Raw genomic sequence first — 57,163 nt, 5'->3', positions numbered from 1 at the left:
CCGGTCCGTGAACGCATACTCCGTGGACCGGCTGACCAACCAGGCGAAGCCCGCCCCCAGCGCGGTGACGGTCAGCCCCACCACGAGCGTCCACCCGAGCTGCGCCGCGCGAGCCGGACCCGTGTCGGCCGTCAGGGCCAGCAGCGTGCCGCACCCCACGATCCAGATCCATGCGCCACGCAGCGGTAGCGCGTGGACCAGGAAGGAGCGCCACTCGGGACGACCCGTCCAGAGCACCGTCTCGCCTTCCGGCAGCCGGTCTCCGAACAACCGTTCCGCCGCCCGAGCCGGTGCGGCACCGGTCGGACGCGCGGTCGCCGGCCGGGCCGGCGCCGCCACGGCGCTCAAAACAGCGGCTCCTGTCGCGACGGCTCGGCGTACATGTATCCGCCGGCGTAGTACGCGACGACCTTGTCCTCCTCCAGCAGCGTGATGCGGTCCGCAGCCTTCGGACGCGGGACCCGGGCGAACTGCGCCGCCCGGATGGCCTTCACATGCACCGTGCCGGTAGCCCGCACGACGCGCGCGTATCCCATCGGCAGGAGCACCTCACCCGAGCCGTCCACGAGCAGCACCGTCAGGTAACGCACATAGGGCTCGGCAAGGTCCACCCAGATGTCCACGACCGTCCCCGCGACCACGCCGTCGGTCCCCACCACGCGCATGCCGCGGGGATCGGGGCTCTTCGGATGGACCGTCACCCCGGTCACGACCCGCATGGGACGGATGCGCGGCTCTCCGTGCAGCGTCAGGTCACAGCGGTCCGCCCGGTCCTCGGCCCAGGCGGCCGGGCCGACGCCGTCGATCATCGGGTCACCCGTGGGCACGAGAGGCGAGCCCGGGACGGGGCTGAAAGGACGGGCACCTCTGGTCATACGACACCTCCTTCGCGATCGGGGGACGGATGCTGGAGCGCCGGATGCTTGGCGCGCGGCGCGTTCGGCTCGGGCGTACGCGGGAAGCCTTCGACCGTGATGCCGGTGCGGTCGGACTCGAGCGGATACCCCTCGCGCTTGTCCTCGCGACGCAGATACACGATGAGGCCCGCGAAGAAGGCCCAGAACAGGTACATCAGGATCGTCGGTGTGTCGATGTAGTTCGGGTCCATGGTCTCTCCTCGTTGCGGGTCCTGAAATCAGCTGGGAAACTCTGCCAGTCCGAACACCCCGGTGTCCGGGCGCGCCGGTCGATGCCCCACCGGCCGCGTGAGCGGTCCGATGGCGACCATCGCCAGGAACAACGCCAGGATCTCGAGGTGGTAGACGATCGAATAGCCCGCGAAGGCACCCGTGCTTCCGCTGGCGTGCAGCACGGCGTCGCGCAGGAGGCCGCCCGCGGCCACGGCGAGGCCCGCGCTGGTCGTGTAGACCGCTCCCCACGCCCCCATCACGAGGCCGTGGCGCTCGCCGTCGTCCAGGCCCATGGCGGCCGTGAGCGTGCCCACGGTGAACAGGCCGCCACCGAAGCCGATCACGGCGCTTCCGGTCTGTAGCAGCCACGGCGCGCGCAGTGGAGCGGCCAGGATCACGGCTGCCAGCGCGAAGGCCCCACCCAGCGCCCCCAGCGCCGCCAGGCGATACGGGTCGAACCCCCGCTCGAGGGCGCGCGCGCTCAGGGCCAGGGCACCCAGGGCGCCGAAGGCCGCGAGGGCGGTCAGACCGGAGGTGGTGCCCACGCCGAGCCGCAGGATCTCCCCCCCGTACGGCTCCAGCAGGACGTCCTGCATGCCGAAGCCCAGCGCTCCCAGCCCCACCGCCGCGAAGAGGCGTCCCGAAGCGCGCGCCTCGGTGAGGGCCTTCCACGCCTCGCGGAAGGGGAGCGCCTCGGCGCCGCCCTTGGCGCGCTCGAGGTCCCGGGGCTCCTGCTTCCACAGCGCGCAGACGTTCAGGAACACGGTGACGAGCGCGGCGCCCTGCACGACCTGGATGAGCCGCACCGGCGTGTAGTCGCGCAGGAGGAGACTGAAGGCGAACGCGCTGGCCAGCATGCCCGCCAGGAACAGCAGGTAGAGCAACGCCACGACGCGCGGACGTTGCGCCGGTGCGGCCAGATCGGTGGCGAGCGCCAGCCCGGTGGTCTGCACGGTGTGCGCGCCCAGCCCCACCATCAGGAAGCCCAGCGCCGCGCCGACCGTGGCCGTCACGCGCACGGCGGGGGTCACCGCTTCCGACAGGAGCAGCAGGCCGAACGGCAGGATCGCGAAGCCCCCGAACTGGGCCAGGGTGCCGAACCACAGATACGGGACCCGTCGCCAGCCGAACGCCGAGCGATGCTGGTCGGAGCGATGCCCGATCAGCGCCCGCAGCGGCGCGAGCAGCATGGGGAGCGCCAGCAGCACGGCCACCAGAACGGCTGCGACGGCCAGCTCGACGATCATCACCCGGTTGAGCGTCCCCGCCAGCAACGCGAGCGACATCCCCACCGTTCCCTGGAGCAGCCCGAGCCGCAGGAGCCGGGAAAGCGGCAGCTCCGGAGAGGCCGCGTCCGCGAAGGGCAGCCAGCGGGTGCCCAGGGCACCCAGGCGGAGGAAGAACCGCGTCGTCACGCGTGCGCCTCCGGGCGGGAGGACACCGCGCGTGCGCCTCCAGCGCGGACCATGCGGGCCGCGGCGGACACATAGAAGCCCGAACGCACCTCGCCCACCGTGTCCACGTCCCAGTCGGGCAGCGCGTGGCGCAGCCGGTCCCGTACGCCTCGCGCGGCCTGGGGATGCACGCCGGGCGCGCGGCTCGGCCGGGGGAAGAGCTTGCCCACGGAGTGCATCACCCCGAGGAAGGGCGTGCGGGGGGCGAAGGTGAAGCGGATCTCCGCGGTGGTATGGTCCGCCAGTCGACGCACGGCATCGAGCATGGCCGCCGCCGGATAGTGGATCAGCGAATCCATGGCCACGACGATGTCGAAGCGCTCCTCGCCCAGGTCCAGCAGGTCGCCATGGCGGAACTCGAGCCGACCCGGACGGCCGCGGGCGTCCCACTGCTCGGCGCCGATGCGCAGCAGGGCGCTGGAGACATCGACGGCCACCACCCGTGCCCCGCGCTCGGCCAGGTCCATGGCCATGAGCCCGGCGCCGCACCCCGCATCCAGCACCGAGCATCCGCTCAGGTCCTGCGGAAGCCCGTCCAGCAGGGTGACCCGCATCCGCGTGCGGCCCTCCTGGACCGAGCGGCGGATCCACCCGACGGGACCGCCGAACGTGAGCCGCTCCCAGGTGGCGGCCCGCGCGTCGAAGTGGCGCGCGACGGACTCCCGTCGCTCGCTCCAGACCGCCGCGGAGAGCGCCGGGCCGCTCAATCGAACCCCAGCAGGTTGAAGATGTCGTTGTCCGCCATCGGCGCTGGCGTGAAGCCGGTCCCGCCTTCCAGGACGCGACTGGCCAGGTCGGTGTATGTCTGCCGCACGGCGAGCACCTCGTCCGAATCCTCCATCTCGAACATCGTGCACTTCTTGAGACGGCTGCGCCGGATGGCGTCCAGTTGGGGGAAGACCGCCATGGTCTGCATGCCCACGCGTTCGTTGAACCGGTCGATCTGGTCCGTGGCGTCACTCCGGTTGGCCACCACACCGCCCAGGCGGACGTTGTAGTTCTTGGCCTTGGACTGGATCGCGGCCAGGATCCGGTTCATGGCGAAGATCGAGTCGAAGTCGTTGGCCGTGACGATGAACGCCCGGTCGGCGTGCTGCAGCGGAGCCGCGAAGCCACCGCACACCACGTCACCCAGGACATCGAAGACCACGACGTCCGTCTCCTCGAACAGATGGTGCTGCTTCAGCAGCTTCACCGTCTGTCCCACGACGTAGCCGCCGCACCCGGTGCCGGCCGGCGGTCCGCCCGTCTCCACGCACAGCACGCCGGCGAAGCCCTCGTGCACCAGGTCTTCCGCCCGGATCTCCTCGGTGTGGAATTCCACCTCGGCGAGGGTGTCGATCACGGTCGGGATCATCCGCTTCGTGAGCGTGAAGGTCGAGTCGTGCTTCGGGTCGCACCCCACCTGCAGCACGCGCTTGCCCGAAAGGGCGAGCGCGGCCGACAGGTTGGAGGCGGTCGTCGACTTCCCTATGCCGCCTTTTCCATAGACGGCCAACACCATCGCGCCGTCGATCTTGTCCTTGTCGTCCATGTGCACCTGCAGGCTTCCCTCGCCATCGCCCTGCGCAGGAGCCGTTTCGTTCAGGACGGGGAGTCGCGTCATGCGGCAGCCTCCGGTTGGATCCCTTCGGATCGGTCTTCGAGCTCGTCGGCGGCCGCATGCAGGGCCGCGAGGGTTTCGCCATCGGGTTCCCAGTAGCCGCGATCGCAGGCTTCCAGGACACGCTGCGCCATGCGGGAGGCCGCGTGCGGATTCAGGTCCGCGAGCCGCGCGCGCATGGTCGCGTCCAACACGAAGGTCTCGCCGAACCGCGCGTACACCCACGGCTGGACGTCGCCGGTCGTGGCCGACCATCCCAGGGTGGTCGTGAGCCGGGTTTCGATCTCACGCACGCCCTGATGCCCGTGCGCGAGCATGCCTTCGTACCAGCGGGGGTTCAGCGTGCGGGTCCGGGCCTCCAGGGCCACCTGTTCCGCGAGCGAGCGCACCGTTCCGCGCCCGCGCGTCTCGTCGCCGATGAAGGCATCCACGCCCCGGTCGGCCGCGCCGCGGGCGGCCTGGGTGAGACCGCCCAGCGAATCCACGTACTGGTCCAGGTCCGACACCCCCAGCTCCACGGACTCCAGGTTCTGGTAGGTGGCGTCCACCCGCGCGAGGAGGCCCTGGAAGAGCGCAGGCCGATGGAGCGCCGTCCCGTCGGCCCCGTAGGCGAAGGACTTCCTCCGCGCGAAGGAAGCGCCGAGCTCGTCCGAAGCCTCCCAGGTGGAGGCGTCCACCATGAGGTTCACGTTCGCACCGTACGCGCCGTCGGCGTTGCTGAACACGCGGAGCGCAGCCGTGCGCAGATCACAGCCCTCCGCTTCGGCGAGCGCGAGCGCGTGCGCCCGCACGGGGTTGAGCTCGAGCGGCTCGTCGGCGGAAGCAGCCAGCCAGGCGGCCTCGGCGAGGAGGCGGGTCTGGAGCGGAAGCAGATCGCGGAACACGCCGGACGTGGTGACCACGACGTCCACGCGAGACCGCCCCAGCTCGTCCAGGGGGATCAGGCGCGCACCACAGAGGCGGCCGTACGCGTCGAAGCGCGGCTCGGCGCCGATCAGGGCCAGCACCTGCGCGAGGGGCGCTCCGTCGCGCTTGAGGTTGTCGCTGCCCCACAGGACGATGCCGAGGGAGCGCGGTGGGTCACCCCGGTCGTCGGACAGTCGCGCGAGCAGCCGCTCGGCCTGCAGACGGCCTTCCCGCACGGCGGCGGCGCTGGGCATCCGATAGGGGTCGAACGCGTAGAGGTTGCGGCCGGTGGGCAGGATCTCCGGACGCCGCAACACGTCCCCGCCCGGCGCCGGCGGCACGAACGCGCCGTCCAGGGCGTGCACCAGGGCGTCCAGCTCCGCGTTGGAGCCGAGGGCGCGCGTCAGGTCCTCCAGGCCGGCGGCCAGCGTCTCCCCATCCTCGGACGCGAGCCCCGCCTCGCCGAGACGACGCCGCAGCGCCGACCGGGGTGCTCCCCCGCTGGCGAGGTCGGCGCACGCGCGCCGCTCCGGGGCGGGCAGGCGCGCGCCTGCGTCCGTTCCCTCCATCCAGGCATCGAGCAGGTCGGTGCGCTCCTCCGGGGAAGGAGCCCGGCCGAGGACGTGGAGGCCGTGCGGGATCAGGCTCTCCTCCAGCTCGCGGAGCTGCGCCCGCAGACGCTCCAACCGCACGACGTCCCAGCCTTCGCCGTCGGCGTCGCTCGCGAGGTCGAGCGCGCGCGCCTGCGCCTCCGCCGTCTCGGCGAGCACGGTCCGCTCCGCCGCCTGGGCGACGGGATCGATGGTGAAGAAGCGGTCGAGCGTGGTACGCAGGTCGAGGAGTCCCCGATACAAGCCGGCCTGCATGACCGGAGGCGTCAGATGGCTGACGAGCGTCGCGCCCGCGCGCCGCTTCGCCAGCGTGCCTTCGGACGGATTGTTCGCCGCATACAGATAGAGGTTGGGAACGTCGCCCATGAGGCGATCCGGCCAGCAGGCGCCGGACAGCCCGGCCTGCTTGCCCGGCATGAACTCCACCGCGCCATGCGTCCCGAAGTGCAGGTAGGCGTCCGCATCCAGCTCCGTCTGCAGCCACCGGTAGAAGGCCACGAACGCGTGCGTGGGAGCGAACCCTCCTTCGAACAGGAGACGCATGGGGTCGCCCTCCACCCCGAACGGAGGCTGCACACCCACGAAGACGTTTCCGAAGCGCTCTCCCTGGACCAGCAGGTGTCGCCCGTCCTGCAGGTGTCGGCCCGGCGCGGGCCCCCACACCTTCTCGATCTCGCTCAGCCAGGGGAGGTCCCGCACGTGCGCATCGACCGGCACGCGCGCGTGCACGTTCGCGGACGTGCCATATCGTTCGGCGTTGCCGCCCAGCAGACGCGAGCGCAGGGCCTCGACATCGGGTGGAACGTCGACGTCGTACCCTTCGTCCCGCAGACGCGCCAGGAGCGCGTGCAGGGACCGGAAGACGTCCAGGTAGGCCGCCGTCCCCACGGCACCGGCGTTGGGCGGGAAGTTGAAGAGCACCACCGCCAGCCGCCGCCGGTCGCGCGGCGTGCGCCGGAGCCGCACCCACCGTGCGACCCGCGTCGCGAGACGCTCGACCCGCTCCTCGACCGGGCGCCCCACCCCCGCGCCTTCGCGGCTCCGACCCGCGAAGACGTGGGGCAGGATCGCGCCGTCCAGCTCGGGGAGCGCGACCCGGAGCGCGGCCTCCATGGGCGTGATGCCGCGCGCATCGTCCTGCCAGTCCTCGAGGGTCTGGAACTCGAGCGGCTGAGCTACCACGTACGGGACGTCCAACGCGGTCAACAGAGCCCGCGACGCGTCCGCGTCGTGGTATGCGGGTCCCCCGATGAGTGAGAAGCCGGTGAGCGACACCACCGCATCCACCCGCGAGCGGCCTTCCGCATCGACGAAGAAGCGCTCGACACACGGGCGGTTGTCGAGACCGGCGGCGAAGGCCGGCACCACCTCGAGCCCCTGCGCCTCCAGCGCGCGGATCACGGCATCGTAGGGTGCGGTGTCGCCGGAGAGCAGATACGAGCGCATGAGCAAGACGCCCACGCGTCCCTGGCGGTCGGCACGGGCGGGCAGCGCCTCCAGATCCTCCACGAGCCCGGGGAGGTCCGGGTGGTACAGACCCGTCTCCGGATACCGCACCGGCTCCGGCACCGGGCCCTGTCCCGCGCCCGTCCCGTCGCCGTAGCGGTCGGTGAGGAATCGGACGAGCCCCACCAGGTTCTCCTCCGACCCCGACAGCCAGTACTGCAGGCTCCGCAGGTAGGCGCGCACGTCCTGTGCCTTGCCGGGCACGAAGCGCAGCACGCGGTCCACGTTGCGCAGCACCGCCATCTGCCGCCGACCCGAGGCGGAGCCGTCTCCGCGTTGACCCCTCAGCTTGCGGAGCAACCGGCCGGGCGCGAACCGACTCCCCTCTGCATCCCGCGCATCCATGCGCAGACGCCCGAGGTGGGTCAGGCGCACCACCTCGCCCGCGGCCAACAGGCCCACGAAGGCGCGACAGCGCTCGGCCGCGGCGGCCAGGTGGGCGCGGACCGGCGCAAGATGGTCCTCCATGAACAGCTGCGTCGCCACCACGAGGTCCGCCCGCTCCAGGTCTGCGCGGCACGCGGCCAGCACCTGTGGATCCTCGGTCCACTCGGACGCGACGTGCATCGTGAGCACGACCCCGGGTGCCTCGCGGGCAAGGCGGCGCTGCGCCGCTTCGCACGCGGCCCGGCGGTGCCGGTCCAGGGTCAGGATCACGACGCGCACGACCTATCTCCCTCCGAAGTGGGCCTTGGCCTCGTAGAGTGTGTCCAGCGTGACCTCGATCAGGCCCTGCTCGCGGGCGTAGCGCTCGGTGTTGCGGCGCGCCTTGCGGCGCACGAAGAACGGGATCTTGTCCAACTCGCGCTCCGCCGTGGTCGTCCACGTCAGGAGCGCATCTCCGACGACGTCCTGCGCCCCGGGCTCCGGCGCCGCCGTCCCCGCACCGTCGGCGACGGCGGTGGCCGCCTCCGACGCCAGGTGCGACGGCGTGGCGCCATTCCCGAACTCGAAGTCCTCCTGGAACATCCCCAGCAGGTGCTCCTCCAGCCCCATCACGAGCGGATGGACCCAGGTGTCGAAGAGCACGTTGGCGCCTTCGGGGCCCATCTGCGGCGAATAGCGGGCGGGGAAGTCCTGGACGTGCACGGGCGCCGAGATCACCGCGCAGAAGATGCCCAGGCGCTTGGCGATGTGGCGCTCCATCTGCGTGCCCAGCACGAGCTCCGGTGCGGCCTCCTTGATGGCGCGCTCCACCTCGAGGTGGTCGGACGTGATGAGGGGCTCCACACCCAGCGCGCGGGCAGCCGCTCGGACCTCGCGGGCGAACTCGCGGTTGTAGGCGCCCAGGCCCACCACCTCGAAGCCCAGCTCCTCCTTGGCCACCCGCGCTGCTGCGACCGCGTGGGTGGCGTCGCCGAAGACGAAGACGCGCTTGCCGGTCAGATACGTCGAGTCGACGGAACGCGAGTACCACGGCAGACGCGACTCCAGCGCACGCGCCGCGACCTCGGCGTCGAGGCCCGCCACCGCCGCGACGGCGGCCACGAAGTCGCGGGTGGCGCCCACGCCGATCGGGACCACGTCGACGAAGGGCTGACCGCGATTGCGCTTGAGCCACTCCGCGGCCGTGCGCGCGATCTCCGGATACAGCACCACGTTGAAGTCGGCCTGTGGGATCCGGACCAGGTCGGCCGCGTCGGCCCCGAGCGGCGCCACCACCGCGACATCGACGCCGATGCGGTCGAGCAGCCCGCGGATCTCCGTCACGTCGTCCCGGTGGCGGAATCCGAGGCCGCAGGGCCCGAGCAGGTTGCAGGTCGGACGGCTCGCGCGCTCACCGCCACGCGCGACGTCGGGTCCGGCCAGCGCGCGGACCAGTTGGTAGAAGGTCTCGCTCGCGCCCCAGTTCTCCTTGCGCTGATAGGAGGGCAGCTCGACCGGGATGACCGGTACCGGCAGGCCCATGGCTTCGGCCAGGCCGCCGGGATCGTCCTGCAGGAGCTCGGCCGTGCAGGAGGCGCCGACCAGCAGGACGTCGGGCTGGAAGCGCTCCCACGCTTCCGCCAGCGTGCGTTGGAAGATGGACGCGGTGTCCGATCCCAGGTCGCGCGCCTGGAACGTCGTGTAGGTGACCGGCGGGCGCGCGTCGCGCCGCTCGATCATCGTGAAGAGCAGGTCGGCGTAGGTGTCGCCCTGGGGTGCGTGCAAGACGTAGTGGATGCCGCGCATCCCCGTGACGATCCGCATGGCCCCGACGTGGGGCGGGCCCTCGTAGGTCCAGAGCGCGAGTTCCATGGCTACACCTCGAGGCGCGCGTGACGGTCGAGCGGACGGGCGAAGAGCTCGGCGAGATCGGCAGCCTGATCGAAGCCCTGGATCGGGGTGAAGATCAGCTCGATCGACCACTTCGTGGCCAGCCCCTCCGCTTCCAGCGGATTGGCGAGTCCCAGCCCGCAGACCGACAGGTCGGGGCGCGCAGCGCGGCAGCGGTCGAGCTGGCGATCCACGTGTTGCCCCTCGACGATCGGCGTCGCGCCGAGCAACTCCAGCTCCGAGGCCTGGCGCTCCCGGTGGAGATAGGGCGTCCCCACTTCGAGCACCTCGACGCCCAGCTCGCGCGCGAGGAAGCGGGCCATGGGCAGCTCGATCTGGGAATCCGCGAAGAAGAACAGGCGCCGGCCCTGCAGGTGCGGCCGATAGCGCGCCAGCGCGCGCTGCGCGCGTGCGGCCGGCCCGGCCAGGGTGTCGTGCACACGGTCCTGGGGGACGTTCCACGCCTGCGCGGCCGCCTTCACCCAGGCGCGGGTGCCTTCGACCCCGAGCGGATAGGGGGCCGGCAGGATGCTCGCACCGCGGCGGATCAGGGCGTCGGCCGTGGCGTTGAGCCACGGCTGCGCCAGCAGCACCCGCGTGCCGGGCCCGACGGGCGGGAGCTCCGTGCTGCGACGCGGGGGCAGGAACGCGACAGGCCCGATGCCGAGCTGGTCGAAGAGGCGCGCGAACTGATCCTCCACCACGTCCGCCAACGACCCCGCGACGAGCAGGCTCGGGCTCGGGTCGGTGGACGTCGGTAGCTGCGCCACCAGGGATTCGAGGCAACGGTCCTCGCCTTCGGTGAAGGTCGTCTCGATCCCGCTCCCGCTGTAGTGCAGCGCGCGCACGCGCCCGCGGGTCCGCTCCTGGATGCGTTCGGCGGCGCGCGCCAGGTCGAGCTTGATGACCTCCGAGGGACAGGAGCCCACGAGGAAGAGGGTGCGGATCTCGGGACGCCGCTCCAGCAGTCGGTCGGCGGCGCGTTCCAGCTCCTCGTAGGGATCGGTGATGCCCGCCAGATCCTGTTCCTCGATGATGGCGGTGCCGAAGCGCGGCTCGGCGAAGATCATCACGCCGGCGGCGGACTGCATCAGATGCGCGCAGGTGCGCGAGCCCACGATCAGGAAGAACGCGTCCTGCATCTTCCGGTGCAGCCACAGGATGGACGTGAGGCCACAGAACACGGCGCGCGGGCCGTCTTCGCGGCGCACATCCGGCGCGCACGTGGAGCCGGCGTCGAGCACGGGGAGCGGAGCGCTCATCGCGCCACCTCTGGTCCGAGCAGTGCCAGGGGCTCGAGGCGGGCGCGGCGCAGCTTCAGCACGAACTGCAGGGCGTTGACCGCGTAGACGGCGTACGCGAGCAGCGCCAGCGCCATCAGGGACCGCTCCGACATCCACCCGCCGAAGAGCCCGAACAGGTACACGGTGTGGAGCCCGACCACGACCATGCTCACCACGTCCTCCCAGAAGAAGGCGGGCGCGAAGAGCCAGCGCCCGAACACGTCCTTCTCCCAGATGGAGCCGGTGACCATGATCGCGTACAGCAACGCGGTCTTGAGCAGGACCGATCCCGTGGCCAGGTCGTAGCCGACGCCTCGCCCCAGGTACCGGAGCACGAGCACGGCGCTGGCGAGCATGACCAGGACCTGGAGCGGCGCGAGCACGGCCTGGACCCGCGTCCACGGGGACGCATCGCGACGGGCGCGCTGGACCGGCGTGTAGAGCGGAGCTCTGGCCAACGGATCCCCCCTGTCGGGGACGGAGTGAGCCGGCGGCGAGGCCGGTTCTGGACGAGTATGCGGGGGTCGTGATGGAGTGTCAAGCATTGTTGACGTTCTCACTCTTTGACATTCCCGCGTCCGGTCCGTATGCTCCCGGTGCGGGTCTCACGGGCGTCACCTCGCGGGTGCCGGAGGGCACGAGGAGGAAGCGGTGCAACCGGGTGAACGTGCCACCTCCGACCCCACGCGGACTCCCGCCCTCTCCTGGCTCCGCGTCCACCCGGAGCGGGGCCCCGACCCCTACCCGCCCACAAGCGTGAACCCCCACCGCGGTCCCCACGCCGGAGCCGTCGAGCCCCCGACCGAGGGGCTCGTGCACCGCCTGGCCCTGCTGGCTCGTGGGGGGGACGATCGGGGTGTCGCCGGACTCCTGCGGGCCCAGCTGGGGGCCGGGTGGGGTCCGGAGCGCGTCTGCCTCGACGCCGTCGCTCCGGCCGCCCGCCTCCTGGGCCGGTGGTGGGAGACCGACGTCTGCTCGTTCGTGGAGGTCACGCTGGGCGTGGGAACGCTCCAGCGGGCGCTGCGCGACGCCCTGGGCGGGGACCGGGCCTGGACAGAGGTCGAGCAGGCCGCCGGCGTGAGCCGGGGATCGGCCGTCTTCACCACCCTGGCCGCCGACCCGCACACGTTCGGCGTGGCGGTCGTGGCGGAGTTCTTCTGCCAGGCCGGCTGGTCGGTCCGCGTCACCGAGCCGGGCCGGAGCCGCGACGCCATCGCCGCGGTCGGAGCCGGGGCCACGGACCTGGTGGGCATCTCCGTCACGCTGTCCGATGCCGGGTCGGAGGTGGGCGAGATGGTCCGCCTTCTCCGACGGGCCTCCCGGAATCCGGACCTCGTGATCCTGCTGGGCGGGTGCTGCCTCGGAGACCCGCAGGAGGCGGTGCAGAGGGCGGGGGCGGACGGGTGGGCTTCCGACGCGTTGGGGGCCCTGAGGGAAGCCGCGCGCCGCCTCTCACCCAGGAAGGCCCTGCTCCACGCCCACTGACCCATCCCGTGTTCGACCTGCCGCTCACCGAGCTGATCGACGGCCACGAGGACCTCCTCGAACAGGTGGTCGCCGGGTCCTCGGACCTGGCGGTGCTCCTCGACGAACAGGGCACGATCGAGGGGGTGCACCTCGGGACGTCGTTCGCCGGCGAGGATCCCCGGAGCTGGATCGGCAGCGCCTGGGAGGAGACGGCGCTCGCCGATACGCGCTGGAAGATCGGCGAGCTCCTCCGGAAGACCCTGGACGAAGGCGTCTCCGACCGCCGTCAGGTCAACCTGCTGTTCCCTTCCGGCGCCAAGGTCCCGGTCCGATACCGGGCGTTCCGGTTGCCCCACTGTCGACGGGTGCTGGCGCTGGGGCTGGACCTGCGCGACCAGGAGGCTCTCCAGCGGCGCCTGGTGGAGGCCCAGCAGACCCTCGAGCGTGACTATTGGCGGCTGCGCCAGGTCCAGACCCGCTACCGCCTCATCTTCGAGGTGGCCTCCGAGCCCCTGCTGATCCTCGGCGGCCCGGAGCTGACGGTCGAGAGCGCCAACGCCGCAGCCGTGGTGGCGTTGCAGGCGCCGTTGGCCGAGCTCCGGGGTCGCGCGCTGCGGGACCTGCTGCCCACCGACATGCGGTCCTCCGCCGACGACGCGCTGACCCGGGTGCGGCGCGACGCGCGTGCGACGGACGTCGGTGCGGAGGCGCTCGGTCTGGATGTCCTCCGCCTCACGCCGCTCCTGGCGGGAGCCGAGGGCGCCGTCCTGGTGCAGGGGCTGAGCTCGGCCGGGCGCGCGCTTCCCACCCGGGGGGCCCTGGATTCCCTGGCCGCCCTCGAGGCCTTCCCCGACGGGGTGGTGGTCACCGACCTCCAGGGGGTGATCCGCTACGCCAATCCCGCCTTCGCCGAATTCGTCGAAGCCCCGCTGAGCAGCCTGGGCGGCGAATCCCTCGACCGCTGGCTGGGCCGCCCGGGTGCCGATCTGGCCGTGGTCCGATCGGCCCTGAAGGCCACGGGCCGGGCCAAGCTGATCCACACCGCCCTGCTGGGCGACCTCGGGTCGGAGCTGGAGGTCGAGCTCTCCGCCGCCCGCCTCGAGGACCCCGAGGGGATGCTGTTCGCGATCCGCGACGTGGGACGGCGCCTGGTGCGCCCTGCGGCCCCCGCCCAATCGCTCGACCGGGCCGTCGAGAGCCTCACGCCGCTGGTCGGTCAGGTCACCCTGCCCCACCTGGTCCGCGAGACGTCGGGACTGGTGGAGCGGCACTTCATCCAGGCGGCCCTCGAGGTCACCGGCGGCAACCGCAGCGCCGCCGCCGAGCTGCTGGGCCTGAGCCGCCAGACCCTCTACGCCAAGCTGCGGACCCACTCGATCGAGTCGGGAGAAACCGAGAGCGACTGACGCCCGGCCGGGGTCTCTTGCGGTGGACCTCGCCGGGCTCTACTGTACCGCTGACCGTCAAGCTAACTGGACAGTTATGACTGTACTGATCACTTCACAGTCAGCGACGGCCCCGGTTCGGGCCGAGCCCAAGGCGGTCCTGGAGCTGTTCAAGCCGGTGACCTGGTTCCCGCCCATGTGGGCGTTCGCCTGCGGAGCCATCTCCGCCGGGACCAGCGCACCCGCCTGGAAGATCGGCCTCGGGATCCTGGTCGCCGGACCCCTGGTCTGCGGCACCAGTCAGGCCGTCAACGACTGGTTCGACCGCCATGTCGACGCGGTCAACGAGCCCCATCGCCCCATCCCGTCGGGGCGGCTGCCCGGGCGCACCGGCCTCGCGCTGGCCGTGGCCGGCACCGGGGTGGCGGCCGCCGCCGGAGCCCTGCTGGGCACCTGGGGTTGGGCGGCCACCCTCCTGGCCCTTCTCCTGGCGTGGGGCTACAGCGCCCCGCCCTTCCGGTTCAAGGCGAACGGCTGGGTGGGCAACGCGGCGGTCGGCTTCTCCTATGAAGGCCTCGCCTGGGTGACGGGCGCGGCCGTGCTGCTCGGCGGGGCCCTGCCCCCCGCCGCGGTCCTGCTCCTGGCCGCGCTGTACTCCATCGGCGCCCACGGGATCATGACCCTCAACGACTACAAGTCCCAGGAGGGCGATCGCGCGCACGGCGTGCGCTCCCTGCCCGTCCTGCTGGGACCGGCGGGGGCCAGCCGGGTCGCCTGCGCGGTGATGGCGGGCGCGCAGCTCGTCGTGGTGGTGCTGCTGCTCGACTGGGGCCATCCGGTGGCCGCGCTGGCCGTGGCGGCGCTGGTGGCCTGCCAGGGCGCGCTCATGCTGGGGTTCCTCCGGTCTCCCGATCCCGCGATGGCCCTGCGCCTGAGCGCATTCGGGGTGCCGTTCTATGTCTCGGGGATGATGATCGCGGCCTTCGCGGTCCGGGGAGGAGTCTGATGGCACGGAGCGCGGGGCTGAGCTGGCCGGGCATCGCCCGTCTCTCGCTGGTGCAGGTCGCCATCGGCGCGGTCGTGGTGCTGATGACCTCCACCCTCAACCGGGTGATGGTCGTCGAGCTGGGCCTGGCCGCCGCCGTTCCCGGAGCGCTCGTGGCGCTCCACTTCTTCGTGCAGCTCCTGCGGCCCCAGATGGGCTTCGGCTCGGACGGCAGCGGCCGCCGCATCCCCTGGATCGTGGGGGGGATGGCGCTCGTCTCCCTGAGCGGTGTCGGTGCCGCTGCGGGCACTGCGCTCATGGCGGTGTCGCGTCCCGCCGGGCTGGCGCTCGCCCTGCTGTCCTTCCTGCTGCTCGGTGTAGGCGTGAGCGCGGCGAGCACGCCGCTGCTGGCCTACCTGGCCGAGCGCGTGGAAGAGCCGCGCATGGCAGGCGCCGCCGCCGTCGCCTGGATCATGATGATCGTCGGCATCATCCTGACCGCCGGCTTCGCGGGTACGCTGCTCGACCCCTTCAGCGGGGAGCGCCTGGTCCAGGTCACCGCCGGCGTGTGCGGCATCGCGTTCGTGCTGACGCTGCTCGGTGTCGTCGGCCGGCGCGGCGAGAAGCCGCTGGACCGCGGCGCTGCCGAGCCCGTCGAGACGTCCTTCCGCGAGGCCTTCGCGGTCATGTGGAACGAGCCCGAAGCCCGACGCTTCGCGACGTTCGTCTTCGTGTCGATGCTGGCGTATTCGGCGCAGGACATCATCCTCGAGCCGTTCGCCGGCGTCGTCTTCGGCCTCACGCCGGGCGAGTCCACCCGCATCGCCGGCCTGCAGCACGGCGGTGTTCTGATCGGCATGATCCTGGGCGCGATCGCCGCGGCCCGGGTCGGCACGCTCCGCCTCTGGTCGGCCTTCGGCTGCGCGGCGTCCGGGGTCGCTCTGGTGGCGCTGGTCGCCACGCCCGCGCTCGGCTCGGTGGCCGGGCTGAAGGCCGCCGTCTTCGGGCTCGGCTTCTCCAACGGCGTGTTCGCCGTGGCCGCCATCGGCGCCATGATGGGGCTCACCGTCGCGGGGGGGCGGGGCGGCGCGGGGCTCCGCATGGGCTTCTGGGGTGCGGCGCAGGCCGTCGCGTACGGCCTGGGCGGCTTCCTGGGGGCCGGCGCGAGCGACGTGGCCCGCAGCTACTTCGGGTCCCCGGTGTTGGGGTACACCGCGGTGTTCGGCGCGGAGGCCCTGCTCTTCGGCGCCGCGGCGATCCTGGTCCTCGGGGTCCGTACGGCCGAGCGGCGCTCGACGGCCCCGCTTGCGGCCGCCCGCCTGGCGGTGGGGGCCTAGCGATCATGACCACCACCGCCACCGTCCGGGCGTCGCTGCCCGTGGTGCCCCTGGGGGCCCCGCGGTCGCGCGACCTCTGCACGGACTGTGGCGTCTCGCGCTCGCGGCACGCGGGCCGCTGCGGCCGGGCCTGTCAGTTCATCCATCCCCGGTACGCCGAGCTGGAGCGTGCGGCCCACGGTCGCACGTGGGATCCGGAGCGGAGCGACGAGCGCTGGTTCGGGCCCTTCGAGACGATGGTGCGGGCCCGCCTGCGGCGACCCGCGGCCGGCGCGCAGTGGACGGGGATCACCACCCGGCTCGCCGAGCACCTCCTGGAGAGCGGGACGGTCGAAGCCGTCCTGGCGACCGCGTCCGAGCCCGGCGACCCCTGGCGCCCGCGTCCGGTGCTGGTGCGGCACGCGGCCGACATGCGCCAGTGCCGCGGGATGAAGATGGGCTTCTCGCCGGTCCTCGGGCTGCTGGACGAGGTCGAACGGCTGGGCTTGCGCCGCATCGCCGTGATCGGCGTCCCGTGCCAGATCCACGCCCTCCGGGCACTCGAGGCGGAGCTGGGCCTGGAGCGACTGTACGTCATCGGGACGCCCTGCAGCGACAACACGAGCACGGAGCGCTTCCGGACCTTCCTGACGCTGCTCACCACGCGTCCGGACGACGTGACGTGGATGGAGTTCATGCCCGACTACCACGTCGAGCTGCGCTTCCGGGACGGCAGCGAACGGCGCATCCCGTTCATCGACCTCCCGATCCGCGATCTGCCCGAGGACTTCTTCCCGCTCACCTGCCGCTCGTGCGTCGACTACACCAACCGTCTGGCCGACATCACGGTGGGCTACATGGGTGGAGACGGCGAGCAGTGGTTGCTCGTCCGCAACGCGCGTGGGCGGGAGATGCTGTCCGGCCTGGAAGGCGAGCTGGACTGCTCCGCCCCCACCTCCCGCGGGAATCGCACGCGTGCGGTGCGCGCGTTCCTCGCAGCCCTGGAGACCGCCGCGGGCGGCCTGCCCGCCCGGCGCGCGCCCCGGCCCCTGCGCCCGCTGGTGCGGTGGAGCATGGAGCGCTTCGGCCCGCGCGGACTGGAGTTCGCCCGCACGCGCGTGGAGATGAAGCTGGTCGAAGCGATCACGTCGCTGCGTCGCCATCGACCGCGCCGCGTCCGCCGCGCCATTCCGCCGTATGCGTGGGCGCTCGCCGCTCGCTACGGCATCGCACCCACACCGGACGAGGGGCCCACGGCCCCGGGAGCCGTCTGATGGACTCGTACGACGTCGTCGTCGTGGGTGGGGGTCCCGCGGGAGCCACGGCCGCGGAGCGGCTGGCCTCCGAAGGGCGCTCTGTCCTGCTCCTGGATCGGGCCGGCCGCGTGAAGCCGTGTGGTGGAGCGGTGCCGCCCCGGCTGCTCCAGGAGTTCGATGTTCCGGAGTCGCTGCTCGTGAACCGGGTCGACACGGCCCGCATCGTCTCTCCGCGCGGCCGTCAGGTGGACATTCCCGTCGGACGCGGATTCGTCGGCATGGTCGACCGCGAGGTCTTCGACGAGTGGCTGCGCGCTCGGGCCGATACGGCGGGCGCCGAACGCCGCACGGGTCACTTCGCCCGCTTGGGCGAGCGGCGCGGAGGACAGGTGGAGGTCCACTATCGCGCCGGTCGCTCGCGTCAGGGACCCGAGCGCAGCGTCCGCGCCCGCTACGTGATCGGGTGCGACGGGGCGCTCTCCCAGGTGGCACGGCAGGCGCTTCCGGACGCGGCCGCGAAGGCCCACCACGTCTTCGCCTACCACGAGATCATCGAGTCGCCGGCCGACGCCGACGAGCGCTTCGCACCGGCGCGGTGCGACGTGCACTACGACGGCGTCCTCTCGCCCGACTTCTACGCCTGGGTCTTCCCGCACGGGCCCGTGACCAGCGTCGGGACGGGATCCGCCCTGCAGGGCTTCGCGATGCGCGAGGCGGTGAGCGTGCTGCGCAGCCGCCTGGGCCTGGCCACGCTCCCGACCGTCCGGTGCGAAGGCGCGCCCATCCCGATGACCACGCTGCCGCGCTGGGACAACGGACGCGACGTCATCGTGGCGGGGGACGCCGCCGGCGTCGTGGCGCCCAGCTCCGGAGAGGGGATCTACTACGCGATGGCCAGCGCCAGCTTCGTGGCCGAGGCCGTGGCGGAGGCGCTGGACACGGACGATCCGCGGCCCCTGCGTCGGGCCCGCCGTCGCTTCCGCCGCCAGCACGGCAACGTGTTCTTCGTGCTGTCGATGATGCAGCGCTTCTGGTACTCGAACGACGGTCGCCGCGAGCGCTTCGTGGCCATCTGTCGCGATCGCGATGTCCAGGAGCTGACCTTCGAGGGCTACATGCACAAGGAGCTGGTGGCGGCACGCCCACTGGCCCACGCACGGATCTTCTTCAAGAACATCGGACACCTCAGCGGCTTGGTACGCGCATGAACGTCGGGCTGAGGACACACGTGGACGCCGAGGCGGACTTCCTGTCGCTGGATGCGTTCATCTCCCGCTGGTCGCCCCGCTTGCACACGGCCATGCAGGCCGAAGTGACGGCGTTGCAGCTGGGATTCCCGCCCCTGGACGACGCCCTGGCGCGGCTGCTGGGCGTGGAGGGTGGACCGGGCCGACGGTGGCGGCCCCTGCTCACGCTCGCGAGCGCGGAGGCGCTGGGCGCCGAGGGCCAGGACGCGCTCCCGGTCGCGGTGGCCGTGGAGCTCACCCATGCGGCCTCGCTCGCGCTCGACGATCTCCCCTGCATGGACGACGCGGTCGCACGGCGCGGGCAACCCGCCACGCACCGGCTGGTGGGATCGGCGGGCGCCATCCTCCTGTCCGTCGGGCTGCTGGCGCGCGCGGCCGAGCTGCTCGCCGACAGCGATCGCGACGCCGCGGCCCTCTGTGGCACCTGGGCCCGCGCCTTCGGGCTCCATGGCATGTCCGGAGGCCAGGCGGTCGACGTCGCCGGCAAGCCCGGCACCGGACCTCGTCGGCGTCTGTTCCGCTGCAAGAGCACCTCGCTCGCGGCGTTCGCCGTGCGCGGTGGTGCCGTCCGCGCCGGAGCGCAGGCCGACACCTGCGACGCGCTCGAGCGGTTCGGCACCGCGCTCGGCTGGGCGTACCAGTTGGCTGACGACGCCACCGACCTCGCGCAGGACGCGGCGGCGGGCCATCCGCCCGGCGGACGCAATCCCCAGCGGCAGAGCCGCTACCTGATGCAGCGAGCGGCGCGCCAGCTCGCACGATCCGCGGTGCTCGACACCGACGGAGCCAGGCTGCTCACGCAGCTCGGTTGGGCCGTCCTCGCGGGCGGTGCCACGTTCACGACCACGACCCGGCAGGAGAGGACGGCATGATCGTTTCACTGGGCCTCGACGCCTCCAGTGTCAGCGTCGCCATCCGGGAGAAGTTCCATCGACTGGGCACGCCGGAAGGCAGCTTCCAGCCGACCCGCAGCCAGCACGTGCGCGAGATCGCATCGCTGCGCACCTGCAACCGCGTGGAGCTGTATGGCTGGTCCGATCTGGACGGGGACGCCGTGGCGGCCGACGCGGCCGAGGAGATGGCGACGCGGTGGATCGTCGACCACACCGACCGCACGGCCTTCCTGGCGTTCGGGCGCCTGCGGGTGGGCCGGGATGCCGTCGAGCACCTCCTGCGCGTGTCGAGCGGCCTCGAGTCGCAGGTGATCGGGGACATCCACGTGCTCGGTCAGATCCGACGCGCCTACCGCGAAGCGCAGGAGCACGGCTCGCTGGGCCCCTACCTGCATCGCCTGTTCGAGACCGCCATCCAGACCGGCAAGCGCGTCAAGCGCGAGACCGAGCTGATGGCGGGGCGCAGCTCGGTGGGCTCCGAAGCGGCGGCGCATGTCCTGCGCACGCTCGGCGAGGGGCGGCGCCTGCGCGCCGTCGTGGTCGGCTGCGGCAAGGTCGGGACCCACGCGGCCCGCACGCTGGCCCGCAGCGGCCGCGCGCAGCTCACGCTGATCAACCGCTCGGAGGAACGCTCGCGCGCCCTGGCGCAGGAGCTCGGGTGCCGCTGGGCTCCCTGGCGGCGCCTGCACGCCGAGGTCGCGCAGGCCCAGGGCGTCGTGGTGGCCACGGGTGCGCCCGATCCCGTGGTCCGGCGCGAGGCGCTGGCCCGCGCCCGTGGCGACGCGGCCGGATCGGTCGTCCTCGTGGACGTGGCCATGCCGCGCAACGTGGACCCGGAGGTCTCGCGCCTCGCCGCCGTGCAGCTCGCGGACCTGGACGACATCCGCCCCGAGCTCGTCCAGCTCGAGCGCGCCCGCCGTGCGGCGATGCCCGCCGCGGTACGGATCGTGTTGGAAGAGTCGTACGGCTACGTCCGTTGGCTGGGCGTGCAGGAGGCCGTCTCCGCGCTCGAGCCGCTGCGCGCGCTGCTCCTCGACGTGTGCCAGCGTGAGGTCGAGTTCGTCGCCGGCTCCGAGACCGGCCGGCGCACCGCCGAGCGCATCGTGGCCAAGGTGCTCGCGCGTCCGCTCAGCTCCGTGCGCGACGGGCGCACCGACCCGGACGCGGTCGGGCCCATGGCCGATGCCCTCCACACCCTCTTCTCCCTCCCCGGGGCACAGGAGCGCGCCCTGGCGGCGCGGGCGGACTGACGTGGACGCGTCCGTCGCGGTCGATCGTCCGGCGAGCGCAGCGCTCTGGCGGCGTCGCGTTGCCGCGACCACGCGACGCCTGCACGATCGCTTGACGCGGTTCTTCGAGCAGGTGGATGGCCAGGCCCGGTTCCGCGAGGACGCCTGGGCCCGCCCGGAGGGCGGCGGTGGCCACGCGCGGGTCCTCACGGACGGTGCCGTGTTCGAGAAGGTGGGCGTCAACCGGGCCGAGGTGGAGGGACCGGTGACGCCCCAGTTGGCGCGGGCGCTCGCGCTCGGCGAGGAGCCGGAGGGGCTCGGCTTCTTCGCGGTCGGCGTGAGCATCGTCGCCCATCCGCACAGCCCGTGCGTGCCCATCGTCCACGAGAACGTCCGCTACTTCGAGCTGAGCGACGCGCGCGGGAGGATCCGCGACCGTTGGTTCGGAGGTGGCCTGGACCTCACGCCCACGCTTCCCCATCCCGAGGACGCCGTACACTTCCATCGCACGCTGCGCGACGTGTGCAGCCCGTTCGGTCCAGCGTTGTACCCGCTCTTCAAGCAGCACTGCGATCGGTACTTCGTGAACCGGCATCGCGACGACGAGGCCCGGGGCATCGGGGGGATCTTCTACGACCACGTGCGGCCCGGGGACCACGGCCTGGACGCGGATCGTCTGCTGGAGCTGATGCGCGCGGTGGGCGAGTCCCTGGAGGTGGCCTACGGGCCTGTGGTGGAGCGCCGCGCCGCGCAGCCGTGGGGCGACGAGGAGAAGGCGCTGCAGCTGCACCGCCGGGGCCGCTATGTGGAGTTCAACCTCCTGCACGATCGGGGCACGCGCTTCGGCCTGGACAGCGGAGCCCGCACCGAGAGCGTGCTGATGAGCCTGCCGCCGACCGCCACGTGGGCCTACGCTCCGCAGTTCGAGGCCGGCTCGCTCGGGGCGCGCCTGCAGGAGATGCTGGTTCCTCGCGACTGGGCGGCACTCGAGGCCGAGGACGTCGCGACCCGGATCCGGGGGGTGGCCTGATGAACGTCGGCTGGGTGGCCTGGGAAGGTTCGATCCTGGAGTGGTCGCTGCTGGGCGGCGAGCTGGCGTCGACCGCGTCAGGCGACGAGCAGCAGCGCGGCGCCGAGCGCGAGACCGGCCAGGAGCAGCACCAGCGCGAAGGCCGGCAGGCCCAGCGCCCACGTCACGACCCCCGACACCGCGCCGGCCAGCGCCACCCCGGTGGCGGCCCCGAGACGGTTCAGGCGGTACTGCACGACGACCGCGCCGTCACTCGCGCCGGGGGTGGGATCGATGCGGGTGCCGCAGTTCGGGCAGGGGGCCGGAGGCACCACGAAGACGTCGGTGCAGCGGGGGCAAGCACGCATCTCGGTCATCTTCACCACTCCTGAGGCTCGGCCGGGAGGAACGCACATGCTCTCGCCGCCGCCCGGTCCGCGTCAATCCCGCGCGGGGGGCAGGCCGTGAGCGACCGGCGCGGACTTCAGGCCCTGTGGGTCTTCGCCGTGGTCTCGGCGATCGGCTACGGCCTGTTCGGCCTCGATCCCACCCGCGTGCCGGACCATCCCTGGGTCCAGGCGTTCTATCGCGCCTCGTTCGCGCTGTTCGCGCGCGGTCAGGTCGCCCTCATGCTCGTCGTGATCGGCATCGCGCTGAGGCGCGCCGCCGGGTGGCGCTGGCTTCCAGGGCTGGTCCTGGTCTTCCTGCTCAGCCTCGGGGTCGAGCTGCTCGGCACCACCACCGGACTCCCGTTCGGCCCGTACCACTACACGGGCCTGCTGGGATGGCGCATCCAGGGTGAGGTCCCCGCCCTCATCCCGCTCAGCTGGTTCGCCATGTGCGTTCCCGCGCTCGGGCTGGGGCGTGCCGCTTCGCCGGGCCTGCCGCGCGTCGGGACCTGGGTGGTGGGCGCCTGGCTGCTCACCGCCTGGGACCTCGCGCTCGATCCGGCCATGAGCCACCTGGTCCCGTACTGGGTCTGGGAGGTGGACGGGTCCTGGTACGGGATGCCGCTGCTCAACCTGGCCGGGTGGTTCGCGACAGGTCTGTTCCTCCTGGCCGCGCTGGATCTGGCCGGCGCGGGACGATGGGTGGATGCGCTTCCCGCGTCCTGGCTGCAGGGGTACTACGTCGCCGTTCTCGCCACGCCGGTCACGATGCTCCTTGTGGCGCACGCCTGGCCCGCCGTGGCCGTCACCGTGATGGGCGCGGGTCTGCCACTGGCCTGGTTGGCCAGGCGGCGATCCACCGCCGCCGCCCACCCGGGTGCCGAGAGGGTCCAGGCCCACACCGCCTCCCTCCCCTGAGCCCGGCGTGAGCCCCGACGTCGACCCTCTCGACGCGGTCGCGGACGCGCCCACGGCGGCCGCGCGCCTGGCCCGCGTGTTCGATCGTGTCTTCACGACCGAACACGTCCACCGCCTCGAGCGGTGGATCATCCTCCTGGCCGTGGGCGGCTTCGCCCTCCACCTCGGGCTGATCAGCATCGCGCGCAACCTGGACGTGGGCGGCAGCCCGCTGGCGCAGCTGGACCGCAACTATCTGCATGCGCTCTACACCCCGTTCAGCTTCATCCTGTTCTTCGAGGTGCTGCAGCTCATCCTGGCCATCCCGCAGTCCACCACCGGTTCCATCCAGCGTCAGTTCGAGATCGTCTCCCTGATCGTCATCCGCAACGTGTTCAAGGACATCTCGCTGTTCGAGAGCTTCCAGGTGGTGCGCGAGCGCTTCGCAGAGTTCGCCGATGTGCTGACCGACATGGGGGGTGGGCTCCTCATGTTCCTGCTGGTGGCGGTCTTCTCCGACGTACGCCGGCGTGACGCGCGTTGGCGCACACCGCTGCGCGAGATCTCGCCGCCGGTGCGTGACTTCATCCTGCGGAAGAAGGCCACCTCCCTCCTGCTGGCCCTGCTGTTCATCGGCCTGGCCGCCTGGAACCTGGGCCTGTGGGTCGTGGATGTGGCTCGGACCGGGAGCGGAGCGCCGCCGACCATCGATGTGCGCACCGTGTTCTACGTCGACCTCTTCACGGTCATGATCTTCTCGGACGTCCTCATCCTGCTCCTGTCGACGCTGCATTCCAACGACTACCGCATGGTCTTCCGCAATGCGGGCTTCGTGGCCTGCACCATCCTCATCCGCTTCTCCCTGACCCTGGAGAAACCGTACGACGTCGGTCTGGGTATCGTGGCGATGGCGTTCGGGATCCTGGTGCTGCTGGTCTATCACTACTTCCGACGCATCGGCGATCCACGGGCCCCGTCGACGCTCGAGCTACCCGGATGAGCCCGGGGGCCGGCGCCGCCCGCCCCGTCCGGCCGTCCCCTTTCCGTCTTCCGGAGCGACGATGAGCGACCTGTTGGCCGCCCGCTCGCAGATGGCCATCTCGCTGGCCTTCCACATCGTCTTCGCGTCCATCGGCATCGGCCTGCCGCTGCTGATGATCCTCGCGGAGGTGGCCTGGCTGCGGACGGGCGCGCCGCTGTACCGCCGCCTGAACGACGCCTGGGCCCGCGGGCTGGCGCTCTTCTTCGCGGTCGGCGCCGTCTCCGGCACGGTCCTCTCCTTCGAGCTCGGCCTGCTCTGGCCGACCTTCATGGAGTACGCGGGTCCCCTGATCGGCATGCCCTTCTCCCTGGAGGGGCTGGCCTTCTTCGCCGAAGCCATCTTCCTCGGGATCTACCTGTACGGGTGGGGCCGCGTCTCCCCGCGCATCCACCTCGCCTCCGGCGTCGTGGTGGCCCTCAGCGGGGCTGCATCAGGGCTCTTCGTGCTCAGCGTCAACGGCTGGATGAACGCGCCGGTGGGCTTCGAGGCGGGGCCGGACGGACCGCTGGGGATCGACCCGGTGGCCGCCATGGCCAATCCGTTCTGGATCGCCAACGCCGTGCACGCCTTGCTCGCCGCCTACGTCGCCACGGGGTTCGGCGCCGCGACCCTGCACGCCTGGCGCCTGCTGCGGCGGCCCGGGGACCGCTTCCACCAGGCCGGGCTGCGGCTGGCGGTGGGCCTCGGTGCCGTGGCCGCACTGCTGCAGCCGATCAGCGGTGACTTCAGCGCCCGCGTCGTCGGGGAGCAGCAGCCGATCAAGCTGGCCGCCATGGAAGCGCATTTCGAGACCCGCGCCTGCGCGCCGCTGCTCCTCGGCGGGCTGCCGGACGCCGAGACGCGCACGACCCGCTGGGCGCTGGCGGTGCCGTGCGGACTCAGCCTGCTCCACGGCCATTCGCCGGACGCCGTGGTGCAGGGTCTCGAGGACTTCCCGGAGGAGCTGTGGCCACCGCTGCTTCCGGTACGGCTCGGATTCCAGATCATGATCGGCGTGGGTGTGTTCCTCGCCGGGCTCGGCCTCGTCGCCCTGTGGCGCCTCGCGCGCCGGCGCGCCCTGGACGCGCGGCCGTTGCTGTTCCTGTTCGTGGCGGCCGGGCCGCTCGCATTCCTCGCGATCCAGGCGGGCTGGGTGGTCACCGAGGTGGGCCGGCAGCCCTGGGTCATCTACGGCGTGATGAAGACGGCCGACGCGGTGACGCCGATGCCGGGGCTCGTCGTTCCGTTCGTGGCCTTCACGCTGCTCTACGTGCTCCTGTCGGTCGTCCTGGTCCTGGTGATGGGACGGATCACACGCACCGAGGAGCGCCGGGCGCAGGTGGAGTCGGGATCATGACGCTCCCCGAGGTCGTCGCCGGTGGGATCCTGGTGTGCCTGATGATCTACGTGCCCCTGGCCGGCGCGGACTTCGGCGGCGGCGTGTGGGACCTGCTCGCGCGCGGGCCCCGCGCCGACGCACAACGCCGCACGATCTCCCATGCGATCGCGCCGGTCTGGGAGGCGAACCACATCTGGATGATCGTGGCGGTCGTGCTGCTCTTCACCGCCTTCCCCTCCGCGTTCGCCCTCGTGCTGACGCACCTGCACGTGCCGCTGACCGTCATGCTGATCGGCATCGTGTTGCGGGGCTCGGCATTCGTGATCCGCAAGACCACCGAAGAGGAGGAGCGCGCCGCTCCGGGGTGGCAGCTGGTCTTCTCGGTCAGCAGCCTCGTCACGCCGATCACGCTCGGCGTGATCGTGGGCACCATCTCCATGGGCTCGATCGAGTGCGGCACGCCGCCGCGCGACCTGGGGGCCTTCTTCCGCCCCTGGCTGCACCCGTTCCCCTTCGCCGTGGGTCTGTTCGCCCTGGCCCTGTTCGCGTTCCTGGCCGCCACCTACCTCACGCTGGACACCGACGACCCCGAGCTCGTGGAGGACTTCCGGCGCCGCGCCCTGGCGTCCGGCGCCGGCGTCCTGCTCACCGGGGCGGCAACGGCCCTGCTCGCCCTGATCGAGGCCCGCGAGGTCGCCGATCACCTCTGGTCGAGCCGCGAGGGACTCCTGGGCGTGGCGGCCGGTGTGCTCGCCCTCCTCGGCGGGCTCCGCTCCCTGTGGGTCCGTCGCTTCCGGTGGGCCCGGGTCTTCGCCGCGTCCTCGTCCGCCCTGATCCTCCTCGGATGGGGGCTGGCCCTGCACCCCTGGATCGTCGTGGGATGCCTCACGGTCGAGGAGGCGGCCGCCGATCCCATCGTCCTGCGCATCGCCCTCGGCATCCTGGGCGGAGGGGCGATCCTGCTGTTGCCCGCCTTCTGGTTCCTCTTCCGCGTCTTCAAGGGCCCGCTGCTGCGCGGGTGAACGCCCCACCGCCGTGAGGGGAAATTCCCGACTGGCGGGCCGTCTGTAAGTCTTGCATTACACATATGATCGTAATGTATGATGGACAGTCGGACCGGGTCGCAGGCGGGTCCCGGGAAGGACGCTCAGGCGTGGCAGGACGGAAGCCCGGCGTGCAGAAGGAGCGCGAGGTGCGGGAGGCGTCGTCTCCCGGGGCAACGGCCACGCCCCGCATCGGTCCGAACGCCGTGATCCGGCTGCTGGAACGGGTGACCGCCGCCGATGGTCCCTTGCGGGCGGCCGCGTTGGCGCGGGCCGCGGGCGTGCCCGAGGCCCTTCCCCCGGGCATGATCCCGGAAGCGTGGTTCCGCGCGCTGACGGCCGAGGTCCGCCGGGCGTACTCCCCCTCCGAGTCCGACCGGCTCCTGAAGGAAGCGGGGGTCGCAACCGCCGACTACGTGCGTGCCCACCGGATCCCGGCTCCCATCCGGTTCCTGCTGCGGACCCTGCCCCGCCGGATCGCTCTGCCGGTGTTGCTGCGTGCATTCGCGCGGCACGCCTGGACCTTCGCGGGCAGCGCCGCGTTCCGGGTGGAGCGGGGTCCGCCCCTCGTCCTCCGGCTCTCGGGCGCCCCGACCTGCCACGGCTGCCACACCGAGCGCGTCCTGGGAAGCTTCTACGAAGGCGCGTTCGAGACGCTGCTGACTTCGCTCATCGACGCACGGCTACGCGTGCGCGAAACGCACTGCGTCGCTTGCGGCGACACGGAGTGCGCATTCCTGGTCTGGCTCGACGAGGATCGGGCCGATCTCCACGTCCGGTAGGAGAGCTCTCATGCGACTGGTGCTGATCCATCCGAACTACCATTCCGGCGGCGCCGAGATCGCGGGCAACTGGCCGCCCGCCTGGGTGGCCTATCTGGCCGGAGCGTTGAAGCGCGCCGGGTTCACGGACATCCGCTTCATCGACGCGATGACCAACCACATCGACGACGAGGCGCTGGAGCGGCTGCTGGCGGAGGATCGGCCCGACATGATCCTGTGCACGTGCATCACGCCCTCCATCTACCAGGCGCAGAAGACACTGGAGATCGCCAAACGCGTGCACCCGGAGGCCATCACCGTGCTCGGCGGCACACACGCCACCTTCATGTACGGCCAGGTCCTGACGGAAGCGCCGCAGGTGGACTACATCGTCCGGGGGGAGGGCGAGGAGGTGCTCGTGGAGCTGGTGCGCGCGGCCGCGGCCGGCACCCTGGAGCGCGACCGTGCCTCCATCCGCGGGATCGCCTACCTGGAGAACGGGCGCGCGGTGGCCACGCCGGCCCACCCTCCGATCCAGGACCTGGACAGCCTCACGCCCGACTGGGGCATCCTGGAGTGGGACAAGTACACGTACATCCCCCTGGGCGTACGGGTCGCGATCCCCAACTTCGCCCGCGGCTGCCCCTTCACCTGCTCCTTCTGCTCGCAGTGGAAGTTCTGGCGCACCTACCGCGTCCGCTCCCCAAAGAGCTTCGTGGACGAGATCGAGACGCTCGTGCGCGACCACGACGTCGGCTTCTTCATCCTGGCGGACGAGGAGCCCACGATCCACCGCAAGAAGTTCGTGGAGCTCTGCCAGGAGCTGATCGACCGGGACCTGGGCATCCACTGGGGCATCAACACCCGCGTCACCGACATCCTGCGCGACGAGGAGCTGCTGCCGTTCTACCGCAAGGCCGGCCTCGTCCACGTGTCGTTGGGCACGGAGGCCTCGGCCCAGCTCAACCTGGAGCGCTTCCGCAAGGAGACGACGATCCAGCAGAACAAGAAGGCCATCCGTCTGCTGCGCGAGGCAGGCATTGTGGCGGAGGCCCAGTTCATCATCGGCCTCGAGAACGAGACGCCGGAGACCATCGAGGATACCTACCGGTACGCCCTCGACTGGGGAGCCGACATGGTGAACTGGAACATGTACACCCCCTGGCCGTTCTCCGACCTCTTCGAGGAGCTGGGAGACAAGGTCGAGGTCCGCGACTACTCCCGCTACAACTTCGTGACCCCGATCATGAAGCCGGAGATGATGACCCGGGGCGAGGTGTTGCAGGGCGTCATGAAGAACTATCGGCGCTTCTACATGCGGAAGTCGTTCCTGAGCTATCCCTGGATCAAGGATCCGTTCAAGCGCCGCTACATGCTGGGGTGTCTGAAGGCGTTCCTGAAGAGCAGCATGGAGCGGCGCTTCTACGATCTGGGCCGGATCAACTTCTACGGGCAGAAGGACATCGACTGGAAGTTCGATCCCGACAAGGTGCTCTCCCAGGAGCAACTGGTGCAGATCTCGGCCGAGCGGCCGCGCCGCAACGTGCGCTCCTGCCCCACGGACGGCGAAAGCGCCGGGGTGGCCGCCGGAGACGACGCCCAGATCGACGAGTTCCTCGATCCGCGCGGCTTCTCCCGTCAGCGGGCGCGCGCCCGGGCCGCGTCCCTGGTGACGGACGGGGCGGACGCGGCGCCCGAAGAGGCGCGCGTATGATCGCGCCCGCCGCCTCGCACCGGCGGACGGAGGTCCAGGTCCGCCGCGAGCGGTACGCCGGAGCCGGGCCGCGCTACACCAGCTATCCCACCGTCCCGTATTGGGACGCCGGCTTCGACGGGGCGGACTACGAAGACGCGCTCGACGAGGTGGCCCGTCACCCGAGCCGCGACCTGTCCGTGTACGTGCACATCCCCTTCTGTGGACGGCGCTGCTGGTATTGCGGCTGCAATGCGATGGTCACCCACCGCACCGAGATCGTGGACGCCTACCTGGACCACCTCGAGGCGGAGATCGGTCGGGTGGTGGAGATCGTCGGGACCGGACGCCGCGTGGCCCAGCTGCACTGGGGTGGCGGGACGCCCAACTTCCTGGACGACGCCCAGACCGACCGGTTGTTGTCCCGGTTGAGCAGCGTCTTTGCGCTCGGGGACGCCGAGATCGGGATCGAGCTCGACCCGCGGATCGCGCGGCCGGGTCTGCCCGCCTTCCTGCGCACGTTGGGCTTCACCCGCGTCAGCCTGGGGGTGCAGGACTTCGACCCCGGTGTGCAGACGGCGATCGGCCGGCTGCAATCGGACGAAGAGACGGTCGGCCTGTACGAGGGGTGCCGACGCGCGGGCTTCACCAGCGTGAACCTGGACCTCGTCTACGGGCTCCCCCGCCAGACGCGGCAGACGTTCGCCCGCACGCTGGACCGCATCCTGGCCCTGGGCCCGGACCGGATCGCGACGTTCGCCTATGCCCACGTCCCGGCGCTCCGGCCCAACCAGCGAGCCATCGACGACGACGAGCTCCCGGGCGCGCCGGAGCGGTTGGAGATGCTGCTCGACGCCGTGGAACGTCTCGAAGGGGCCGGCTGGACCTGGGTGGGTCTGGACCATTTCGCCCGCGCGGACGACGAGCTGGCGCGCGCCGCACGGCACAAGACGCTCCGGCGCACGTTCATGGGCTACACCACCGGAGGCGGGGACGACCTGATCGCGTTCGGGGTGTCGGGCATCGGGCAGCTCGCCGGACGCTATGTGCAGAACGACGCCAGTCTGGCGGGGTATCAGCGCGCGTTGGATGACCGCGGCTTCCCGATCGTGCGTGGCCTGCAGATGACGCGCGACGATCGGCTGCGGGCGCGGGTGATCGAGCACCTCATGTGCAATCTGGAGATCCCATCGGACCTCACGGTGGACGAATTCGGCATCGGGCCCGCCGAGGCGCTTCCCGACGCGTTCGCGCGCCTCGCGCCGCTGGTCGACGATGGTCTGGTGTGCGTCGAGGACGAGGCCGTCACGGTGACTCCCGTGGGCCGCTACTACGTCCGGAACATCGCCATGGCCTTCGACGCCCACCTGCACGCGTCCCCCACCGAGCGCCCGGCCTTCTCCGCCACGGTGTGACGTGAGCGACGGCGTCCGGCTCGCCGTCGCGTTGCTGGTCCCGCTCGGCATCGGGATCCTGAGCGGCTGGGTGACCTCGGCGGGCGTGCGCGACTGGTATCCCCGGCTGCGCAAGCCCTGGTTCACACCCCCGTCGTGGGTGTTCGGACCCGTGTGGACGGTGCTGTACCTGATGATGGGCTATGCGCTGTACCGCGTCTGGAGCATCGACGTGAACGGCAGTGGGGTGGGCGCCCTGCCCTGGGTGCTCTTCGCGGTCCAGCTGGCGCTCAACGCCGCGTGGTCGCCGGTGTTCTTCCTGCTGCGCCGACCGGGCGCGGCCATTCCCGTGGTGCTGGCGCTCTGGCTGGCCGTCTGCGCCACGCTCGTCGTGTTCTGGCGGCTGGATACCGTGGCCGGGCTGCTCCTGCTCCCCTACCTCGTCTGGGTCTCGCTGGCCTCCGCGCTCAACGTGCGGATCCACCAGCTGAACCCGTAGGCAGGCGTTCCTTCATCCGGAGTCCGCAGCACGGCGCGCTCGGTCGCGCGCGCTTCGCTCCCCCATCTGCCCCACCGCCGGACGATGCCTGCCGACCCGCCCGACGTCCACCCACGGCAGCGGACCGGGCTCAGCGGGCGCCGCCCCCGACGTCTTCGCTCACGATGGTGATCGGCGACGGATAGCGGATGGGACCCAGGGCCGTCTCGATCGTGGGCGTGGCGCGCAGGGTGACGTTCTTGGGGGCGCCACCCTGCCCCGTGAGCGACAGCGCCAGCTCCAGCAGGTCGCGGGCGCTTCCCTGGAAGAAGTCCACCAGGTCCAGCTCGACGTGGATCGGGATGCGGGTGGGCTGGCCCGGAGGCAACACGGTGACACCGTCCAACGTGCCGCCGACCGTCTCCCGGTCCTCCAGGAGCAGCGTCCACTCCATCCGGACCAGGCGCGCCTGCGTGGGATTGTCCGCGGGGTTCAGCGCGCCCACGACCACGTCCATCTCCAGCGGCAGGGTTCCCGAGGCCACCGCGGACGCGACCCGCGCCAGGTCGCCGGCCCCTACGTCCCGGCTGGAGCGGATCCGGTCCAGCGCCACACCCGCGAGGCGCGCGTCGGCCACGCCGTCCAGGGTGAAGTCCACCCGTTCGAGGGCGGCGATCTCGCGCAGGGTCTGACAGCCGGAGGCGGCGACCAGCAGCACGGCCGCGATGGGGGCTCGGAGGCCGAGGTGTCGGTGGCGTCGGTGCATGCGTTTCCTGTCGAGGCCGATGCGCGCGTGGCTTGCCGGGTCGGTCGGGTGCGGAGCACCTTGCTCCGCAGGCCCACCCCAACTCTACCACCATGCGCCTGCCCCGTCAGTCCGCCCGTCTCGTCTTCCTGGGCGCGTGTCTCTCCGGCTCGCTGGCCGCATGCGGCGGCGGGGACGGAGGGACCCAGCCACCGCCTCCCGCGGCGAACCAGCCGCCGAGCGCCCGCTTCACGGCGTCGCCGGACCGGGGGAACGCGCCTCTCGATGTGGAGCTGGACGGGAGCGGCTCGACCGATCCGGACGGCCAGGTCGCGACGTGGGCGTGGAGCTTCGGGGACGGCGCCACCGGTTCGGGCGAGCGCACGCGCCACACGTATGCAGCCCCGGGGCAGTTCGTGGTGCGGCTCATCGTGCAGGACGCCCGGGGCGCCGCGGACACCGCCACGGGCACCGTCACGGTGGACTCCCCACCGGGCTCCGGGGCCGCGACGCTCCAGGGCACGGTGTGGCACGACCTGGACGGGGACGGCGTCCGCGACGGCGGAGAGCCGGGGTCGGCCGGGAGGACCGTCTTCCTCGACGCGGATGCAGACGGGATCCGTGACCCGGGCGAGGCGACGACCGTGACCGGCGCCGACGGCACCTACGCCTTCACCGGCCTCGACGAGTCGGTCCCGCACGTCGTGGCGCTCGAGATGACCCTGGGCTGGACGCCGACCTTCAGCGGCCCGGCTCCCGTCGTCCCCCTTCAGGCGGCCCGCATCATCGGAGGGACCGACACGGACATCGCGACCCACCCCTTCCAGGTCTCGCTGCGCATGGACCTGGGGGGCGGGATCGTCGGTCTGTGCGGCGGCTCGCTCATCGCGTCCACCTGGGTGATGACGGCGGCGCACTGCGTCGACGAGCTGGTCGCGGCGGACGTGACCGTGCGGGTCGGAAGCACGCTGTACAATGCCGGCGGCACCGTTGCCAACGTGGTGCGCGTACGCATCTACCCGGCCTATGGGCAGTCGGAGACCTTCGACAGCGACCTGGCCCTCCTGGAGCTCGATCGGCCGTTCCTCGTCCGGCGGATCTGGCCGGACGACGGCACCGAGCCCGCCCTCTCCGCTCCGGGGGTGGTAGGCACCATCGTGGGCTGGGGCCTGACGCTGGCCGGAGGCTCGGTGTCGCAGGTGTTGCAGGAGGCACCGCTGCCGGTGATCTCCAACCAGCAATGCGGGCAGGCGTTCCAGGGCCTGACCGACGGTATGATCTGCGGCGCGCCCACGCTCGGCACCGGTTCATGCCAGGGCGACAGCGGGGGACCTTTCTTCGTGCAGGAGGGCGTCCGCCAGGTCGCGATCGGCATCACCAGCTTCGGGTTGCGCTGCGCGGCCCAGCCCGGCGTCTACGCGCGCGTGTCGAGCCTCTACAGCTACATCGCCTCGGTGGTGGCGCCCGAGCCCAATCCCACCGTCACGGTGAACTTCAGTGGAGGCACGCTGCTGCGCAGCGTCGACTTCGGGACGTTCCGCTGACCGCTTGACGCGCGTGTAAGCCGCGCGCGATCGACCTCGCGTCGGTCCGCACCCACTGCCGCATTCTGCACGACCCTCTCGTGCGTGCCGCGGCGTTCCCCACACAGGCGTCGTGGCGCCTCCACACGTTCGCGCGGTCAAGGGCCGCGCGGCGCGATGGATGATCTGTCGCTCCGCGGCTCCAAGTGACGATCCATCAACCACTTCCAAGCCTTGCACCACAACCCGCCCCTCGCTGGCACAGCTTCTCCATAGGACTGGCGCGTCGTCCCGAGAGCGGATGAGCCGCACTCGTGGAACCCGCATCAGCACACACCCTGGAGGAGTTTCATGCCCGCCCTGCTCAACGCCCTCTGGCGCGACGAGTCCGGTCAGGACCTGACCGAGTACGTGCTCCTGATCGTCATCATCGCCCTCGGCGTCACGGCCGCGATCATCGTGTTGCGCGATCAGATCTCGCAGGTCTTCAACGACGCTGCGGCCGAGCTCCAGAACCCCGGCGGCAACTAAGCCACTGCGGGCCTCGGGACCGGAGGCCGTTCGGCCTCCGGTCCCAGCCGCAGACCCCCGTGATCATGACGAACTCCACGATCTCCACCGCACTGCTCCTGGTGCTGGCCTTGGGCGGCATCTGGTTCGACGTGCGCGAGCGCCGCATCCCGAACCTGCTGACCGTCAGCGTGTTCGCCGCCGCACTGTTGCTGCGTGCACCGGATGGCTTCGCATCGGTGGGGTCGGGGCTCGCGGGCGCGGGGATCTGTTTCGCGCTGTCGCTGCTGCTCTTCCTCACGGGCGGGCTCGGCGGCGGAGACGTGAAGATGCTGACCGCAGCCGGCGCGCTGCTCGGGCCGGCGCGGTTGGACACCGCCCTGCTCGTCATGGCGCTGGTCGGCGGTGTGATGGCGGTCGTGCAGGTGTTGGCCCGCCGCCGGGTCTACGAGACCGCGGCCAACCTGCACACCATCGTATCGACATTCGGGCTGCGCACGTTCAACGGCTGGAAGGGCCCCGGCCACGGCGCACCCATCACACTGGATTCCCCTGGTGCGCACGCGCTGCCGTACGGCGTCGCGATCGCGGCCGGAGCCCTGGCCGGCTGGTTCCTCGTCTGATCCGGCCGTCCCGTACCGAGGTGGATTGAAGCCATGAGCAAGAGATTCGGACTGGTCTTCTCCCTGGCGCTGGCTACGGGCGCGGTCGCGGCCTGGCTGGCGTGGACGTTCCTGCGGGACGCCGGCCCCCGGGAGGCCTCCGCCGCCGTCCCGGCGACCGAGGTGGTCCTGGCCGCTCGCGACCTCGCACCCGGTGACGTGGTCGAAGCCACCGACATCAAGCTGGTCGCCTGGCCCGAGCGCGAGGTGCCGTCGGGCTACGCGGTCTCTCCGGCCGAAGTGGTCGGGCGCGGCGTGATCGTGTCGGTTCGCGCCAACGAGCCGCTCATGTCCACCAAGCTCGCCAACCGCGAGGCCGGATCGGGTCTGGCCATCACCATCCCCGCCGGCAAGCGCGCCATGAGCGTCAAGGTGGACGACGTGATCGCCGTCTCCGGCTGGGCCACACCCGGAACCCGGGTGGACGTGCTGGCGACGCTGGACCAGGCCGCCCAGTTCGACGAGCCGCGCACGCAGGTCGTGCTGCAGAACATCGAGGTGCTGGCGGCCGGTCAGACCACCGAGCGGGACTTCCGTGGCGAACCGAAGTCGGTTCCCGTGGTGACCCTGCTCGTGGATCCGGCCGAGGCGGAGCGCCTCACGCTGGCCGCGACCAAGGGCCGGATCCAGCTGGTCCTGCGCAATCCGCTCGACCTCGAGCTCGCCGAGACCGAAGGCACGAGCACCCGCACGCTGCTGCCGTCGTCCGCGGCACCCGTGCGCCGGGTCGTCCGCACCGCGGCCCCGGTCGCCCCCCGCCCGACCATCGAGGTCTTCCGCGGCCCCGAGAAGTCGAGCTCCCAGATCCCCGGAGGAAACCGCTGATGGACACCCGTCGTCCCGGGCGCATCGTCGTCCTCGCGCTCTCGTTCTTCCTGCTGGGAGCGGGCTCCGTCCGCGCCTGGCAGACACCGCCGGACAGCGCGGTCGCGGCGGCCCCCCCGTCCGTCACGCAGAACGCGGGGCGGGAGCGCCTCATCACCATCGCGGTGGGCAACTCCGCGCTCGTCACGGTGCCGTCCGGCCTGCGCCGGGTCTCGATCGCCGATCCCGAGACCGCCGACGCCGTCCTCGTCTCCAACAACGAGGTGGTCGTCAACGGCAAGGCCGGCGGCACGACGAGCCTGCTGATCTGGGACAACACCGGCACCCTGACGCTCTACACCGTGCGGATCACGGCCGACGCCGCCACGCTGGAAGCCGAATTCGAGCGCCTCTTCCCCGACGAGGACATCCGCGTGTCCGCCGTCGGCAGCGGAGTCGTCCTCAGCGGACAGGTGCGTGACACCCGCACGCGCGACCAGGCGCTGGAGCTGGCCCGGACGCTCGGTGAAGACGTCCAGGTGCTCGACCACCTGGGCCTTCCCGACCAGGGTCAGGTTCTCCTGCGGGTGCGCTTCGCCGAAGTCTCGCGCAACGCGCTCGAGCAGTACGGCGTGAACGTGACCCGCGTCGATCCGCGCAACGTGCGTGGGGACGACGAGGGCGGCCTGACGGCCGGAGGCGTGGTGCCCTTCAGCCGCGACTTCCTGGAAGGCGACGGTCCGGAGCAGACGTTCTCGGACGCCGTGAACTTCTTCCTCTTCCACGACGCATCCAAGTTCGGGGCCTTCGTGCAGGCGCTGCGCGGGCAGGGCCTCTTCCGCAGCCTGGCCGAGCCCAACCTGCTGGCCATGCCCGGTGAGCAGGCCTCCTTTCTCGCCGGCGGTGAGTTCCCGGTGCCGGTGGTGCAAGGAACCGGGGGCGCGACGGCGATCTCGGTGCTCTTCAAGGAGTTCGGGATCCGCCTGTCGTTCACGCCCGACATCACGAACAGCGGTGCGATCCGCCTGCACGTGGCTCCCGAGGTCTCCGCGCTGGACTTCGCCAACGGCGTCGAGCTCTCCGGCTTCCGCGTGCCCTCCCTCACGTCGCGCAAGGCCGAGACGACCGTGGAGCTCATGCCCGGTCAGACCTTCGCCATCGCCGGGCTGATGGACAACTCGTGGGTGGAGAACTCCAACAAGCTGCCCCTGCTGGGGGACATCCCGATCCTCGGCGCGCTCTTCCGCTCGAAGGACCTGCGCCAGAATCGCACGGAGCTCCTGGTGCTGGTGACGCCCGAGCTGGTGCGTCCGAGCAACGTGGCCCCGGAGCTCCCCACCGGAGAGCCGGACACCTGGGGTGCGCCGGTCCGGGAGAACGGCAATGGCCGTTAAGGCCGCCGTCTTCTCGACCGACCCCGCGCTGCGGACGGACCTGGCCCGCGTGATCGCGGGCCAGGACGCCGTCTCGGTGGTGCTGGAAGTGGACTCCCCGTTCACGGACATCCAGACCCGCCACCTGGATCAGCTCGAGACGCTGGACCCGGAGCTCGCGTTCCTGGACCTGGAGCACAATCCGGGCATCGCGTTGCGCTTCGCACAGTTCCTGATCGAGTCGAACCCGAGCCGGAAGCTGATCGGCTTCGGCGCCGACCTCTCGCCGGAGCTTCTGCTCTCGGCGATGCAGGCCGGGATCTCCGAGTACGTGGAGAAGCCCATCGATGAGTCCGCCCTGCGCGAGGCCATGGATCGGGTCATCCGCAAGCTCGGGAAGAAAGCCCCTGACGGGTCGAGGCAGCCGGGAAAGCTGTTGGTGATCTTCAGTCCCAAGGGCGGCTCGGGTTCGACGACGCTGGCGACCAATCTCGCGGTGGAGCTGCACCGCGTGACCCGCAAGCGCACCTTGCTCGTGGATCTCGACCTCGAGCTGGGAGAGACGGCCCTGACGCTGGGGATCGAGCCACGGTTCAGCGTGGTCGATCTGCTGCGGAACTTCCATCGCGTCGACTCCGACCTGTTGGCGTCGTACATCGATCGCCACGAGTCCGGGCTCGAGGTGCTCGCCGCCCCGTATGCACCGGCCGACCCCCAGGCGGTCGACGTCGAGCGCGTGGGGCAGATCCTCGACTTCCTGCGCGGCGCCTACGAGTACGTCGTGGTCGACGCGCCGAAGTCGTTCAACACACCGACGGTGGCTGCGCTCCAGGCCGCGGACGAGGTATTCCTGGTCACGACCCCCGATCTGGCCTCGATCCGTAACCTGGCGCGCAGCCTCCCCCTTCTCCGTGAGCTGCGCCGCTCCGCCACGGACGGCTCGCTCCGGCTGGTGGTCAACCGCGCCGACTCCCGCGAGCTCATCTCGGGCTCCGAGATCGAGAAGGCGCTCGGGCTGCCCGCCTACTGGACCGTGTCCAACGACTACCGGGCCGTCATCGAGGCGCTGAACGCGGGCCGGCCCGTGGTCGACGACAACCGCTCCGTGTTCGGCCGCGATGTCCGCGGTCTGGCCGGGGTCATCGGCGGGGTCGAAGTCACGACCCGGCCCTCGCGCTTCGGATTCCTCCCCTTCGGGTCCGGACGACGCCGCGCCGCAGCGGGTGGGCGCGCGTCCGACGGAAAGGTGACGAACCATGCAGGATAGGCCCGTGCTCCCCGTTGCGATGAACGACCAGCCGGACGAGCCCACCGCGTGGGAGCGACGCCGCCACGAGGCGAACGTCTCGCGTCGGTGGGCGGCCGCCCAAGGCGCGGAGATCTCCTACCAGCGGGAGCACAGCCCGCTGTTCGAGGAGATCAAGACCCGCGTCCACCGTCAGCTGATCGAGCGCCTCAACCTCAGCGCCATCATCGATCGCGACGACGAGGATGCGGTGTCCGAGGTACGGGCGATCGTGCGCAGCCTGCTCGTCCAGGAGGAGGCCCCCCTCAACCTCGACGAACGCGAGCTGATCGCGGAGCTGGTGCTGAACGAGGTCTTCGGACTGGGCCCGCTCGAACCCCTGATGCAGGACGCCGAGGTCTCGGACATCCTGGTCAATACGCACGAGCACGTCTACGTGGAGCGCAACGGCCGCATCCACAAGACCAACATCCGCTTCCGTGACGAGGCCCACCTGCTCCAGGTGATCGACCGCATCGTCTCGGCCGTGGGCCGCCGGATCGACGATTCCTCCCCGATGGTCGACGCCCGCCTCGGGGACGGATCGCGCGTGAATGCGGTGATCGGCCCGCTCGCCGTGGACGGGGCCCACCTGTCCATCCGCAAGTTCCGGTCGGACGCGCTCAGCGCCGGCGACCTCCTGCGGACCAAGGCGCTGACGCGCGAGATGCTGGAGTTCCTGCAGGGCTGCGTGCGCGCCCGGCTCAACCTCCTCATCTCGGGCGGGACCGGCGCCGGGAAGACGACTCTGCTGAACGTGTTGTCGGAGAGCATCCCGGTAGACGAACGCATCGTCACCATCGAGGACTCGGCCGAGCTCCAGCTGCGCCAGCCGCACGTGGTCCGCCTCGAGACGCGACCTCCGAACGTGGAGGGCACGGGGATGGTCACCCAGCGCCAACTGGTGATCAACTCGCTGCGTATGCGACCCGACCGGATCGTGGTGGGCGAGGTCCGCGGCGCCGAAGCCGTGGACATGCTGCAGGCCATGAACACCGGCCATGACGGATCCCTCACCACGCTACACGCGAACAGCCCCCGCGACGCGCTGTCCCGCCTCCAGACCATGGTGTCCATGGCAGGCCTGAATCTGCCGGAGAAGGGGATCCGCGAGCAGATCGCCTCCGCCATCGACGTGGTGGTGCACGTCAGTCGCCTCTCCGACGGCACGCGCCGCATCACGAGCGTGGCCGAGGTCGTCGGCATGGAAGGCGACGTGATCTCGATGCAGGACCTGTTCGTCTTCGAGCGGGACGGCATCAGCGCCGAGGGCCAGGTCGTGGGACGCTTCCAGCCGACCGGGATCCGCCCCAAGTACGCCGAGCGTCTGCGCAACTACGGTGTGCACCTGTCCGAGGCGCTCTTCTCGGCGGCCACGCCCCATCTGACGGCGGACCTGGTCGAGATGCCCTGGGAGCGCCGATGATGGGCACCGTGGAGATGACGCCCGAGCTGAAGGCGCTCCTGGCCTTCCTCACGGTGGCCTTCGCCACGTTCGCGGTGGCCATGCTGCTCGAGTCGGTCCGGATGCTCCTGCACAAGCGCACCGTGCGCCTGGAGCTGCAGCGACTCGCGGAGCGTCGCGACGGGGGTCCACAGACCTCCCTGCTGCGGGCGCAGCGCAAGGGCCTGCCCGGCTGGCTCAAGCCGGCGTTGGCGCGGGTGCCACGGCTCGCCGACCTCCAGCACTTCCTGGAGCAGAGCGGCACCAACCTGGGCCTGGCCGCGTTCCTGGCGCTGACGGCCGGGTCCGCCGTGGCGGGCGGCTTCAGCCTGCTGGCGCTGGGTCTCGGCACGCCGGCCGCAGCCACCGGGGCGGCGGTAGGCGCCGCGCTGCCCTATCTCTGGTTCCTGCGCCGCCGCCGCCGCCGTCTGGCCGCGTTCGAGGCCCACTTCCCCGAGGCCATCGATCTCCTCACGCGCTCCATCCGGGCGGGACACGGTGTCAGCACCGGGCTGGGCATGGTGGCCGAGGAGGCCGCGGAGCCCGTCGCCGGAGAGTTCCGCCAGGTCTTCGAGGAGCTGCGCTACGGGCTCCCGCTGGACGAGGCGCTCAAGTCCATGTCCGACCGGATCTCGCTGCCGGACGTGCGGATCTTCGCCACCGCACTGCTGATCCAGCGGGACGTGGGCGGGAACCTGGCCGAGATCCTGGACAAGCTCTCGGAGGTGATCCGGGAGCGCTTCACCTTCCGGCGGCAGCTCCGCACCCATACCGCCCAAGGGCGCATGACCGGCCTCGTGCTGGGCTTTGCCCCGTTCGTCGCGGGTGCAGGCATGTTCCTGCTCAACCCCGACTACATGCGGCCGCTGTTCGAGGAGCCGATCGGTCGGATGCTCCTCGGCTTCGCCATCGGGATGCAGTGTCTGGGCTTCATCCTGATCCGACGCATCACCACGGTCGAGCTGTAGCCATGATCTACCTCGTGATGTTCCTGGTCGCGCTCTCGGCAGGTTTCCTGGTCCTGGCCCTCAACGAGGTCGCCAACTCCCAGGGTCGGCTGCTGCGCCGACAGCTCTCCGCCCTGCGCATCCCGCTCCCCGTGCACGTGCGGCTGGCCGAGCGCCGGGCGCGGCAGGCGCGTCGGCGGCGGCTGCGCGTCATCATGGAGGCGCTGGGGACGCGATTGGCGGTGGGCCCGCGCGCGCGGGAGAGCATCCGTCAGTGGTTGCAGCAGGCGGGCTTCCGCAGTCACGAGGCCGTCGCGCTCTTCCTGTCGCTCCGGCTGATCATCTCCATCGGAGCCGGCACGCTCGCGATCCTGGCGCTGGCGCTGGGCACCACCAACGCGCTGTGGTGGGCTCTCGTGATCTCGCTCGCCGCGCTGAGCGGGTGGAGCGTCCCGTTCTTCTTCATCCGGATGCGGGCGCGGCGCCGGCAACGGGCCATCCAGACGGCCATCCCCGACATGCTGGACCTCCTGGTGGTCTGCGTCGAGGCCGGCCTCGGACTCAACCAGGCCCTCTTCCGCGTGGCGCAGGAGATCGACTCGATCTCGTCCCAACTCGCCGAGGAGCTGGCCATCGCCAACCTGGAGATCCGGGCCGGTGCGCCGCGCATGGACGCGCTGCGGGCCCTGGCCGGACGCACCGGGCTCGAGGACATGCGCGCTCTGGTCAGCATGCTCGTCCAGACCGACCGCTTCGGCACCTCGATCGGCCACTCGCTGCGCGTCCACTCGGACACCCTGCGGACCAAGCGCCGCCAGCGCGCCGAGGAGCAGGCCGCCAAGACCACGATCCAGATGCTCTTTCCGCTGGCCTTCTTCGTCTTCCCGGCCACGTTCGTCGTGATCCTGGGGCCGGCGCTCTTCCTGTTCCGCGAGCTCCTGGGAGGCTTGTGATGCCGTCGCTCGTCGTCCGCAACGCCGACCGGCGCACGACCCTGGGCATCCGGGTGGACGTGGCCGACGGTCCCTGGAGCCGCCTCCGAGGGCTGTTGGGCAGGGACGCGCTCGCTCCGGGCGAGGGCCTCCTGCTCACTCCCTGCCGCGCCATCCACATGTACGGCATGCGCTTTCCGATCGACGTGGCGTTCCTGGATCCGGAAGGGCAGGTGCTCGCGGCGTACGACTCCATCCGACCGGGTCAGCGCACGCGGCGGCACGGGGACGCGCGCTACGCGCTCGAGATCCCCGCCGGCACGCTCACCGAGTCGCGGACCCGCATCGGCGACACGCTCGAATGGGAGGTCCGATGAGCCAGCGCCCGAAGGTCCTCGCGTACGAGCCGGCGGCCGACTCCGGCTCCTGGCTGAGCCGGCTGGGACGGAGCGGCCGACCCGATGCGGCCGGCGGGACTCCCGAGGAGGACCTGGTCCGCGCCCCCGACTACGACGTGCGCGACATGCACGCCGTGGTGGAGAAGCTGCGGGGAGAGGCGATCCGCCGGGCTCGCGAGGACGCGCGCGCCCAGCGTGACGGCGTCCATCAGGATCTCCCGTTGGCCACCGCGGAGACCGAATTGCGCGAGCGCGCGCGCTCCGTCTTCGAGCGCTGGCGGGCCCACGAGCGCGCGAGCGTGGAGGCGGCCTGGGCCGACCAGGAGAAGTCGCTGTCCGAGAAGATGGGGCGCGCGGCCTTGCTCATCGACCGGATCCAGCGGTTGGCGCACGAGCTCAAGCGGACCAAGGCCCGCCTTTCCCTGCGCAAGCAGGAGGTCGCTCGCGAGCTGCAGCGCAACGGGAGCGATGGGGCCCGTGGGCTCTCCAGCCGGGCGTACGTGCTGGCCGTGGCCTTCCTGGCCGTCGTCGAGTACTTCGCGAACGCCCCCGTGTTCGCCTCCCTCCTGCCCCGGGATCCGCTCACGGAGCGGCAGATCCGCCTGATCACGGAGGTCTCGCAGGGCTGGATGGCGGGCGCGCAGCGCGTCTTCGCCCAGCTCCTGCTCCGGCCGGATGCGGCCCTGCTGGCCGCAGGTGTGGTCACCTTCCTGTGCGTGCTGGCGCACTTCTTCGGCCGCTCGCTTCGTGACCTGATCTCGCTGGGAGACCAGCGCATGCGGCGTGACACCGTGGCCGGGCGCTCGCCGCTCGAGCACGTAGTGCCGCTCGTCCTCACCGGCGCCGGGCTGGCGCTCGTGATCGGCGTGCTGTTCCAGGCGCGCATGACCCTGGGACAGGTGGGGGAGGAGCGCTATCAGGAGGATGTCGCGGTGGTGGCCGAGCTGCGTCGTGACGCGGGCTGGCTGCGGGTGGACGGCGATCTCCTGACCGCGAACGAGCGCTCGGATCGGGCGGACGACATGGAAGCCGCCGCCGTGGAGCTGCGTGAGTACGCGCTCTCCATGAGCCGTTTGAGCTTCCCGATCCTGCTGCTCAACCTCACCCTGGTGCTCTGCGCCATCTGTGCGGCCTACTACCACCGACGCGTGCGTCGCTGGGAGTATTTCGACGACTCCAGCTTCGAGGATGAGCGGCGCGACTGCGTCTCGGCGGCCGAGGAGGCCTCCGAGGAGGTCACCACCATGCTCGGGGAGTCCACCAAGCACATCCGTGAGCTGAAGGGTCTGCTCGCCCTCCACTCGGAGCGTCACCTGGCGGAGATGGCGTCCCGTCTCGACGACGTGATCTCGCTCTACCGCGCCGAGAACGAACGGGTCCGGCGGGGCACGCCGGCTCCCGAGGGCGCCGGTCGCGAGATCCCGCTGTTGGGTCTGGACGTGGGCCCGCTCTTCACGGGCGAGCACGCCCTGCACACCCCCGAGGTCTACGAGTCGGAGCTGGCGGGCCTGCGCGACCGCTTCGAGGTCGTCCGGTCCGACTTCAATCGCGAGGCGACGGACTGATGCGGCGCCGACGCATCCTCCTCGCGCTGGTCGCGCTGGCCTCGTCGAGCGCCGCCGCGTGTATCGACCCCGCCGCCACGGCCGAGCAGCAGGCGCTGCTCGCCGCCGAGGCGAAGCGCGCGCCCGAGCACGTCGCCTTCGTGTTCGACCGCTCCGGCAGCATCCAGGGCCATCAGTTGAGCCACGCCCACACGCTGCTCCGGGACCGCGTCCGCTCCCTCGGACACGGGGACCGCATCACCGCCATGGAGCTGCTGCAGCGCTCCCTGGAGGAGGTGCCCCGCCGCTGGTCCCAGTCCGTGCCGGAGCGCGAGCGCTCCGACCTGGTCCTCCCCAGCGACTCGATCGCGCGCGACCGCTTCGTGCGCGACGCCGTCGACTACCTGGCCGCCTTCGCCGATTCGGCCGGACGCGAGCAGATCACCGGGACCGACATCCTCTCCACGATGCACGACATCGCCGAGGAGTTCCGGGTCCGGCCCGACACGCACAAGACCCTGTTCATCTTCTCCGACATGCTCCAGTCCACCTCCGACATGGAGATGGAGGATCAACGGCGCATGCCGTCCGCGGACTGGGTGCCGCGTGCGGTGGCGCGCGGAGTTCTGCCCGACCTGTCCGGCGTGTGCATCGTCGTGGTCGGCGCCCGCGTCGACACCGATGCGGGTCAACGGGTCAAGCAGTTCTGGAAGCTCTATTTCGAGGCGACCGGTGCCACGCTCCGTGACGAGAACTACTCGTATCGGCCCGTGCGTCTGCCGGGGGCCGAGGCCTGTTGAACATGAGCGTGATGCGCACCTTGTGGAGGCGCCGACGGGGACAGAGCCTCGTCGAGTTCGCCTTCGCCATCCCCGTGGCGATCTTCCTGCTGCTGGCGGTGATCGAGACCGGACGCCACTTCTACACGCGCGTCACCGTGCGCAACGCCGTCCAGGAGGCAGCGCGCTTCGCGATCACGGGCCAGACGCTGCTGGACCCGGCCACGGGCAACCCGATGACGCGCGCAGAGTCCATCAAGCAGGTCCTCGTGGATCGCGCCACCGCGTTGAACGTGCCGGTGGCCGACATCGTGCTCGACCCCGTGGACGGGGGTGCACCAGACCAACTGGTCCGCATCTCCCTGACCTACCTCTACATGTTCGGGGCGGGCATGCTTCCCAGCTTCATGCCCAGCACCATGCCCATCACCGTCAGCACCACGGTCAAGAATGAGCCGGTCTTCTGAGCGCCTTCTGCGCCGGCTCCGTCGGTCGGAGCGGGGCCAGGAGCTGGTGGAGCTGGCCCTCATCCTCCCGATCCTCCTGTTCATCCTCCTGGGGACCATGGAGTTGGGCCACGCGTTCGGCGTCGCGCACGCCATGACCGGCCTGTCCCGCGAAGGAGCCAACCTCGCCGCGCGTGGAGCCACACTGGCGCAGGTGGCGCAGGTGGTGATCGACAACGGCACGGATATCGAGATGAACACCCTGGGCGGGGTGATTGCCAGCCGGGTGGTGGTCCAGGGCGGGGCGCCGACCGTGACGGACCAGTTCACGCAAGGTGGCGCCGGGTCGAGCCGGCTCGGCGCGCTCGGCGGGACCGCCCTCTCGCTCCAGGGCCTCGCAGGCTTGCAGGAGGGGCGGGTGCTGTACGTCGTCGAGGTCTTCCATGCGTACGAACCCATCACGCCCCTGGACCGCGTGTTGGGCCCCATCATCCCGGCTTCGTTCTACGAAGCCGCCATCTTCTAGCCTCCGCATCCGATGCGAGAAGACGCCATGCTCGACTCCTCCCGCTTGCGCGCCGCCACCACCGCCGTCTCGAACGAGCGGGGTGCCGTGATCCTGTTCGTGGCGCTGGCCATGGTCGTGCTGCTCGGGATGAGCGGCCTGGCCGTGGACATGGGTCGCGCCTACCTGGACCGCGCGCGCATGGTGCGCGCCGTGGACGCAGCCGCCCTCGCCGGAGCACGCGTCTATCGCTCCGGTCAGCCGCAGGCCCTGCAGCATGCGCTGGCCATCGCACAGGCGAACGGCGTGGGGAACGGCAGCCTCGGTCCCGAACTCGACGTCCAGTTCGGCCAGAACCAGTTCGGCGAGAACACCGTGCAGGTGGTCGCGCAGCGGACCATGCCCACCCTCCTCGCACGCGTGCTGGGCCGCAACACGGTCGACATCGTGGCGGAGGCGGAGGCGGCCACGCCACCGGTGGACCTGGTGCTGGTCATCGACCACTCCGGCTCCCTCGAACAAGCCAAGGCCTGGGGTGATCTCCAGGACGCGGCCAAGCTCTTCGTCCAGAAGTTCGACGACAGCATCGACCAGATGGGCCTCGTCGGCTTCAACACCCGCGCCACGCAGCGCGTGTGGATGACGGACTACTTCACTGCCTCCATCACCAGCGCCATCGATGGCATCGCTGCGGCCGGGTGGACCAATACCGGCGAGGCGCTCCGGTACGCGCACGAGCAGCTCGCCACGGGCCCGCTGCGCCCCCGCTCGGTCAAGGTGGTCGTGTTCTTCACCGACGGGCGTCCCACGGCGTTCCGCGGCGTCGTCGGCGATCCCGGCTCCCAACAGGACCGGGTGATGGCGGCGCAGGAGGGGAGCTCGCGCATGGAAGGGTACTGGAACAACCCTCTCACGTTGCTGCCCAACGACGGTTTGCCGCCCCCGGTGAGCGGATGCGCGAACGCGAGCATCTGCTTCGGGAGCTGGCCATCGTCGGCAGTGTCCGAGCAGGCCCGCGCGGACGGCCGGACCTGGGCCAGCGCGATCCGCAGCGAAGGCGTCTACATCTACACGATCGGCCTCGGTTGGGCGGTGGAATCCTACCTGGACGAACTCTCCAACGAAGGTGGCATCTCGGACCCGACGCAGCCCCAGGGGCGTACGTACGTGGCACCGTCGGCCGCCGACCTCGATGCGGTATTCGACCTCGTCGCGTCCGACATCTTCGTGCGCCTGGCCTCCTGACCGCCCGATCCCGCTCCGGCAGCGGCGGCGCAGTGCGCTGCCGGCTCAGGCCGTCGAGCCGTAGCGCTCCCGGAACAGCGCCCGGTGATGGAGCTCGTGTCCGGCGGTGATCCAGGCCAGCGCTCGCACGGTCACGGGGTAGCCGCTGGCCACACCGGACCGCTGGCCCGCCTCTGGATCCAGGCTGCGGAAGAGGGCGACGGTCGACGCCCGCACCGCTCGCCATTCGGACAGGAGGTCGTCCAGGGCGCGTTCCCCCGCGTTGGACCCCGCGACCCACAGATCCTGGTCCATGCCCGGCTGGGACTCTGCGGCGCCGCGCGCGAACCAGAGGGCGCGGAAGCCGAACACGCGTTCGGTGTCCACCACGTGTCCGAGCGACTCGCGTACGCTCCACTTGCCGGGCTCGTAGCGGAAGTCCTCCCGCCCCGGGATGAAGGCCCGCACCACCGCGTCCGTCTCCTCGATCTGCGAGGCGAGCGTGGTGACGATGTCGCCGTCGGGGACGAGCTCCACGTAGCGCGCGTAGTAGGGGTTGTATTCGTCGGGGCCGGGTCGGGCGAGCATGGGGACTCCCGTACGCAGGGAACGGACCGGCCCGACGCGCGTGGACGACGAAGCCGGCAGGAGGGCGGAAGATCCTCCCGACCGGGCGGGCGGGCAATGGTCACGCCGGGAAGCGCCGCGCGTGTGGACGCCGCGGCCGGGTGCGCTGCGGTCACCCGCTCGCGAAGGCGCGGCGGACCTCTACCCCAGGACGACCTGGAGCGCGCCCGCCGCGGCGAGGGGGATGGTGAGGTTGTCGTCGAGCGGCCAGGGCAGGGCTTCCACGACCGCCACGAACACGGCGCAGGCGAGCGCCGCACCCGGAGGGATGCGGGAGGACAGCACGAGCGTGGCCACGACGACGAACACGGCGCTCCCCGTCAGCGTGCCGGTCCCCACCTTCACCCGCCCCCACAGACGCCCGATCACGCTCGCGCACGGGTCCGCGAGCGCCAGGACCAGGATGGCCGGACCCGCCGTTCCCGCCGGGAAGAGCGCGGTGGTGAGCAGCACACCGGCGACGTACCAGGTGGAGGACGCCAGCCCTTCGTGCTCGCGCGGGGACGCGAGACGCAGGAACGCGCGGAAGAAGAGGACGTTGAGGCGCGGGTCCGCAAGCCGCAGCGCGTCGACCGTCAGCAGGATCACGAACGCGCTTCCGAACAGCAGGACCAGCCAGGGACGAGGCCACCCCGACCCTGCGACCATCCAGGCGAACAGCAGCCCGTTGCAGGCGTGGAAGAGCCGCCGACCGGGCTGAAGCCCGGTGGTGCGCTCCACCAACGCCGCGAGGGCCGCTTCCGCCGCCTCCCCGCTCCGACGCCCCGCCTCCGTAGCCGACATGGTGGCGAAGTGTAGACGCGCACGCCGGGAACGTGAATGCGGTCCGCCACGCCGGGGAGCCGGTTTTACCACGCCGTTCCGACCGCGTTACCGGCTCGTCGTCCTCGAGGGCCTGGCCCGCCCCGGTCTCCGCTTTCCTTCCCGGATCGGCACGGCTTGGGGACCGCCTGGATACCTGGGCTTTACCGCGGGCCCCGACCCTTCAAGACGTCGATGCCGAGTCTCACGCTGCATCTCGTGTTCGCGGACCTGGCCCTGTCCGCCGCCCAGGAGGCCTCCGAGCCCACCCTGCGGGGGATCGCGTCGGCACCCGAGCTGCGCTCGGCGTTCCGTCAGGGCGCATGGGGCCCCGACCTGGGCTACTTCCCCGGGGGCGAACGCTTCCTCTCCGACCTCGCGCATTGCGTCCACACCGGGTCGCTGAACCGCGCGCTGTACCGCCAGGCCCAGAGCGAGCGGGAGCGCGCCTTCGCCCTCGGGTGGCTCACCCACGTGCTGGCCGACCGCCTGGTGCATCCCGCAGTGGGACGCGCCTGCGGAGAGCTTCTCTACGGCGCGCCCGACGTCTTCGTGGACGGTGGCACCGAACCTGTCGCACACGTGCGGGTCGAGACCGGTCTCGACGCGTGGTTCGCCGTGCGCAACCCGCCCCAGACCGCGCCCTCGTGCCGCTTCGGCGCGCCGAGCCTGCGCTTCCTCGCGCGGGCCTACCAGGGCACCTACGGGATCCGACCGGGCGTGCGGCCGGTGCAACGCTCGTATGGCGCGATCGTGCGATCGGCCTGCACCGGGCTGCGCCTGATCCGCTGGCTCGGCCGTGTCTCGGTCCCGGACGGCCCTGCGGCCGGTCGACCGGCCCCCGGTCCCCGCCTGTTCCCCATGGCGTCCGCGTTCCTGACGCCGGTGCTCCCCTCGCCGTGGCTGGTGGACGCGGTGCAGGACGCCTTCGCACGCTTCCCCGCCCTCTTCCTCGCCCATGCCGCGAACGGCCTGGAGGAGCTGGACGATGCGAACCTGGAGACGGGTGAACCCGAGTCGCAGGTGCGCGATCACCCCAACACGGCGGTGACCCTGCGGCGCCTGCGTGAGATGCGCGCCGCCGCTGCGCGCGGGCGGAAGGCCCTGGACGTGAGGACCGCGATTCCGGCGCCGGCCAGCGCGGGTCCATAGCTCGAATAGACGCGCCACCAGAGCAGCAGGGCAGGCGCGAACGCCGCCTCCCCTCCCGCTCCCAGCCACACCCCCGCCTCCACCACCCCCAACGCGCCCGGGACGGGTGCGGCCGCCCCCAGGTAGCAGAGCAGCAGCGACCACACCGCGAGGTCGGGGCGCCTCCAGGGCGTCGTGGACAGCAGCACGGGGAGGAGCGCCGCCCGGGTGGCGACACGCACCATGGACGCCGGGATGGCCACCCCTGCGACCCCTCGGTGCAGGCCCCCCAGCGCACGCAGGCCGCGGCCGGTCCGACGGGCCCGGTCCCAGCGGGCAGCCCGCAGCCCGGCGCGCGTCCACCACCCGGGGGGGCGGGAGCCGAGAGAGCGCCCGGCCGCGAGCCCTCCCAGCCAGAGGGCGAGCACGCAGACCGCGTACGCGGCGAGCGCGCCGGCCAGCAGTCGTTGACCGGGCAGTACCACCAGGACCACGGCGACGACCAACAGGAGCAGGGCCTCCACCGCGTTCTCCACGGCGAACGACGACCAGGACACCGCGACGGGGACGCCGTGCCCGCGCAGCCGCAGGAGGCGCGCCGGGTCGCTTCCGACGCGCCCGGGCGTGACGGTGCCCGCGGCTTCCCCGACGAGCTGTACGGCCACGACGTGGCGCAACGAAAGAGGGGAACCGAAGGCCCGCAGTGGCGCCCGCAACCGTGCACCACGCGCCAGGACGTCGGCCAGGACCAGCGCCAGCGCCAGCAGGTGACCTGCGACGCTCACGCGGTCAGGCCGGCACTGCGTTGCGGGCGTCCCGTCCCGAGCGCGCCAGGCGCCGATACAGGTCGGTGAGCCGGTCGAAGGTGATCTCCCACGACAGGGTCTGCTCCGCGTGCGATCGCACCACCGCCGTACGACGGGGCGACCCAGCCTGCGCGGCCGCGAACAGCCCCTCCGCACAGCTCGCTACGTCGCCCCGTCGGTAGAGCCACCCGCACGCGGTGCTTCCGATCCGGTCGGGCACGGCCCCGCTGTCGACACCCAGCACCGGCAGCCCGCTCGCCATCGCCTCCCCCACCGACAGCCCGAACGTCTCGCCCGGGCCCGACGCGACGTAGAAGTCGGCGTCGGCGTAGAGATCGGCCAGCGCAGCCCGATCGGCGACGAACGGGAGCACGCAGACATGGCCCTGCTCGGCCGCCCGCGCGCGCAGCGCCTGTTGGTCCGGGCCGGTTCCGATCAGGACCAGGAACGGTCGGGTCGCAGGGTCGAGCAGCGCGTGCGCATCGAGCACGACATCGAGCTCCTTCTCGGGTGCGAGCCGGCCCGCGAACAGCCCGATCCGGCGCGTCACCTCACAGCCCACCCGGCCGCGCAGGAGGTTGCGACGGCGTCCCGGTGTGAACCGCTCCAGGTCCACGCCGAGCGGGATGCACTCGACGTTGCCGAGTCCGAACGCGACGAGGTCGCGGGCCACCGAGGCGGACGCCGCGACCGTGACGTCGAAGCGGGAGTAGACGGCGCGCACGTAGCGACCCACGGAGCGTCGGACCCGCTCGCGTGCGAGCTCATCCAGTCCTTTGCTGAGCGGCTCCGCGTAGGCCCGCACCAGGTCCGCGTGATAGAAGCCCACGGTGGGCACAGGCGCTCGCGCCGTGGCCCACCACGTCAGGAAGGGAGCCACGAAGGGGCTCCCCACCTCGATCACGTCCGGCTGCTCCGCCTCGATCACGTTCTGCAGACCGAAGGGAGCCAGGAGCAGCCGATATCCGGGTGTGAACGGGATGCGCGGGCTCCTGACCCGATGGATGCGGGTGCCGTGCTCGAACGCGGAGCCGCTGTCCGCGTCCGGCACGACCATCGTGTGGTCCAGACCCCGTCGGGCCAGGGCTGCGCCCTTGCTCTCGAGGTAGGTACGCACGCCACCACTCGCGGGAGCGAAGAAGGTGGTGACGTCCAACACGCGCAGGCGAGCCGATGACGTAGGGTCCATGGGGGCGGAACCTACCGGGCCCGGGATGCCGATCGGTCACCGCGCGGTATCCGACGTGTAAGAACCGGGCCGGCCGCACCCTTTGCTGCGATCTCGTCACGGCGCGGTATCCGGCTGCCACTCCAACGCCCCGCGCCGTACCCCGAAGCGCAACCGGACGGAGACACCGTGGCGTTCGGCCGGTGATGCCGTCCGCCGATCCTCAAGGCGAGCCCCGGGCGATGCCCGCCCGGGCCGGGCGGCCGCATGCGGATCGCGATCTTCACCGACACCTACCCGCCGACCATCAACGGCGTGGCCCGCACCCTGGGACGCCTCGTGGAGCACGTTGCGGCCCGAGGACACGACGTCTTCCTGGCCGGCCCGCGCGTGGGCGCTGCAGTCGAGACGCGCGCCACCTATCACCATCGCGCGCCCGGTGTGCCGCTGCCCGTCTACCCGGAGCTGCAGATCCTGCGCTTCCTGGACCGGGCGGGGAAGCGCGCGCTCGAGGCCTTCGCACCGGACCTGGTGCACGTCGCCACGGAAGCGCCGTTGGGCTGGTCCGGACGTCAGTGGGCGCTGCGCGCCGGAGTTCCCCTCGTCACATCCTTCCACACCAACATGCCGGAGTATCTGGCGGGGTACGGGTTCGGCCGTCTGGAGGGCGCGCTCTGGCGCGGGTTCCGCGCGTTCCACCGCCCGGCCCGGCTCACCTTCTGTCCCAGCTCGGCCACGCTGACCGAACTGCGCACCCGTGGCTTCCACGACCGGTTGCGGATCTGGCCGCGTGGTGTGGACGCAGATCGCTTCTCGCCTGTTCGCCGGAGCGAAGCGTTGCGGGAGCAGCTCGCGCCCGGCGCCGAGCACGTGATGGTCTACGTCGGCCGCCTCGCCCCCGAGAAGCGGCTGGACGTGCTCCTGGATGCCTGGCCGCTCGTCCGGGCGGCGCTGGGCGAGCGCGTGGCGCTGGTGCTGGTCGGAGACGGGCCGCTTGCGCCCACGCTGCGTGCGACGGCGCCCGCGGGCGTCTCGTTCACGGGATACCGCACCGGCATCGAGCTGGCCGAGGCCTACGCGATCGGGGACGTCTTCGTCTTCCCCTCGGATACGGAGACGTTCGGCAACGTGGTCGCGGAGGCGCTCGCCAGCGGTCTTCCGGTCGTGGCCCCGGCCCGGGGTGGAGTCACCGATCTCGTGCAGCCCGACGTCACCGGGGTCCTCGTCCCACCGCGTGACGCGGCCGCTTTCGCCACCGCCTGCATCGATCTGCTGCGGGATCCACTCCGTCGGCTCCGTCTCGCCCACGGTGCCCGGCGCCTGGCCCTGGGTCTCGACTGGGCCGTGATCCTGGACGGTCTCCTCGGGCACTACGAGGAGGCGTGCGACCCCGAACGTCCCGCGCCCAGCTCCACCGAGATCCACCCCCTCCTGGGAGTCCTCTGATGGCCGCCTGGCTTCTCTGGCTGCGCCAGACCGACGAACAGCTCCTCCTCGCGCTGATCGTGCGCCGCCGACCGCGGCTCGATCGGTCCATGCGAGTGCTGACGCGACTGGGCGACGCGGTCTTCGTGATCCCGGTCGCTTTGCTGCTCGCCTCCGGCGCGGTGCCAGGGCTGCGGACCGCAGGCCAACTCGCACTCCTCACGCTCGTCGTCTCCCACCTCGTGGTGCAGCTGCTCAAGCGCACGGTGGTGCGGGCACGGCCGAGCCTCCCCGTGGGCCTGGTCTCGCTCATCGCCGCGCCGGACCGCTTCAGCTTCCCGTCCGGCCACGCCACCTCCTCGCTCTCGGTGGCGCTCCCGCTCGCGACCGCTCTCCCGCCGGCCTGGGGAGCCCTGCTGGTCGCCGCCGCCGTCCTGGTGGGGCTGTCCCGCAGCTACCTCGGCGTGCACTACCCGGGGGACGTGCTGGCGGGGTGGATCATCGCGCTGGGCACGCTCGTGGCGCTGGGCTAGCCCCCCTGCTCGTCAGCCCCCGCTCGCCTCGTCCAGCACCCGGATGACGTGCAGGGCCTCCCGGCCGGTGACATCCCGGATCTGGTGTCGACAGCTGGTGCCGTTGGCCACGACGCGCTCCCCCTCGCCCAGACCGTCGAGCAGGGGAACGAGCTCCAGCCCGGCCATCGCACGCGACACGTCCACGTGCTCCCGCTCGTGCCCGAACGAGCCGGCCATCCCGCAGCATCCGGTGGCGAGCCGCTCCACCCGCAGGTCGGGCACCAGCCGGAGCAGGTCGAGCGTGGCGGGCTCCAGTCCGAACGCCTTCTGATGGCAGTGGGCGTGCACGCGCACGCCCCGGGCTGGCGCAGTCGACAGAGGCAGCGTGAGGCGTCCGGCGTCGCGCTCCTGCACGAGGAACTCGTCGATCAGGCGTGCCGGCACCGCGCCCGCATCGTGCGCGCCGACCAGAGCCGGCCACTCGTCCCGCATGGTGAGCACGCACGAGGGTTCGAGGCCGACCACCGGCACGGAACGGGCCGCCGCTTCGGCCAGGGCCTGCAGGAAGCGCCGTGCCTCCACGCGCGCCTCCTCCACCATCCCCACGCTCAGGTAGGTGCGCCCGCAACAAAGCGGTCGCTCTCCCTGGGGACGTTCCACCGCCCTGACCTCGTAGCCGGCCCGGCGCAGCACCCGGGTGGCGGCGCGCGCATTCTCCGGCTCGAACCAGCGCGTGAAGGTGTCGACGAACAGCAGGACCTCCCGACCGTCCGCGCCGGCCCGGCCGGGGCCGAGCTCCCGCTCGGACCAGGGGCGCGCCGCCCAGTGCGGGAAGGCGTCCAGGCGCGCGATGCCGACGGCGCGTTCCAGCAGGCCGGTCAGCAGGCGCGACCGGGTCGCCGCAGCCGCGAGGCGCGGAGCCTGGCCCAGCCAGGAAGCCGCCCGCGGCAGGTGCCCGAACAGGCGTGCGCGCACGGGTAGCTTACCCGCCAGACGACGCTGATGGAGCACCTCCACCTTCATGCGCGCCACGTCCACCCCGGCGGGGCATTCCTGCCGGCAGGCCTTGCAGCCCACGCAGAGCGCCAGTGTGCGCGCCACCTCGTCGTCGGTCAGGGCGTCCCCACCGAGCTGACCCGAGAGCGCGAGGCGCAGCGTGTTGGCGCGGCCGCGCGTCACGTCGCACTCGTTTCCGGTCACGCGGTAGCTGGGACACATCACGCCGGGCGCCCGCTTGCGGCAAGCGCCGTTGTTGTTGCACGCCTCGGTGGCACGCTGGAAGGAGCCCCACTCCCCCCACTCCAGACCGGTATGCACGGGCAGCTCCCCGTACCCGGACCCGAAGCGCAACAGCTCCGGAGCGTCCATCGCGGGCGCATCGACGATCACGCCCGGATTCAGCAGGCCGCGCGGGTCGAACGTCCGCTTGATCTCGCGGAAGGCGTCGGTCAGACGCGTTCCCAGCATGGGTGCCAGGAACTCGGAGCGCAGTCGCCCGTCGCCGTGCTCTCCGGAGTGGCTCCCACCGAGATCCCGGACCACGTCGAGGATCGACTCGGCCACGCGCCGCATTCGGGTGCGATCCTCCGGCTGCTTCAGGTCGAGCGCCGGTCGCACGTGCAGACAGCCCACCGAAGCGTGCGCATACCACGTGCCCGCCAGACCCTCGCGGTCGAAGATGGCGGTGACCCGTTCGGCGTAGTCCGCGAGCCGCTCGACAGGCACGGCACAGTCCTCCAGGAACGACACCGGCTTGCGATCGTCACGGGTGGCGGTGACGAGGTTCATGCCGGCTCGCCGCAGGGCCCAGATGGACTCCTGGAAGTCGGGCGTCTCGGCACGCACCATCGCACCTGGCAGCCCGCGGTCGGCCAGCAGCTCCGCGAGCGCATCGAGTCGGCGGAGCACGCGATCCCGCTCCGCACCGGCGAACTCCACGAACAGCAATGCCGGGCTTCCGTTGCGCGCGAGCCGCTCCACGGTGGCCCGGAACAGCGGGAGGGCCCAGGCCCGTTCGACGACGGTGCCATCCACCAGCTCCACCGCGCTCGGACCCAGCTCGAGCAGGGCCGGCACGGAGGACAGCGCGGACGCCAGCGAGGGGAAGCGACAGACGCCGAGAACCCGGTGCGCCGGGAGCGGTGCCAGGGCCAGCTCGAGCTCGGTGAAGAAGGCCAGCGTACCCTCCGAGCCCACCAACACGTCGCCGAGGCCCCGGCCGTCGGGCTCGACGCGATGCAGCGCGTAGCCGGCCACATGGCGCGCGACGGCAGGCAGCCGGCGCTCGAGCTCGCCGCTCTCGCGTGCCCGCAGCGCGGCGATGCGCCCGCGGACGCGGTCCGCGGCGCCGGCGCTGCCGGCCTCGCCGCCCCGGCGCGTGCGGAACACCCCGGTGGTGCCGTCCGGGAGGACCGCGTGCAGGGCGCGCACGTTCTCCACCATGTGCCCGTACACGATCGACCGGGCGCCGGCGGAGTTGTTGCCGGCCATCCCCCCCAGCGTGGCGCGGCTGGCCGTGGAGACGTCCACGGGGAAGAACAGGCCTTCGGGCCGGAGCGCCCGATTGAGCGTGTCGAGCACCAGGCCGGGTTGGACGCGGGCGGTACGCGAGGCGCGATCGACGTGCGTGATGCCGTGCAGATGGCGGCTGACGTCCAGCACGAGCCCGGGTCCGATGGCCTGTCCGGCCTGGGACGTCCCGGCGCCCCGCGGCGTGACGGGCACCCCTTCGGCGCGCGCCAGCTCGAGCGCGGCCGCGATGTCCGCGGTGTCGCGCGGCATCGCCACCAGGAGCGGGAACACCTGGTAGATGGACGCGTCCGTCGCGTACATGCCACGGGTGATGCGGTCGGCGTGCACCTCGCCGCCGTGATGGCGACGCAGGCGAGCGGCGAGCGCGCGCGACTGGCGGTCGGCGGAAGTTCGTCCGTTCACGCGGGGGTCCGGTCCGGGAATCGCTTCAGAGTAGGGGCTTCCAGGCCCCGGCGCACCGGAGCGCACGGCAGGACCCGGGCCGGCGGTCCCCACGCCACACCGGCTCCGTCCGACCGGGCCGGGCCGGGGTCTGTATATTGCTCCGGTTCCGGCCGTTCCGACGCCTTCCCGCCGCGGAGTCCTGTCCCCGACCCATGTCCAGCGCACGTGCGACCGCCCCGGTGTTCGTCGTGGGATCTCCACGCTCGGGCACGACGCTGCTGTACCACATGCTGCTGTCGACCGGCGACTTCGTGAACTACCGGACCGAGACGCACGTCTTCAACTCGCTGGCCCCCTACGCCGGCGACCTGCGCCAGCGCCGGAACCGCGAACGACTCCTGGACCTGTGGCTCGGGGGCGTGATGCTCCGCCTGTCCGGTCTGGACGCCGCCGAGGTGCGGGACCGGGTGGACGACTTCCACGACGCCGGGAGCTTCCTGCGACTGGTCATGGAGATGATGGCCGACCGACAGGGCGTGCCAAGGTGGGCCGAGAGCACGCCTGCCCATCTCCTCCACCTGGAGCAGATCGGCCGCAGCCTGCCGGACGCGCGGTTCCTGCACGTGATCCGCGACGGACGCGACGTGGCGTTGTCCCTGGAGAAGCAGGGCTGGATCCGCCCCCTCCCGGGCGATCGCCGTCGGGCTGCGTTCGCGGCGGCCGCGGCCTGGGAGTGGATGGTGCTGGAGGGCGCCCGGCAGGGGGCGCGCCTGGGCCCGGCCTACCGGGTCGTCCGGTACGAGGACCTCGTGGAGCGGCCCGAAGCCACCCTCGAGGACGTGGGTGTCTTCATCGGACACGACCTGCCCTACGACCGCATCCTGGCCGGCGCCGTGGGGTCCGTCGCGCGACCCAACACGTCCTTCCCCCAGGCGGAGGGCGGCTTCGTGGGGCGCTGGCGCCGCTCGCTGGAGCCCGCCGAGGCCCGGGCCCTGGAGGGTGCGCTGGCGCGGGGACTCGACCGTTACGGGTATCCCCACGAGGCCCCGGCGGCCGGCTCCCGGGCCTGGACACGCCTCTATCACGGCTACTATGGGCTGCGTCAGTGGACCAAGCGCCGCACTCCGTTGGGCCGGCGCCTCGCCGACGCCTCCCTCTTCGCAGCGGATGTGCCCGATGCGTACGCCGGTGACTGAATCACGCCGCGAGGGCTGGCCCCGCGGGCCCCGGGCGCGGAACTTGAAGATCCGGCGCCCCAACGATCCCCCGACTCGCGGAGGAGGCGAGTGACGGTCCAGGAGACGCCCCTCGAGGAACGCTTCCAGTTCGGTGAGAACTGGCGGCGGTTCCTCTCGGTGCTGAACGACGAGCGAATCGAGAACGCGGAGCGGGCCTTCGTCGGGGTCCTCGGCACCGACGACCTGTCGGGGCTCTCGTTCCTGGACATCGGGTCCGGCAGCGGCCTCTCCAGCCTGGTGGCTCGCCGCCTGGGCGCAAAGGTCCGCTCCTTCGACTTCGATCCCAACTCCGTGGGCTGCACGCAGGAGCTGCGACGTCGGTACTTCCCCGACGACCCCGACTGGGTCGTGACGCGGGGCTCGGTGCTGGATGACAGCTTCATGGCCTCCCTGGGCACCTTCGACATCGTGTACGCCTGGGGGGTCCTGCACCACACCGGCAACATGTGGAAGGCGATCGAGAACGCGGCGGCGCGGGTGGCCCCGGGCGGCCGCTTCTTCCTGGCCATCTATGCGGACCGCGGCCGCGAGAGCCGCGCCTGGTGGCACGTGAAGCGGACCTACGTCAAGCTTCCCCGCATGCTCCAGCCGCCCTTCGCGATGGCGGCCATGCTGCCCTACGAGGCCCACAACGTCCTGAGCGCCGTGCGGCATCGCCGGCCTCTCGATTATCTGCGGCTCTGGACGCGCTATCAGGACGGTCGGCGTGGCATGAGCCGCTGGCACGACATCGAAGACTGGGTGGGAGGGTTTCCCTACGAGTACGCCACCGTGGAGGCGCAACAGGCCTTCGTGGAGCCGCGTGGCTTCGTCACGGAGACCGTCGTGCAGGGAAAGGGCATCGGCTGCCACGAGATCGTCTTC

The 57,163-nt window shown here is 71.5% G+C and carries 53 protein-coding genes and 1 pseudogene (1 of these 54 cut by a window edge); 37 read left to right on the top strand and 17 right to left on the bottom strand.

The window, feature by feature from the left end:
• The 10 genes in view from puhB to bchF are tightly spaced (at most 27 nt apart) and all read right to left on the bottom strand, a layout consistent with a single transcriptional unit that may run on beyond the window.
• Positions 1-339, bottom strand: the 5' portion of a protein-coding gene (puhB, locus tag R3E98_14045) for a photosynthetic complex putative assembly protein PuhB (GenBank protein ID MEZ4424526.1). 285 nt of this gene lie to the left of the window's left edge; 339 of the gene's 624 nt are visible here — the first part of the coding sequence; it begins with the start codon at positions 337-339; its stop codon lies off the left edge, out of view.
• Positions 340-344: 5 nt separating this feature from the next.
• Complete coding sequence (gene puhA, locus R3E98_14040) at positions 345-875, bottom strand: photosynthetic reaction center subunit H (GenBank protein ID MEZ4424525.1); 531 nt, start codon at positions 873-875, stop codon at positions 345-347.
• Entirely contained in the window at positions 872-1,108 is a 237-nt protein-coding gene (locus R3E98_14035) for a hypothetical protein (protein ID MEZ4424524.1), read from the bottom strand. The genes puhA and R3E98_14035 overlap by 4 nt, the downstream gene beginning before the upstream one ends.
• Positions 1,109-1,135: 27 nt before the next feature.
• A complete protein-coding gene (locus R3E98_14030; GenBank protein ID MEZ4424523.1) occupies positions 1,136-2,545 on the bottom strand; it encodes a BCD family MFS transporter in 1,410 nt (469 codons plus the stop codon).
• Positions 2,542-3,291 carry a magnesium protoporphyrin IX methyltransferase gene (gene bchM, locus R3E98_14025; GenBank protein MEZ4424522.1) on the bottom strand — a complete coding sequence of 250 codons (750 nt, stop codon included), beginning with the start codon at positions 3,289-3,291 and terminating at the stop codon, positions 2,542-2,544. The genes R3E98_14030 and bchM overlap by 4 nt, the downstream gene beginning before the upstream one ends.
• Positions 3,288-4,190 carry a ferredoxin:protochlorophyllide reductase (ATP-dependent) iron-sulfur ATP-binding protein gene (gene bchL, locus R3E98_14020; protein ID MEZ4424521.1) on the bottom strand — a complete coding sequence of 301 codons (903 nt, stop codon included), beginning with the start codon at positions 4,188-4,190 and terminating at the stop codon, positions 3,288-3,290. The genes bchM and bchL overlap by 4 nt, the downstream gene beginning before the upstream one ends.
• Complete coding sequence (locus R3E98_14015) at positions 4,187-7,876, bottom strand: magnesium chelatase subunit H (protein MEZ4424520.1); 3,690 nt, start codon at positions 7,874-7,876, stop codon at positions 4,187-4,189. Before R3E98_14015 ends, bchL begins: the two co-directional genes overlap by 4 nt.
• 3 nt (positions 7,877-7,879) lie before the next feature.
• Entirely contained in the window at positions 7,880-9,448 is a 1,569-nt protein-coding gene (gene bchB / locus R3E98_14010) for a ferredoxin:protochlorophyllide reductase (ATP-dependent) subunit B (protein ID MEZ4424519.1), read from the bottom strand.
• A gap of 2 nt (positions 9,449-9,450) precedes the next feature.
• On the bottom strand, positions 9,451-10,728 hold the full coding sequence (locus R3E98_14005) for a ferredoxin:protochlorophyllide reductase (ATP-dependent) subunit N (protein MEZ4424518.1): 1,278 nt from the start codon (positions 10,726-10,728) through the stop codon (positions 9,451-9,453).
• Entirely contained in the window at positions 10,725-11,207 is a 483-nt protein-coding gene (bchF, locus tag R3E98_14000; protein ID MEZ4424517.1) for a 2-vinyl bacteriochlorophyllide hydratase, read from the bottom strand. The genes R3E98_14005 and bchF overlap by 4 nt, the downstream gene beginning before the upstream one ends.
• A gap of 355 nt (positions 11,208-11,562) precedes the next feature.
• On the opposite strand from bchF, the gene R3E98_13995 reads away from it, so the two are divergent.
• The 9 genes from R3E98_13995 (at position 11,563) to hemF (ending at position 21,557) form a co-directional block, all read left to right on the top strand.
• On the top strand, positions 11,563-12,234 hold the full coding sequence (locus tag R3E98_13995) for a cobalamin-dependent protein (GenBank protein MEZ4424516.1): 672 nt from the start codon (positions 11,563-11,565) through the stop codon (positions 12,232-12,234).
• A gap of 8 nt (positions 12,235-12,242) precedes the next feature.
• Positions 12,243-13,622 (top strand): transcriptional regulator PpsR, encoded by a 1,380-nt coding sequence (ppsR, locus tag R3E98_13990; protein ID MEZ4424515.1) that lies wholly within the window; start codon positions 12,243-12,245, stop codon positions 13,620-13,622.
• Positions 13,623-13,698: 76 nt separating this feature from the next.
• A complete protein-coding gene (gene chlG / locus R3E98_13985; GenBank protein ID MEZ4424514.1) occupies positions 13,699-14,607 on the top strand; it encodes a chlorophyll synthase ChlG in 909 nt (302 codons plus the stop codon).
• Positions 14,607-15,923, top strand: coding sequence for a BCD family MFS transporter (locus tag R3E98_13980; GenBank protein ID MEZ4424513.1), 1,317 nt, complete (start codon positions 14,607-14,609; stop codon positions 15,921-15,923). The genes chlG and R3E98_13980 overlap by 1 nt, the downstream gene beginning before the upstream one ends.
• Before the next feature lie 5 nt (positions 15,924-15,928).
• Entirely contained in the window at positions 15,929-17,176 is a 1,248-nt protein-coding gene (locus R3E98_13975; protein ID MEZ4424512.1) for a Coenzyme F420 hydrogenase/dehydrogenase, beta subunit C-terminal domain, read from the top strand.
• On the top strand, positions 17,176-18,366 hold the full coding sequence (locus R3E98_13970) for a geranylgeranyl diphosphate reductase (GenBank protein MEZ4424511.1): 1,191 nt from the start codon (positions 17,176-17,178) through the stop codon (positions 18,364-18,366). The genes R3E98_13975 and R3E98_13970 overlap by 1 nt, the downstream gene beginning before the upstream one ends.
• Complete coding sequence (locus R3E98_13965; GenBank protein ID MEZ4424510.1) at positions 18,363-19,277, top strand: polyprenyl synthetase family protein; 915 nt, start codon at positions 18,363-18,365, stop codon at positions 19,275-19,277. Before R3E98_13970 ends, R3E98_13965 begins: the two co-directional genes overlap by 4 nt.
• The gene (hemA, locus tag R3E98_13960) at positions 19,274-20,548 is read left to right on the top strand and encodes a glutamyl-tRNA reductase (GenBank protein ID MEZ4424509.1); all 1,275 of its coding nucleotides are present in this window, start codon (positions 19,274-19,276) and stop codon (positions 20,546-20,548) included. Before R3E98_13965 ends, hemA begins: the two co-directional genes overlap by 4 nt.
• A 1-nt stretch (position 20,549) precedes the next feature.
• Positions 20,550-21,557 (top strand): oxygen-dependent coproporphyrinogen oxidase, encoded by a 1,008-nt coding sequence (gene hemF, locus R3E98_13955; protein MEZ4424508.1) that lies wholly within the window; start codon positions 20,550-20,552, stop codon positions 21,555-21,557.
• 77 nt (positions 21,558-21,634) lie between these two features.
• Here the strand turns inward: hemF and R3E98_13950 are convergent, their stop codons facing one another.
• The gene (locus tag R3E98_13950) at positions 21,635-21,913 is read right to left on the bottom strand and encodes a hypothetical protein (protein MEZ4424507.1); all 279 of its coding nucleotides are present in this window, start codon (positions 21,911-21,913) and stop codon (positions 21,635-21,637) included.
• An 87-nt stretch (positions 21,914-22,000) separates the two neighbouring features.
• Between R3E98_13950 and R3E98_13945 the strand changes: the two genes are divergently transcribed.
• The 8 genes from R3E98_13945 (at position 22,001) to R3E98_13910 (ending at position 30,572) form a co-directional block, all read left to right on the top strand.
• Positions 22,001-22,843: a carotenoid biosynthesis protein gene (locus R3E98_13945; protein ID MEZ4424506.1), complete on the top strand. Its 843-nt coding sequence runs from the start codon at positions 22,001-22,003 to the stop codon at positions 22,841-22,843.
• A 7-nt stretch (positions 22,844-22,850) separates the two neighbouring features.
• Positions 22,851-23,822, top strand: coding sequence for a hypothetical protein (locus R3E98_13940; protein ID MEZ4424505.1), 972 nt, complete (start codon positions 22,851-22,853; stop codon positions 23,820-23,822).
• A gap of 61 nt (positions 23,823-23,883) precedes the next feature.
• The gene (locus R3E98_13935) at positions 23,884-25,200 is read left to right on the top strand and encodes a cytochrome ubiquinol oxidase subunit I (GenBank protein MEZ4424504.1); all 1,317 of its coding nucleotides are present in this window, start codon (positions 23,884-23,886) and stop codon (positions 25,198-25,200) included.
• A complete protein-coding gene (locus R3E98_13930) occupies positions 25,197-26,204 on the top strand; it encodes a cytochrome d ubiquinol oxidase subunit II (protein MEZ4424503.1) in 1,008 nt (335 codons plus the stop codon). Before R3E98_13935 ends, R3E98_13930 begins: the two co-directional genes overlap by 4 nt.
• A gap of 131 nt (positions 26,205-26,335) precedes the next feature.
• Positions 26,336-27,007 carry a bacteriochlorophyll 4-vinyl reductase gene (bchJ, locus tag R3E98_13925; GenBank protein ID MEZ4424502.1) on the top strand — a complete coding sequence of 224 codons (672 nt, stop codon included), beginning with the start codon at positions 26,336-26,338 and terminating at the stop codon, positions 27,005-27,007.
• A 10-nt stretch (positions 27,008-27,017) separates the two neighbouring features.
• Positions 27,018-28,700 (top strand): magnesium-protoporphyrin IX monomethyl ester anaerobic oxidative cyclase, encoded by a 1,683-nt coding sequence (bchE, locus tag R3E98_13920; protein MEZ4424501.1) that lies wholly within the window; start codon positions 27,018-27,020, stop codon positions 28,698-28,700.
• Positions 28,697-30,094, top strand: coding sequence for an oxygen-independent coproporphyrinogen III oxidase (gene hemN, locus R3E98_13915; GenBank protein ID MEZ4424500.1), 1,398 nt, complete (start codon positions 28,697-28,699; stop codon positions 30,092-30,094). The genes bchE and hemN overlap by 4 nt, the downstream gene beginning before the upstream one ends.
• A gap of 1 nt (position 30,095) precedes the next feature.
• Positions 30,096-30,572, top strand: a complete 477-nt coding sequence (locus R3E98_13910) for a TspO/MBR family protein (protein ID MEZ4424499.1) — start codon at positions 30,096-30,098, stop codon at positions 30,570-30,572.
• A 130-nt stretch (positions 30,573-30,702) separates the two neighbouring features.
• Here R3E98_13910 and R3E98_13905 read toward each other — a convergent pair whose 3' ends face one another.
• A complete protein-coding gene (locus tag R3E98_13905) occupies positions 30,703-31,317 on the bottom strand; it encodes a hypothetical protein (GenBank protein MEZ4424498.1) in 615 nt (204 codons plus the stop codon).
• Between the two features lie 92 nt (positions 31,318-31,409).
• On the opposite strand from R3E98_13905, the gene R3E98_13900 reads away from it, so the two are divergent.
• The 15 genes from R3E98_13900 (at position 31,410) to R3E98_13830 (ending at position 45,693) form a co-directional block, all read left to right on the top strand.
• Entirely contained in the window at positions 31,410-32,840 is a 1,431-nt protein-coding gene (locus R3E98_13900; protein ID MEZ4424497.1) for a trypsin-like serine protease, read from the top strand.
• 330 nt (positions 32,841-33,170) lie between these two features.
• Complete coding sequence (locus tag R3E98_13895) at positions 33,171-33,350, top strand: Flp family type IVb pilin (GenBank protein MEZ4424496.1); 180 nt, start codon at positions 33,171-33,173, stop codon at positions 33,348-33,350.
• A gap of 65 nt (positions 33,351-33,415) precedes the next feature.
• Entirely contained in the window at positions 33,416-33,952 is a 537-nt protein-coding gene (locus R3E98_13890) for a prepilin peptidase (protein MEZ4424495.1), read from the top strand.
• Positions 33,953-33,985: 33 nt separating this feature from the next.
• Complete coding sequence (gene cpaB, locus R3E98_13885) at positions 33,986-34,816, top strand: Flp pilus assembly protein CpaB (protein ID MEZ4424494.1); 831 nt, start codon at positions 33,986-33,988, stop codon at positions 34,814-34,816.
• Positions 34,816-36,189: a type II and III secretion system protein family protein gene (locus R3E98_13880; GenBank protein ID MEZ4424493.1), complete on the top strand. Its 1,374-nt coding sequence runs from the start codon at positions 34,816-34,818 to the stop codon at positions 36,187-36,189. Before cpaB ends, R3E98_13880 begins: the two co-directional genes overlap by 1 nt.
• Positions 36,179-37,435 (top strand): AAA family ATPase, encoded by a 1,257-nt coding sequence (locus R3E98_13875; GenBank protein ID MEZ4424492.1) that lies wholly within the window; start codon positions 36,179-36,181, stop codon positions 37,433-37,435. Before R3E98_13880 ends, R3E98_13875 begins: the two co-directional genes overlap by 11 nt.
• 4 nt (positions 37,436-37,439) lie before the next feature.
• Positions 37,440-38,879 (top strand): CpaF family protein, encoded by a 1,440-nt coding sequence (locus R3E98_13870; protein MEZ4424491.1) that lies wholly within the window; start codon positions 37,440-37,442, stop codon positions 38,877-38,879.
• Complete coding sequence (locus R3E98_13865; protein ID MEZ4424490.1) at positions 38,876-39,865, top strand: type II secretion system F family protein; 990 nt, start codon at positions 38,876-38,878, stop codon at positions 39,863-39,865. The genes R3E98_13870 and R3E98_13865 overlap by 4 nt, the downstream gene beginning before the upstream one ends.
• A gap of 2 nt (positions 39,866-39,867) precedes the next feature.
• On the top strand, positions 39,868-40,797 hold the full coding sequence (locus R3E98_13860; protein MEZ4424489.1) for a type II secretion system F family protein: 930 nt from the start codon (positions 39,868-39,870) through the stop codon (positions 40,795-40,797).
• Positions 40,797-41,153: a DUF192 domain-containing protein gene (locus R3E98_13855; GenBank protein ID MEZ4424488.1), complete on the top strand. Its 357-nt coding sequence runs from the start codon at positions 40,797-40,799 to the stop codon at positions 41,151-41,153. The genes R3E98_13860 and R3E98_13855 overlap by 1 nt, the downstream gene beginning before the upstream one ends.
• Positions 41,150-42,739: a hypothetical protein gene (locus R3E98_13850; GenBank protein MEZ4424487.1), complete on the top strand. Its 1,590-nt coding sequence runs from the start codon at positions 41,150-41,152 to the stop codon at positions 42,737-42,739. Before R3E98_13855 ends, R3E98_13850 begins: the two co-directional genes overlap by 4 nt.
• A complete protein-coding gene (locus R3E98_13845) occupies positions 42,739-43,518 on the top strand; it encodes a hypothetical protein (protein MEZ4424486.1) in 780 nt (259 codons plus the stop codon). The genes R3E98_13850 and R3E98_13845 overlap by 1 nt, the downstream gene beginning before the upstream one ends.
• 2 nt (positions 43,519-43,520) lie before the next feature.
• Positions 43,521-43,964 (top strand): pilus assembly protein, encoded by a 444-nt coding sequence (locus R3E98_13840; protein MEZ4424485.1) that lies wholly within the window; start codon positions 43,521-43,523, stop codon positions 43,962-43,964.
• On the top strand, positions 43,948-44,469 hold the full coding sequence (locus R3E98_13835) for a TadE/TadG family type IV pilus assembly protein (protein MEZ4424484.1): 522 nt from the start codon (positions 43,948-43,950) through the stop codon (positions 44,467-44,469). The genes R3E98_13840 and R3E98_13835 overlap by 17 nt, the downstream gene beginning before the upstream one ends.
• 27 nt (positions 44,470-44,496) lie before the next feature.
• On the top strand, positions 44,497-45,693 hold the full coding sequence (locus R3E98_13830) for a VWA domain-containing protein (protein MEZ4424483.1): 1,197 nt from the start codon (positions 44,497-44,499) through the stop codon (positions 45,691-45,693).
• A 45-nt stretch (positions 45,694-45,738) separates the two neighbouring features.
• Here the strand turns inward: R3E98_13830 and R3E98_13825 are convergent, their stop codons facing one another.
• Both R3E98_13825 and R3E98_13820 read right to left on the bottom strand, forming a co-directional pair.
• Entirely contained in the window at positions 45,739-46,260 is a 522-nt protein-coding gene (locus R3E98_13825) for a DinB family protein (protein MEZ4424482.1), read from the bottom strand.
• A 180-nt stretch (positions 46,261-46,440) separates the two neighbouring features.
• A complete protein-coding gene (locus tag R3E98_13820; GenBank protein MEZ4424481.1) occupies positions 46,441-47,082 on the bottom strand; it encodes a hypothetical protein in 642 nt (213 codons plus the stop codon).
• A gap of 36 nt (positions 47,083-47,118) precedes the next feature.
• Here R3E98_13820 and R3E98_13815 point away from each other — a divergent pair.
• A pseudogene (locus tag R3E98_13815) lies at positions 47,119-47,715 on the top strand (zinc dependent phospholipase C family protein).
• 416 nt (positions 47,716-48,131) lie between these two features.
• Here R3E98_13815 and R3E98_13810 read toward each other — a convergent pair.
• Both R3E98_13810 and R3E98_13805 read right to left on the bottom strand, forming a co-directional pair.
• Positions 48,132-49,016 carry a lysylphosphatidylglycerol synthase domain-containing protein gene (locus tag R3E98_13810; protein ID MEZ4424480.1) on the bottom strand — a complete coding sequence of 295 codons (885 nt, stop codon included), beginning with the start codon at positions 49,014-49,016 and terminating at the stop codon, positions 48,132-48,134.
• Positions 49,017-49,020: 4 nt separating this feature from the next.
• The gene (locus tag R3E98_13805) at positions 49,021-50,226 is read right to left on the bottom strand and encodes a glycosyltransferase (protein ID MEZ4424479.1); all 1,206 of its coding nucleotides are present in this window, start codon (positions 50,224-50,226) and stop codon (positions 49,021-49,023) included.
• A 246-nt stretch (positions 50,227-50,472) separates the two neighbouring features.
• Here R3E98_13805 and R3E98_13800 point away from each other — a divergent pair, with 246 nt between their 5' ends.
• Together R3E98_13800 and R3E98_13795 are read left to right on the top strand one after the other, a co-directional pair.
• Positions 50,473-51,651 (top strand): glycosyltransferase family 1 protein, encoded by a 1,179-nt coding sequence (locus R3E98_13800; protein MEZ4424478.1) that lies wholly within the window; start codon positions 50,473-50,475, stop codon positions 51,649-51,651.
• Positions 51,651-52,163: a phosphatase PAP2 family protein gene (locus tag R3E98_13795; protein MEZ4424477.1), complete on the top strand. Its 513-nt coding sequence runs from the start codon at positions 51,651-51,653 to the stop codon at positions 52,161-52,163. Before R3E98_13800 ends, R3E98_13795 begins: the two co-directional genes overlap by 1 nt.
• Positions 52,164-52,175: 12 nt before the next feature.
• Here the strand turns inward: R3E98_13795 and R3E98_13790 are convergent, their stop codons facing one another.
• Positions 52,176-55,079, bottom strand: coding sequence for an FAD-linked oxidase C-terminal domain-containing protein (locus R3E98_13790; GenBank protein ID MEZ4424476.1), 2,904 nt, complete (start codon positions 55,077-55,079; stop codon positions 52,176-52,178).
• Between the two features lie 194 nt (positions 55,080-55,273).
• On the opposite strand from R3E98_13790, the gene R3E98_13785 reads away from it, so the two are divergent.
• Both R3E98_13785 and R3E98_13780 read left to right on the top strand, forming a co-directional pair.
• Complete coding sequence (locus R3E98_13785; GenBank protein MEZ4424475.1) at positions 55,274-56,257, top strand: sulfotransferase; 984 nt, start codon at positions 55,274-55,276, stop codon at positions 56,255-56,257.
• A 90-nt stretch (positions 56,258-56,347) separates the two neighbouring features.
• A partial coding sequence (locus tag R3E98_13780) for a class I SAM-dependent methyltransferase (GenBank protein ID MEZ4424474.1) occupies positions 56,348-57,163 on the top strand: 816 nt, incomplete at its 3' end.

It is taken from the genome of Gemmatimonadota bacterium (assembly GCA_041390125.1).
Lineage (GTDB): Bacteria > Gemmatimonadota > Gemmatimonadetes > Longimicrobiales > Gaopeijiaceae > JAGQIF01.
Note: the sequence above shows the minus strand (reverse complement) of the source record. Positions and strands in the feature narration are given on the sequence as shown.

Coding starts and splice junctions, on each gene's coding strand:
- puhA (MEZ4424525.1), bottom strand. CDS start 875: ATGACCAGAGGTGCCCGTCCTTTCAGCCCCGTCCCGGGCTCGCCTCTC.
- R3E98_14035 (MEZ4424524.1), bottom strand. CDS start 1,108: ATGGACCCGAACTACATCGACACACCGACGATCCTGATGTACCTGTTC.
- bchL (MEZ4424521.1), bottom strand. CDS start 4,190: ATGACGCGACTCCCCGTCCTGAACGAAACGGCTCCTGCGCAGGGCGAT.
- bchB (MEZ4424519.1), bottom strand. CDS start 9,448: ATGGAACTCGCGCTCTGGACCTACGAGGGCCCGCCCCACGTCGGGGCC.
- R3E98_14005 (MEZ4424518.1), bottom strand. CDS start 10,728: ATGAGCGCTCCGCTCCCCGTGCTCGACGCCGGCTCCACGTGCGCGCCG.
- chlG (MEZ4424514.1), top strand. CDS start 13,699: ATGACTGTACTGATCACTTCACAGTCAGCGACGGCCCCGGTTCGGGCC.
- R3E98_13980 (MEZ4424513.1), top strand. CDS start 14,607: ATGGCACGGAGCGCGGGGCTGAGCTGGCCGGGCATCGCCCGTCTCTCG.
- R3E98_13975 (MEZ4424512.1), top strand. CDS start 15,929: ATGACCACCACCGCCACCGTCCGGGCGTCGCTGCCCGTGGTGCCCCTG.
- R3E98_13970 (MEZ4424511.1), top strand. CDS start 17,176: ATGGACTCGTACGACGTCGTCGTCGTGGGTGGGGGTCCCGCGGGAGCC.
- R3E98_13965 (MEZ4424510.1), top strand. CDS start 18,363: ATGAACGTCGGGCTGAGGACACACGTGGACGCCGAGGCGGACTTCCTG.
- hemA (MEZ4424509.1), top strand. CDS start 19,274: ATGATCGTTTCACTGGGCCTCGACGCCTCCAGTGTCAGCGTCGCCATC.
- R3E98_13950 (MEZ4424507.1), bottom strand. CDS start 21,913: ATGACCGAGATGCGTGCTTGCCCCCGCTGCACCGACGTCTTCGTGGTG.
- R3E98_13935 (MEZ4424504.1), top strand. CDS start 23,884: ATGAGCGACCTGTTGGCCGCCCGCTCGCAGATGGCCATCTCGCTGGCC.
- R3E98_13930 (MEZ4424503.1), top strand. CDS start 25,197: ATGACGCTCCCCGAGGTCGTCGCCGGTGGGATCCTGGTGTGCCTGATG.
- bchE (MEZ4424501.1), top strand. CDS start 27,018: ATGCGACTGGTGCTGATCCATCCGAACTACCATTCCGGCGGCGCCGAG.
- hemN (MEZ4424500.1), top strand. CDS start 28,697: ATGATCGCGCCCGCCGCCTCGCACCGGCGGACGGAGGTCCAGGTCCGC.
- R3E98_13905 (MEZ4424498.1), bottom strand. CDS start 31,317: ATGCACCGACGCCACCGACACCTCGGCCTCCGAGCCCCCATCGCGGCC.
- R3E98_13900 (MEZ4424497.1), top strand. CDS start 31,410: ATGCGCCTGCCCCGTCAGTCCGCCCGTCTCGTCTTCCTGGGCGCGTGT.
- R3E98_13895 (MEZ4424496.1), top strand. CDS start 33,171: ATGCCCGCCCTGCTCAACGCCCTCTGGCGCGACGAGTCCGGTCAGGAC.
- R3E98_13890 (MEZ4424495.1), top strand. CDS start 33,416: ATGACGAACTCCACGATCTCCACCGCACTGCTCCTGGTGCTGGCCTTG.
- cpaB (MEZ4424494.1), top strand. CDS start 33,986: ATGAGCAAGAGATTCGGACTGGTCTTCTCCCTGGCGCTGGCTACGGGC.
- R3E98_13880 (MEZ4424493.1), top strand. CDS start 34,816: ATGGACACCCGTCGTCCCGGGCGCATCGTCGTCCTCGCGCTCTCGTTC.
- R3E98_13875 (MEZ4424492.1), top strand. CDS start 36,179: ATGGCCGTTAAGGCCGCCGTCTTCTCGACCGACCCCGCGCTGCGGACG.
- R3E98_13865 (MEZ4424490.1), top strand. CDS start 38,876: ATGATGGGCACCGTGGAGATGACGCCCGAGCTGAAGGCGCTCCTGGCC.
- R3E98_13860 (MEZ4424489.1), top strand. CDS start 39,868: ATGATCTACCTCGTGATGTTCCTGGTCGCGCTCTCGGCAGGTTTCCTG.
- R3E98_13855 (MEZ4424488.1), top strand. CDS start 40,797: ATGCCGTCGCTCGTCGTCCGCAACGCCGACCGGCGCACGACCCTGGGC.
- R3E98_13850 (MEZ4424487.1), top strand. CDS start 41,150: ATGAGCCAGCGCCCGAAGGTCCTCGCGTACGAGCCGGCGGCCGACTCC.
- R3E98_13845 (MEZ4424486.1), top strand. CDS start 42,739: ATGCGGCGCCGACGCATCCTCCTCGCGCTGGTCGCGCTGGCCTCGTCG.
- R3E98_13840 (MEZ4424485.1), top strand. CDS start 43,521: ATGAGCGTGATGCGCACCTTGTGGAGGCGCCGACGGGGACAGAGCCTC.
- R3E98_13835 (MEZ4424484.1), top strand. CDS start 43,948: ATGAGCCGGTCTTCTGAGCGCCTTCTGCGCCGGCTCCGTCGGTCGGAG.
- R3E98_13830 (MEZ4424483.1), top strand. CDS start 44,497: ATGCTCGACTCCTCCCGCTTGCGCGCCGCCACCACCGCCGTCTCGAAC.
- R3E98_13825 (MEZ4424482.1), bottom strand. CDS start 46,260: ATGCTCGCCCGACCCGGCCCCGACGAATACAACCCCTACTACGCGCGC.
- R3E98_13820 (MEZ4424481.1), bottom strand. CDS start 47,082: ATGTCGGCTACGGAGGCGGGGCGTCGGAGCGGGGAGGCGGCGGAAGCG.
- R3E98_13805 (MEZ4424479.1), bottom strand. CDS start 50,226: ATGGACCCTACGTCATCGGCTCGCCTGCGCGTGTTGGACGTCACCACC.
- R3E98_13800 (MEZ4424478.1), top strand. CDS start 50,473: ATGCGGATCGCGATCTTCACCGACACCTACCCGCCGACCATCAACGGC.
- R3E98_13795 (MEZ4424477.1), top strand. CDS start 51,651: ATGGCCGCCTGGCTTCTCTGGCTGCGCCAGACCGACGAACAGCTCCTC.
- R3E98_13785 (MEZ4424475.1), top strand. CDS start 55,274: ATGTCCAGCGCACGTGCGACCGCCCCGGTGTTCGTCGTGGGATCTCCA.